Consider the following 56,626-nt stretch of genomic DNA (forward strand, 5'->3'; position numbering starts at 1 on the left):
CCAGCCGATTTTCCAGATCCTGCAGAACTTCGGTAATGCATCGAACGGGTTCGATACCGCGCAATACCTTCTGCTTGCAGCGTTCACAGGCGTTGTTGACCCGAACACGGTTGTTCAGGAACCGCTCGAGAATGGCTCGTTCCCGGGCCACGGTTGTCGGTTCTCCATCGCCTTTCGGAATCAAGAAAAACGGTCTGACCGCTTCCTTGCCGGAGCCTGCCTTGACGCTTGGGGATTCGCTTTCGTAAGCGGCGATGGTGATCGGCTTGCCGTTTGGATTTTCCAGCTTGCTGCCTGCGGCTGACGGGTCAAATGACTCATCAAAGGGCAGCATCGTGCTCCTTGAAAAAATCTGCTGTGCGTTCGAAAGCTGCCAGGACGTATTCTTGACAGGATCGTTCAGGACCTGGGTACTGGCCTTGACCGAACTTGTCGCGCCTGTTAGCGAGGCCACCAAAATTGACGCAATAAATGATAGGAAACCGAGCATCTTACGCTTGGTAATCTCTGCCATACTTCACCGAATTTTTAAAACTGACTTAGCGTTCTATGACACTTTCATCAGATAATTGATAAAATTTGCATTGTCGGCGGCACACTACATCCTATCAAGTGCAGAGGTTTAGTGAAGCAAAAATTCGCGCCACCGCCTGCCTTGCGATCGGGCTTCCCGCCCAATGGGGCTACTGTGAGAGCTTTGAAGCGGTGGTGACCCGAGGTGTGTGCGATTGAATTTCGCAGGTGAAGCGTAATGCTCCGGCCGAGACGGGGTTTCCTGTCGCGAAACAACAGGATAGGGCAGACCAGGTGGCCTGCCCACTATTTCGGGAATTTTCGTCCGGTGGCAATATGAAGGCGTATGGCCGGTGAAATTTCACCAGACGCTCCGTTTGCAGGCAGGTTCAAATTGTGGTGATTTCCCGTGCGTTACTTGCTCGAGAGAAAATCTTCCGCCAGCTCCACCCAGAAACTCGTGCCGATAGGCAGGATGTCGTCATTGAAGTCGTACTTGGGGTGATGCAGGGGCGGGTCGCGATCGGTTCTGGCAGTGCCGAGCATGAAGTAACAGCCGGGCCGTTCTTCCAGGAAATAGGCAAAGTCCTCGCTGCCCATGAACGGACGGGTGAGGTCTGTGACTTTTTCCTCGCCGGCAAAGCGCCTGGCAAGGTCACGCAGGTAGCCGGTCTCGGCCGTGTGGTTGATCATCGGCGGATAACCGCGCTCATAATCGACCTCGGCCCGCATGCCGTAGCTGGCGGCCTGTCCTTCGGCAATCATGCGGATACGCCGTTCCAGCTCGTCGCGCACATCCGGTTCCAAAGCGCGAACCGTCAGGCTCATTTCGGCCCGCTCGGGGATGACGTTGCTGGCGATCCCGCTGTTGAAGGCACCGACCGTGATCACGGCAGACTGCAGCGGGTGGATGTTGCGCGCGGCGATGGTCTGCAGTGCCATGATGATGCTGGCGCCGCACACGATCGGGTCGGATGCCGCCTGCGGTTCGGCGCCATGGCCTCCGTGGCCGACAACGGTAATCTTGCACTCGTCGGCAGCTGCCATCATCGGGCCGTCCCGGAAGGCAAATTGGCCAAAGGGCAGGCTCGGGTCATTGTGAAGGCCGAATACGGCATCGCACGGGAACCGCTCGAACAGCCCGTCGTCCATCATCAGCCTTGCGCCGCCGAAGTTTTCTTCCGCCGGCTGGAAGATCAGGTGTACCGTTCCGTCGAACTGCCTGCGTTCCGAGAGGATTTTCGCAGCGCCGAGCAGCATGGCCGTGTGGCCGTCATGGCCGCAGGCGTGCATGACGCCGGGATGGGTGCTGGCATAGTCCGCCCCGGTTTCCTCCAGGATCGGCAGGGCGTCGAAATCCGCACGAATGCCGATGCTTTTCGAAGACGTGCCATTGCGCAGGGTTGCGACAATGCCGGTTTTTGCCAGGCCACGCGTAACCTCGTAGCCCATCGCAGCCAGTTCACTGGCGACGTAGTCCGAGGTCTTGAATTCCGACAGGCCGATCTCGGGGATCGTATGCAGATGGCGCCTTGTGGCGACGATTTCGGGAAGGAAGTTGGACGACTGAACGGTCATTTACGCACCACGGCTGGGGATACGGTTTTCCAGGAAGCGGAACAGCAATACCAGAATCCCGGTAAGACACATATAGATCAGTGCAAGCAGCAGTAGAGGCTCATAAGTGAGATATGTATCCTGCCGAACTCTTGAAATGATCGCATAGACATCGACCACCGTGATGGTCGCGACAAGCGGTGTCGATTTCAGCTGCAGCACGGTTTCGCCGCTCAAGGTCGGCAAGGCACGGTAGATGGCGCGCGGTAGCCAGATGCGGCGGAACATGGTGAAGCGGCCCATGCCAAAGGCACGCGCGGCTTCCAGTTCGCCCCTTGGCACACCGGCAAACGCTCCGCGCATCACTTCCCCCTCATAGGCGGCAAATGACAGCATCAAGGCCGTGAAGCCATACGGCCAGGCCTGACGCAGATAGGGCCAGAACATCGACTGCCGGATTTCCGGATACTGCGCGAACACCGAGCCGAGGCCGTAGTAGAGCAGCCAGAGTTGCAGAAGCAGCGGTGTGCCGCGGATCAATGTGCAGAAACCGCGTGCCAGCCAGGCGAGCGGTCTTGGTCCGGTGACCTGGACAAGGCCCAGGCCTATGGCAAGGAGAAAGCCGACGGCAGCCGTCGAAAACAGCAGAAACAGTGTTTCCCAGATGCCGTGGAGCAGCTTCCATTGGTATTTCGGCAACCAGTCCCACCGCAGGAACCAGATCGCGCAGAAGACGATGCCTGCAAAGATGGCAAGCAGGAAGATCCTGTGCGGTTCCAGCAGCCGGCGTGGCGGCGGCGGAACATAGGCGGGCATTGTGATCTTGGTTTCGCTCATCTCACACGGGCCCCGCAATGCCGCGCCTTGCGCGTTTTTCGATATGGGCGATGACGCGGTTCGAGACCAGGGTCAGCGTGAGATACATCACGCCGGCGGCGCAATAGAACAGCATGTAGGCCTTGGTGCTGCCGGCTGCCTGGCGGGTCACAAGCGTCAGTTCCGAGAAGCCGACCACGGCCAGAAGGGCAGTATCCTTGGTGGCGATGAGCCAGAGATTTGAAAGACCCGGAATGGCATAGGGCAGCATGGCCGGCAGGGTGATGCGACGCAGTGTCTTGAAGGGCGACATGCCGTAGGCACGGGCTGCCTCTATCTGTCCGGGCGGTACTGCCTTGATGGCACCACGCAGGACTTCGGTCGAGTAAGCGCCCTGGACGACGCCGATGACGAAGATGCCGGCGGCAAGGCCGCTGATGTCGACCCTTGGCAGACCGACCAGCATCAGCAGCGAATTCACCGCGTCTGTTCCGGCGTAATAAAGCAACAGGATGAGGACAAGCTCGGGAACGGCTCGGATGACGGTGGTGTAGACCTCAAGCAGGTCGCGCAGGATCGGGCCGCCGTAAAGCTTTCCGAAGGCGCCGCCGATACCGATCAGCAGACCCAGGCCAAAACCGCCGACGGCGAGCTGCAGCGAGGCTGCGAAGCCGGCGAGTAGAACTCCGCCCCAGCCCGGTGGCGACAGGGCGAGCAGATCGAGATTGAGAAATCCGGAAGGGGCAGCCATCGGCAGCGGTCAACCTTGCTTTGAAAGTGTCCGCCCGCGCCCGAGGGCGCGGGACGGTTTCCTAAGGGTGATCCGGCCGCTTAGCCGCCGTAGATGTCGAAGTCGAACCAGTTCTTGGAGAACGTTTCATAGGTCCCGTTCTCGCGGATCGCCTTGATCGCGGCGTTGACCTTGTCCTTCAGTTCCGTGTCGCCCTTGCGCAGGCCGACGCCAACGCCGGCACCGAGGATCGCCGGATCGTCCTGGACGTTGCCCTTCAGTTCGCAGCAGGCACCCGCATCGGACTTCAGGAAGGCGTCGAGCGCGATGGCGTCCGCCTGGACGGCGTCGAGGCGGCCAGCGGCGAGATCCTGGTTGGCTTCATCCTGGGTCTGGTATTGCTTGATCTCGGCAGCGCCTTCGCCGAAATACTTTTCGGCATAGTCGGCATGAATGGTCGAAACCTGAACGCCGATGATCTTGCCGGACAGGCCTTCCGGAGTCGCGTCGAAATCGTCACCCTTGGCACCGATGATGCCGGTCGGAGTGTTGTAGTACTTGTCGGAGAAATCGATGGTCTTCAGGCGCTCTTCGGTGATGGACATGGAGCCGATGATCATGTCGATCTTGCCGGATGTCAGGGCCGGGATGATGCCGTCCCAGGCAACTGGCGTGACGACGCAGTCGAGTTTGGCTTCCGCGCAGATCGCGTCCATGAATTCGATTTCCCAACCGATCCACTTGCCGCTGGAATCGGGAGAGGTGAACGGCGGGTAGGGCTCGGCTGCGACGCCGACCTTTACTTCCTCAGCCATGGCGCCGGTGAACGCGGTGGTGGCCAGTGCGGCTGCTGCGAATGCTGTCTTCAGAATATGTTTCATGCTGTTCCCCTGTTTTTTAGACTTCTCGTGCCGGACCTTCCGGCAGGACCTCCCCGCGAAACGTCTGCGGGAGGGTCTAGTTGATCGAGCTGATGAATTTCTTCAGCCGCTCCGATTTCGGGTCACCGAACACCTGGTCCGGCGGGCCCTGTTCCTCAATGATGCCGTTGTGCAGAAAGATGACGTGACTGGCGACTTCCCGCGCGAATTTCATCTCGTGGGTAACCAGGATCATTGTCCGCTGTTCACGGGCCAGATCGCCGATGACGCCGAGGACCTCTCCGACCAGTTCCGGATCGAGAGCGGATGTCGGCTCGTCGAACAACATGGCGAGCGGCTGGACGGCAAGGGCGCGGGCGATTGCTGCACGCTGCTGCTGACCACCGGACAGGAAGGCCGGATAGGCATCCTGCTTCTCGTGCAGTCCGACACGGCGCAGCAAGGTTTCGGCGATGCCGACGGCCTCGTCGCGTTTCATGCCCAGAACGTGGATAGGCACTTCAATCACATTTTGAAGCACTGTCATATGCTGCCACAGATTGAAGCTCTGGAAAACCATCGCAAGCTGGCTGCGAATGCGCTCGATCTGCCTGCGGTTGGCAGGGCGCAGGCCATGGTGGCCGTCGTTTTTCAGGTCGATTGTCTCACCATGGATGGTGACCGACCCGGCGCTGGGCATCTCAAGCATGTTGATGCAGCGCAGAAAGGTTGATTTGCCGGAGCCCGATCCGCCGATGATCGCAATCACGTCGCCCTGCCGGGCCGTGAGTGAGACACCCTTGAGCACCTCAAGAGCTCCGAAACGTTTAAAGAGGTCGCATACCTCGATGGCTGGCGCCGCTGGTTCCATCCTACCGCCATTGCCCGGCCTGAGCCGGTGCACTGTTGTTTCTGTTCCCCGCTGACCTCGTCTTTTTTGCCGGTGCGGCGTCAGCTCTCCGCCCGGTAAGTGTTGTCAGCTTTGCACTTGTCTCGTAATTATTCAACCGTATAATAACGAAAAAATCGATGCCGGTGCGTCAGGCGACCGGAGATCATGGCGGAGGACACAAGAATGGCGCGGGAGGCGAAAGCGATGGCTGCAGCATGGTGCCTGACTTCGCGAGCGAACCCGTCAGTGCCCGGGTTTCTGCCGGTCCGGAGCCTGTCATGAGCCGTCGTCCGTTCCATCGCGCAAGTGAGGCCGAGCGACGTCAGGATCTCATCCGGGCGACGCTGGATTGCATTTCCGAATTTGGTCTGCGCGGCGCGACCGTTCGTGAAATCGCGGCACGCGCCGGTGTCACCCCCGGCCTGATCCGCCATTATTTTTCCAGCAAGGACCAGATGCTGCAGGATGCCTATCGGGAAGTCATGACCGGAATGACATCCACAGTGGCGGCGGCTGCCGATGGTGATCAGCAGAGCCCCAGGGCACGCCTGCACGATTTCATCGTGGCCAATCTGACGCCGCCGGTTGCCAACGCACGGACGTTGTCGCTCTGGGCTGCTTTCATCAGTCATGTGCGCGTCGATCCGGCCTTTGCCGAAATTCACCTTGAGAGCTATCTCGCGTTTCGGTCTGTGCTGGAAACCCTCGTCGCCGAGGTGCTGGCCGAATCGGGTGAGCCACCCGATGCAAAGCGGTGCCGGGAGCTGGCAATTGCGATCAACGGCGTGATCGACGGTCTGTGGATCGAAGGCACGCTGGTGGGTCACCTCTTTTCCGAAACGCCCCTTCCGGGCGTTGCCATCCGGTCCGTCGAGGCATTGCTTGGCGGAATAAGCCTTGCCGCCAAACCACACTCAAACTGAGAGACCGACTATGCGTTATGCGTCGATCACCGACCGCCTTGCCCACCTGGGCTCGGGAAAATGGACTGTCCACATCAAGGCGCGCGAAATGGCGGCTGCGGGCGTTCCCGTTATCGAGCTGACGATCGGCGAGCCGGACATCCTGCCCGACGAAGCCTTGTTCGAGGAAGCCAACCGGGCGATGAGGGCCGGCCGTATCCGTTATTCCAACGGTCGGGGCGAGCCGGGCATCGTTGCTGCATTGACGGAAAAATATCGCAAGCGACGGCCTGACGTGAACGAGCAGAACGTCCTGTGTTTCCCAGGCACGCAGACTGCCCTTTTTGCGGTGATGCTGGGCCTTGTGGAGGCAGGCGACGCCGTTCTGGCAGGTGATCCCCTCTATGCCACCTACGAAGGCGTTATTGCCGCGACCGGTGCGCACATGGTGCCGGTGCCGCTCCGCCCTGAAAAGGGTTTTCACCTTCAGGCGGAAGATCTTGAGAAGGCAGTCACTCCGGACAGCCGGGTGCTCCTGCTCAATACGCCGCACAATCCGACCGGGGCGACGCTGACGGCTGAGGAAATTGCCGCCATCGGTGAGGTCTGCATCAAGCACGACCTCTGGATCGTCTGCGACGAGGTGTATGAAAAGCTGATCTTTAAGGGAAGTTTCGCTTCCCCCTTCGACCAGCCGGCGCTTGCGGACCGGACCATCGTGGTGTCCTCTATCTCCAAATCTCACGCGGCCCCCGGCTTCCGGTCCGGCTGGGCAATCGGTCCGGAAGAATTCTGCACGCGGTTGCTGGCGGTGTCCGAAACCATGCTTTTTGGCGGACAGCCGTTCATCGCGGACATGACAGCCATGGCGATTGCCGGGGATTTCGACACTGCCGAGCGTATGCGGGAGAGTTATCTGCGGCGGGCGAAGCTCATCATCGGGCATTTGTCCGGACATGGCGCCCTTAAGCCCATGATGCCGGAAGCCGGCATGTTCCTGCTGGTGGATGTCAGTGCAACGGGACTGGACGGTGCCACCTTTGCCGAAAGGCTGCTGGAGGAAAAGCAGGTCGCGGTCATGCCTGGGGCCTCCTTCGGCGATCAGGCGACGAATTTCATCCGGTTATCGTTGACGGTGGCCGATGAAACGCTTTCCGAAGCAACAGACCGCATCGCGGCCTTTGCGGACAGTCTCGACGACGAGGAGAGCCGCAAATGGGCGTAGTGACCAAAACGGTCGGTGAGGCCCTGATCGATATTCTTGAGGCCAATGGCGTGGAAGCCGTCTTCGGCATTCCGGGCGTGCACACGGTCGAGCTTTATCGGGGGCTGGCTGCCTCCGAAATCCGCCACATCACCCCGCGCCACGAACAGGGGGCCGGGTTCATGGCGGACGGATATGCCCGCGTGACCGGGAAACCCGGTGTCGCGCTGGTGATCACCGGCCCGGGCCTGACCAATACGATCACCGCGATGGCGCAGGCCTATCAGGATTCCGTGCCGATGCTGGTGATCTCGGGCGTCAATGCACGTGCAAGCCTGGGCCATGGCCGGGGCAAGCTGCACGAGTTGCCGGACCAGCGCGCCATGATGGCACCGCTTGCGCTGATGACACACACGTTGCTGGAGCCCTCGGACCTTCCGGCTGTCATGGACCGTGCCTTCGCGATCCTGCAGTCGCGGCGTCCGGGGCCGGTCCATATCGAAATTCCAACCGATGTGATGGTTGAAAAGATTGCCGTTGGCGACCTGCGTCCCTCAAAGGCCCGCGGCCCGCGGGCGGCTCAGGCACAGGTGCTGGAGCTTGCCGAGAAATGCCGCAAGGCCCAGCGCCCGGCGATCCTGTGCGGCGGCGGTTCCGTTGCTGCCGCAGACAAGATCCGTTTGCTGGCGGAGCGAATTGATGCGCCGCTGATCACGACGGTCAACGCGCGGGGCATGTTTGCGGGACATTCGCTCTCCGTTCCGGCCAGCCCAAGCCTTGCCGCCGTCCGCGACCTGCTTGCAGCCTCCGATCTGGTGATTGCGCTCGGCACGCAGATGGGACAGACGGATTACGACATGTATGCCGATGGCGGCTTTCCGGAGCTTGCCGATCTGGTGCGGGTGGACATCGATGCAGACCAGCTTGCCCGGGGGCCTGAGGCTGCGCTGCCGGTTCTCGCCAGTGTCGACCAGTTGCTGGACGACCTTCTGCCGCTGCTTGAGGGTCCCGGTACGGCGGCGGAAGGTGCTGCGCGGGCCAAGGCTTGCCGAGAGGCGGTTTCAACCTGGTTGAGCCCCAAGATGCAGGCGGAAATCGGCGTTCTGGAGACGATCCGCGAGACGCTGCCCGGCTGCATCATCGTCGGCGACAGCACGCAGGCCATCTATTCCGGCAACTTGTCCTTTGAAGCAGGCCGGCCGCACGGCTGGTTCAACGCGGCAACAGGGTTCGGTGCACTTGGGTATGGCCCTCCGGCTGCGATAGGTGCCAGCATCGGCGAACCTGAAACGCCTGTGATCTGCCTTGTGGGTGATGGCGGGCTTCAGTTCTCGCTTGCCGAAATTGGCTCAGCCAGGGATTGCGGAGCCAAGGTGGTTTTCCTGGTCTGGAACAACGACGGTTATGGCGAAATCCGCACCTACATGCTGGATTGCGGGATTGAACCGGAAGGCGTGACGCCATCAGCACCCGATTTTGGCAAGATCGCCGACGCCTATGGTTTGCCGTCCGTGCGTCTTGATGACGTCTCGGAGCTCGGGGCCGCTCTTCAGCGGTTTTCAGACCTGTCCGGACCAAGCCTGATCGAAATCCACGAAACAGGCACGCGCGGGGCGACAGCCTGACGTGAGGCCCTGCGGGCTTTGCTCAGCTAGAGGCCGGCAAGGACAGCCTGAATTGCGTTCCCCTGCCTTTTACGGACTGGCAGGTGAACGCAAGCCCGTGTTCACGCGCAAGGTCGTGACAGACCGAAAGACCAAGACCATATCCGCTGGACGTGCTGCCTTTCTGGTACGCTTTCAGGAAGGTTTGCTGTTCTGTCTCGGTCAGGCCTGGTCCCGTATCGAGCACACAAAGCTCCAGGGCCTGTCCACGGTTACGGACGCCAATCAGGACCTTGCCTTTTTCGGTGTATTTGACCGCGTTGGAGACCAGATTGCTGGCAATGCGCATCAGGACCATGGGGGGCACGGCGGTCTTGCGGGTTGATGTAACCCGTCGCAGCTTCAGGCCTTTTGAGATCGCTTCCTCGCCAAACATCTGCTGGACCGTGTCGAGAACAAGCGAAAGTTCGTAGCTCTCGGTTTCCGCCGGTTCTGCGCGGGTGATGGCGATGTCTTTCTGGGCGTGGTCCTCTTCGCCGGTTGGATCGGAGCTTTCGGCTGTCTCTGTGCCATCGTTCCGCGGTGCCGTTTCCGCCAGGTAGGAATTCGACAGGGCCTCCATGTAGTCAAATGCCTCTGCAAGACGTTGGCGAACCGGTGGTTCCATATGGTCGGCAAGATGGTCGAAGCTGAGCCTCAGTGAAGTGATCGGCTGTTTCAGATCATGGGAAGCGGTCGCCAGTTGCCGCTGTCGCAGGCTGGCCAGATCGCGGGCACGCGTGTAATTGCGCTCGGCCACGAGCAGCTCCCGACTGCGCTTTGCTTCCGCTTCAAGGGCAGCGATTTCGGCCTGAACGGCATTTGCGTGTTTGTGGCGCAAGGCAACGATATGGGCGGTCAAACCGGTCATGGTGGCAATCAGCAGGCAGGAGAAAATACCCTTGACCGTGCTCGCAACTGGCAGGATTTCGGTTTCAAGGCCAACGACCATCAAGGCAATCAGCCCAACGACCAGCACGGTGCCAAAGGCTGAAACCAGTTCCGAGCTGACATGTGCCGCGCCTTCGCTGCGTCGCCAGCTGCGGCCTGCCAGGAAAACGGAAATGAACATCAGCGCCAGCAGCAGATAGCCGAAAAACGCGACATAGGTGCCGGGTGAAAAGAAAGACAACCCGAAACCGGCGATCGATAGGGCAGACAGGGCTGTCAGGCCGATGGAAAGTCTTGTCTCGCGGCCCGCGGTGGCGACAGAGCGGCCGGAAATGACGAAGCCGAGGCCGGATAGGGAGAACAGCAGGAAGAAGCCTGTCGGAGACTGGAGTTCAGGCCTGCCGGGAAAGAAGAACCGGAACCAGAGGCCGTCAATATAAGCGATGAAAGCAAGCCCGAGCCCGAACTGGACGGCATAGAGCATGCCGATCCAGTTTTTCATGGCCAGATGAAAGCCGAAGAAGAAAATCAGGCAGGAGATCGTGAAGGCGTAGAACGCCGTATGGGTGATGCCGGACGCAAAGGCTGAGGCTTCAAGCTCCACCGGTGTTTCGAGCGCCATCTTGAAGGACTGGAAAGGTCCGAACTTGAAATTGACCAGGAGGGTAACCCGCTCTTGCGGCGCGATGTCGAAGACAGGCGTGCGCAACCTTGTGACCGAGTGGTCTTCCGGTGCGAAGGGGTCGAAAATCGAATAACTGATCAGGCTTTCGGTAAAGCCGCTTTCGCGGATGACATAGGCGTCCAGTTCGCTGACCAGCGGCAGGTCGATCGTCAGCACGAAAGGATCCGGCGCACGGCCATCGTTCAGTGTTGCGTTGACGATCTCGACAGCGGCCCAGGCTTCCGGCGCATAGTTCGTTTCCAGGAGAGAGGCCTTGAGGGTCGGAGAGAATTTGCCGGAGCGGAAGCGGTTCAGAATGTCGGCAAGAGACGCTGACGGATCGCTCTCATAGACCAGATGCGGCTTCAGGTCGCCAATCCCCTGGCCGGGCTCGAGGCGCACAGTTTCTGCCCGGGCGATGCCGGTCACGAGAAGGATGAAAAACAGAAGGGCCCACAGGTGCAGAATTCTGGTCATTTCCCCAAAGGCATGTCAGATAGAAGGACTGCAGCTGCTGGATCGAGAGCCGTGAAAGATCAAAGATATAGTGCCATCATTGCAGACGATCACGCAATCGTTCGCTCGGGTTTGCGCGACGCTCTGGAAAAGCCGGGCCTGATCGAACCGGAGGGGATCAACGTGCTGGCGGAAGCCGGCGACGGCCTCAGCGCGATAGCCGAAGTGCGCAAGCAGCGGCCAGACCTCCTGTTGCTGGATGTCTCCATGCCGATGGCAGGCGGCGTGGAAGTGCTGATCGAGGCAAGGCGCTGGTCGAAGGAAACGAGGGTGGTCGTACTGACAGGAATTTCCGCTGTCGGGCTGATATCGGATCTCATCGAGGCCGGGGTCGATGGCCTGTTCTCGAAGGCGTCGGACAATGCCGAGTTCTACCAGAAACTGCCGGGTATCCTGCGCGGACAGCGGCATATTTCGGACGTGTTTCTGAAGATCCTGGAAGAGACGCCCGCGCCACCTGTGCTGACCGACCGGGAACGGCAAACGCTGAACCTGATCCTCGCCGGGCGGTCCAACAAGGAAATTGCCGAAGGACTTGGCATCAGCGTCAAGACCGTCGACAAGCACCGCACCAGCCTGATGCAGAAGCTGAACGTGCATTCGGTGCCGCAGCTGATGGCCAAGGCGCTGAAGGAAGGCATGATTGATCCATCGCGGGAACTTTGACCGGAGAATGCCTGTTCTGGCCGGAATGGGGGATCGGCCCCATGGCCGGCAGTCAGCCGCCATGCGTTACTGCTGCAACTGACTCGCAAAAGGATTGTGCCATGCGCCCCTGTTTCAGACTTTCAGCCACCTGGCTTGCCGCGATACCCGTTGCCGGCATGCTGATCACGGGCTCGGTCCAGGCGCAGAATGACGGTTTTCGCGAGATCCGTGTTGCTCCCGGCACAGCGGTCGCCGCCAATTTCATCGATGTGCTGATGCCGTTTCTGCAAGGCCATCCGGAGAGTGACGAAGGCAATGCAGCGCTCGACCTGAAGGTGCGCAAGGCCGACAGCGGCTACAGTGTCGATATCATCATGACGGGATATCTTGATGACAGCCTTTCCGGTGAGCATTACAGGGGCACCGTTGTTCACACGGCGACGGGCGAATGGGAGCTTCTGGAGATGAAGGTCAAACCCTTGTGCGCACGTGGTGTGAATGTCGGGGGGATTTGCACCGCATCCGCAGCACCACCTGCCATGTTCCGGTCTTCCGGCGCCGCTGACGGCCGGTTGATGTGCGTCAGCATTGCGCAGGACGACGTTCTGAATGTACGGCAGGGCCCCGGAACACGGCATGCCGTTACCGGCGCTCTTGCGGCGGGAACCTGTAATGTGGAACTTTCCGAGAGCTGTGAGGGAAGCTGGTGTGAAATCCGTTCGGGCGCGGTGTCCGGATGGGTGAATACCCGTTACCTTGAGCCTGCCAATTGAAAGACATATCGACGAGCCCCATGCCTGCCAGAAATCAGCATCAGCGCAGATCTGCCAAAAGCCTTCTCATCGGAGGCTTGCTGATGTCTTGCGCAACTGTCGCGGTTCTGGCCAGCGGCTTGCCGGAGCCGACATTCCTGGAAAGCGGCAGCAACGACCTGATCCGCTTTCAGAAAGGCGAGGTGCCCGCACCGCCGGTTGCACTGGAGGCCGCCCCGTCAGCCGCTCCGGAACCGGTAGAACCTGCCGAGATGCGTGTGCCCGAGCACCGGCTGATGGACAGCGAGGGGGCTGCTGCCGAGATTGCCCCTCCGCCGCCAGCGCGGCCGCAGCCACCGGCGCATGCACCTGCACCCGCCGACGCCCCATCCTGGACGGACCGCATGAGTCCGGAGTTAGATCGGGCCATCGACCGGACTGTCCCCCAGAGGGAACGGGTTGCGCCGGCTGCAGCGCCGAAACAAAATTCGCAAAAACGGGAAGCCACTGGTGCGGACTCTCAAGGCTTGAACTCTGCCATAGAAAAGTCCGCCGCAAGGCGTGCGCAGGAACCGGCTCCACTGGAGGAAGCCGCAGATGCCGATGATGCGATTTCCGCGCGGCTGGTGACGGTCTGCCTGACCAATCCGGACGATGCCAGCGGCGCCAAGGGCTTTGATATCCGGCGAGATGGTCCGCCGCGCTATGTTGCCGATGTCGGCGCGACGGCCTGTGCCCGCTTCGAGCCGACACGCCATACGATCTATCTCTGGAAGACCAACGACCTGGGTGCCCTGTCGCTGATCCTCTCCAGCCGTCTCGATCTGGTCGAGGCAGACGGGACGCAAGTGTCCCTGGACTGGTTGCGGGACCGGTAACCGGCCCGACAGCGCAATCGCGCAGCCACCAGATTTATTTTCGAATGTGTTAGTCGTCCGTAGGGCTCTGGGAAGGAGTGGATCCCGGCTCGCGCTCCGCTGCGTCCGGGATGACAGCCGGGGAACTTCTCCATCGTCATCCCGGCCAAGCGGAGCGCGAGCCGGGATCGGGGAGGAAGAGGCCTAGTTTAGTCACCAATGTCGATTATTTGATGTAAGTCCGTAACTGAGTAGGCAACCGGCTTACCGCCATTTGCGACCTTAACAATAACGTCCACTATGAAGCCCTTGTGGTAGACATTATCGTCGGCATCACGGATTTCATGTTTGATTTGTTCTTCTGCTATCTCTGAACCATAGACCAAGGGCATTGGTTTCTCAGATATATCTTCAATTTTCACTAGCTCACCAGAACGCTTGCCAGGTTTGGCATCATTTACGTCTGATCGCGTGAATACCAATAATACGCGTTTGTGAGTCTCAGTGTCTGGTTTGTTTAAGAGTTTCTTCCGATCTTCGATGTTCTCAAGCGCTGTGCGGGCTTCTGAAGCCGTAAATCTGAAAGAAGCGCGAATCTTCCTTTCACCATCCTCAAAATGAGCGACTTCAAGCCGGTGCCCTCCAATTGGGTCACTGGCAATAGACTGCGCTGCATCCGCCCAGTCTTTCAATTCTTTGGTTGTTTCAAGTTCGCCTTCTGGCACCTCTCCTTTTGAAAGAAAGGAGAAGCGTTGACCCCATCGTTTGACGAAATCTTCGAGGATAAGAATCTGATCCATGTGGGTGATTGCCGTGGCAGCGACCGCAACGAGACCCGTGAAGATATCAGCTTCGATGCATCCGCTCCTTACCTCGCGGACATACATCTTGGGGTCAGATTTTACCTCGGAATAGGTTGTATCGACATAGCGCTCGAACTCATTAGCCAATGAAGTGAATGCGCCAACGAAATCCCGTAATTCAACAGGTTCGTCAGTATCAATTTTTAAGGTCAATACAGCCGACTGCTCCCCCATGAGTTGAGAATACGTTTTTTCAATTACTTGTCATCCTTCTTTTTGACAGGAGATCGAACTCCCTTGGTACTTTTGCTGCCTAATGCCGGAACTTCTCCATTCGTCATCCCGGGCGAGCAACGCGAGACCCGGGATCGGGGAGGCACAGGCTTCTTTTGTTTTTCGGGGGTCCATTTCGCTGGTCCTCGGCTCCCCGATCCCGGATCTTCGCTGCGCTGCGTCCGGGATGACGAACGGAGGGGTGACCATTGGGGGCCATTCGGGGGCTGACCAATGGAGGGCTGTCCAATGGATGGATGGCGCATGGCGACGGTCAATTGAGGGGGAGAATAACAAATGGAAACCGGCAGGCGGGCCTGCCGGTTTCCATGTGGGCGGTGGGGGGAACCTAGCGCTCGGCGACGTCAGCGAGACGGACGAGGGTCAGGAACTCAGACCGGTAGCCGAAGCGGTCAGCGCCCTTGTTCTCACTGGCGAGTTTTTCAATCGCCTTGAAATCCCAATCTCCCAGGTGATCGGTGCCTTTCAGCTTCTGCCCGAAGGCGGCGACTGACGCGGCAAAGAGGGTTTCCGACATCGGAATACCGCTTGTATCTGCCATGACAGGTGTCTCGATCAGGGTACTTTCCTTGTCTCCGGGCAGCTTGTAGCGCAGCTTCACGAAGGCGAGTTCACCCGAATAGGAAGCACGAACGGGTTCGATCTTCTCCTTGGGGCCGTAGCGCAGGTCCGAGAACTTTTCCGCCGGCGAGCCGACAGGGGTGATTTCATAAAGGGCCGTGACGTTGTGGCCCGCGCCGATATCTCCCGCATCTACCTTGTCGTTCCTGAAATCCTCAGTTCGGAGCGCCCGGGTCTCGTAGCCGATCAGGCGGTATTCGGCGACGGTCTCCGGGTTGAATTCGACCTGGATCTTGACGTCCTGGGCGATCATGGAGATGGAGCTGACCACCTGATCCACCAGCACCTTGCGGGCTTCGGACAGCGTGTCGATGTAGGCGGCAACGCCCTGTCCGTTCTGCGCAAGGGTCTGCATCAGTTCATCGTTGTAGTTGCCGCGGCCGAAGCCGAGAACGGAGAGCACCGTGCCGTTTTCCCGCTGTTCAGAGACATAGCGTTTCAGGCTGTCCGGATCGGAGAGGCCGACGTTGAAGTCGCCGTCGGTGGCCAGAATGATCCTGGTCTGCTCGCCGTCGCCGGTCATTGTTTCGGCCAGGGCGTAAGCTCCTTTCAGACCTTCATGACCTGCTGTTGAGCCACCGGAGGTCAACGCGTTGATCTTTTCCAGGATCCGGCTCTTGTCGGTTACCTTGGTCGGCTCCAGCAGCACGCCAGAGCTGCCGGCGTATGTGACGATCGCCACTTCGTCCTCGTCACGCAGCGTGGACAGCAGCAGGCGGAAGGATTGCTGCAACAGCGGCAGCTTGTTGGCATCGGCCATGGAGCCGGACGTGTCGATCAGGAACACCAGGTTCTGCGGGGGAAGGTCATCGAGCGGCACCTTGTAGCCCTGGATGCCGACCTGCATCAGTCTGGTGTGTTCGTTCCACGGGGTGTCGATCACGGAAACATTGGTGGAGAAGGGGTGACCGCCCTTTTCGGGCACGGGGTAACTGTAATCGAAGTAGTTGACCATTTCTTCCACGCGCACGGCATCCGGGTTCGGCAATCGGCCGCCGGACAGCGTGCTGCGGACATAGGAATAGGAAGCGGTGTCGACATCGACGGAGAAGGTCGATACCGGTTCCGCGCTCGTGCGTTTCAGCGGATTTACTTCTGCGGATGCAAATCGTTCCCGGTCGGCAGGCTGAACGGTTGGCATTGCCGGTGGTTCGGACTGAGCCACCTTTCTCGGGGCAGAGCCACCACTGCCGGAGGAAAGCGACATCAAGCCGCCGGTGGCGGTCTCCGAGCCAATCATTAGTCTGTCCTGAAAAGCGGGCGCCGGGGCAGGCTGCGGGGCTACGGCCGGACGGGAGATGTCCGCGATGACGGAGTGGCTTTCCTCCTGTTTCCTGCGCTGGGTTGTCGAAACCGAGGCATCATCGTCTCGCTCACCTGGAATGTTCATCCGGCCGGCTTCTTCCGCCGGGCTTGTGAGCTTTTTCCCGAGCTCCTGCCAATCGATGGTTTGCGAGGCGATGCCGGCGAAGGCGATTGTCATCAGCGAAGCGGAGCTGATCAGCAAGGTTCTGGGCATGTGTTTGCCAAACATGAGACAAATCCTTTTCGTCGCCCGGAGGAAAGGTCCGGGTGTCGAGGTGATGGGGAAAGGTTGGGTAATGTGCCGGGCAAGAGCCGCGCCCTCACGGCGCGGCCTTGGTGTGTTTGCCGGGTTTTACCGGAACACGATGCGGTAGCTTGCGCCCTTGCGGCAAACCGAGGTGCTGGAGTCCGCGTACCAGGTTTTCAGCAGGTTCCAGCGGCCGTTGGACTTCAGCTTGCGGAACTGGACCCGGACAAAGGTGCTGGCGTTGTTCACGCCTTCCAGGTTCCGGGTGACCTTGTAGGTGCCGCCGTGGGCGATGACGCGGTTGGAAATGTTTTCCGAGCGCCAGCGGTTCGAACCGAGGTCACGGTAATCGAGATCGTAAAGCTGGATCGGCTGGCCGGTGTTGTTCTTCACCGTGATGTTGACCTTCTTGCAGATGTCGAACAGGGCGGCGGCCGGGGTCACGGCTCCGAGGGAGGCAACACCTGCAATGGCGAGAACGCTGGCGGCTGCTGCGGTTTTGGCAAGGGCTTTCATTGGTCAATTCCTTTCTCTTGAATAATCTCCTTTCGGAGGGGGTATCGATCTTTCGATGAGAGAAAGGTGCCAGAACGAGCGGGGTGTCAGTATGGGGTCGATACCCCAATCGGGCGTCTGGTGAGGTACCTGAAAGCGGGCCGTTCACCGCAACCGGCAGGTTGAAGACACGCTTCGATATTTGGTCTATTGCTGCTTCGTCGCCTGTTTTGAAAAACGATTTCGAGATGACGATTTCATTCCCGGACCGGCCGTACCGGTCGACCTGAGGCCCCGGTTTTTTCGGGTGCCCGATCAGCCCTGCCAAAACTATTAAAACGGACTGCCTGGAGAAGGAGTGCCCATGATTTCGAGATGCCTGGTGTTTATCCTGTTCTGTCTTGCCGCAACGGTGGCGAAAGCGGCCGACGTGTTTCCGTCGAACGCGGAAGGTTGCGACTATCATTTGCGGGGTCAGATCGTCTCGGGGGATGCGGAAAAACTCAAGGTTCTGCCGATCAACTCGCAAGGCATCACGCTGTGCCTCGATAGCCCCGGGGGCAGCTTTGCCGAAGGAAAGCGGCTGTTCGACACGATCTGGGACCAGGATATTGCAACCATGGTGCGTTCGGGAGAACGGTGCGAATCCGCCTGCTCGCTGGCTTTTCTTGGCGGCAGCATGCGGATCGGGACAGCCGTGATCCGCTTTCAGATGCGCTCTCTGCGTCCAGGGGGCAAGCTCGGTTTCCATTCGCCCAGCCTCAACCTGCCGAACGAGAACAGTTACCCTGCCAGCGAAGTCCAGACCGCCTTTGCGATTGCGCTGAAGGCTGCCGAATCCTTTTTCGATATCAAGCTGAGCGAAGAGCACAACGTCGAGGCCATGACGGATTTCCTGTATCAGCGGATCCTCGGCACGCGCCCCGAAAACATGTTCCACATTGAGAGCATCGGCGATGCGGTGCTGGCCAATATCACCGTCACCGGACTGACACCGCCAGCCTCGATTACGGAACGGGAAATCGCAAATATCTGCGACAACGCCTATGCGGCCAATCTGATGGATGGTCGGCCGGGATATACGACCAGTTCACAATACTACGACGAAATCCTGATCGGCGATCCGGATGGAGACCGGAAAGTTGTGCTGACAAGGCAGGGAGAGGACCTGGTCGGCAAGGTCTTCAATTATGATACTCCGAGCAAATTCTCTGCGCTTGGCTGTTCGGTCCGGATTTCTGACGACTGGAAACGGTTCTGGGATACCGATTACAGTCCGCTCAGCGTCCGTTTCGAGCAGTATTCCGTTGGTGACGATTTCGGTGACGGGGAGGCCGAGGAATTTTCCGCGCCTTACTGGTATCTGCTGCCGGCTTCTCTGAAGCTTGACCAGCAGGCCGAAAGAAACGTTGCCGGACAGAATGCAAGTGCACCCGCGTCTGCGCCTGCTGCGTCAGGCGAGGGCGGTTTCGTTCGCCTGAGCGGCTATGATCTTTATGGCGGAGATCTGCCGGATGGCGTGCTCCGCAACATGAGCGCTGAGGACTGTATCTCGTCCTGTAGCGCCAGAAGCGGCTGCGATGCCGTGACCCATGACCGATGGAACCGGATCTGCATTCAAAAGTCCGTCGGTGACAGCAATGGCAGGCTTTATCTTCTTTCCAAGGCCGACACCTATGTGCAGCGGGCTGCCGCCGGGTCTCTCAAACCCAATCTGAGCGTGCCTGTCCAGACGTTCACCAAACAGAACAAGGGCTTTCCCGGACAGCCGGATGAAAGCCTGCAGGCGGGATCGGCCGGCCAGTGCGAGACGCTCTGCACGGAACGCACCTGCCTCGGGTTCAACTGGTCTGCCGGGTCGGGAAGATGCGATCTGTTCGCGCGGCCGGGTGTCTATTCCGACGCCGAAGGTATCGTGGCCGGGTTCATGGTTCAGCCGGCCCAATAGGACCGGCCAGCAGGACCGCCCAATAAAACAGGCCCGTCCGCGGTTCCGTTGACCGCGGATGGTGTCTGATCAGACTGCCTTCTGTCCGACGAAGCGGCCGGCACCTTCCGGAAAAGGCAGGGCCTTGTGGGCATCGGCGAAGGCCTTGAGCTTCTCGCCGACTTCCGCTCCCGGCAGGGAACTGGCGCGGGTGTTGAGATCGACATGAAGCAGAAGGGTCTCCATGGTCGCGGCAAGTTTGCCGTCAGCGTTTTTCAGGAAGTGAAACAGCTGCATCTTCTTGCCTTCCCCCTGGAGCACCTGGGTCGTGACCGTCAGGCGTTCACCCGCCAGAAGCTCGTCCAGATAGCGCAGGTGATTTTCAACGGTGAAGTAGCTCTTGCCGGACGCGATGTAGTCGGCATCGGCGCCGATCAGCTCCATGAACCGGTCGGTTGCGGCAGCACCTGCTTCCAGGTAGTGGGCCTCGTTCATGTGGCCGTTGTAGTCGGTCCAGCTCTGCGGGATCTGGCGGTCTCCCGTGATCGGCAGTTCAGCCTCCGCCGGTGCCGCCAAAGCCCGTTCATGGGTGTTGAGAACGCCGCCTGCACCGCTGCCGCTTTTCTTTAGCGCTCGCATCATGCCGACGAGATTGTCGTCGCGCAGGCGTTCCAGCTCGCGAATGGAGCGATGGCCGGACTGGGCATCGGACTGACCGGCGATCAGGTCGACCAGCTCGTCGGTGAACTCCGGCACGTCCATCAGTTTGGTCCAGGGCCAGGAGAGGCATGGACCGAACTGGGCCATGAAGTGCTTCATGCCGGCTTCCCCACCGGCGATACGATAGGTCTCAAAAAGGCCCATCTGCGCCCAGCGCAGACCGAAGCCCATGCGGATTGCCTCGTCGATTTCTTCGGTCGTGGCAATGCCGTCCTTCACCAGCCAGAGCGCCTCGCGCCAGACAGCTTCCAGGAAGCGGTCGGCAATGTGGGCGTCGATCTCCTTGCGGACATGAAGCGGGAACATGCCGATGCTGCGCAGGACCTCGGCCGCGCGAACGGTTTCGGCAGCATCACCGACAAGTTCCACCAGCGGCAGCAGATAGACCGGGTTGAACGGGTGGGCGACGACGGCGCGCGCGCCTTCGCTGGTCAGTTCGGACGGCTTGAAGCCGGATGTCGACGAGCCGATGACTGCGGTCTTGGGCGCGAGCTCCGTCAGGCTGCCCAGGACTTTGTGTTTCAGGTCAAGGCGTTCGGGAACGCTTTCCTGCACCCAGTCAGCACCAGCGGCTGCCTCGGCAAGATCTGAATGGAACGACAGTTTGCCTTCGTCCGGCAGGCGCTTGTCATAAAGCGCGGGCAGGCTGCGGCGCGCATTGTCAATGACTTCGCCGATCTTGCGTTCGGCTTCCGGGTCGGGGTCGAAGACGGCAACGTCCCAACCGTTCAAAAGGAAACGGGCGGCCCAGCCGCCACCGATCACGCCGCCGCCGACGATGCATGCTTTTTGGGTCATGGTGCAAGTGTCTCCGTGTGGCCGTCGATGGCCAGGATCTGTCCTGAAATGCGGGCGCCTGCTTCGGACGCCAGAAAGTGAATGGTGTTGGCTACATCCTGGGCAGTGACCCAGGTCTTGAGTGAAACACCCTTGACGTAGCTTTCGCGAATGGCCTCTTCGGTCTCGCCACGCGCCCTGGCTTCCATCGCGACGACCCGATCCATCCGCTCCCCTTCCACCGCGCCCGGGCAGACCGCGTTGACGCGAATGCCGTGGGGGCCGAGCTCCATTGCGAGCGTCTTGGTGAGGCCGACAATCGCCCATTTGGCGGAGGCGTAGGGCGAGCGGAACGGGTAACCGTAAAGTCCGGCGGTTGACGAGGTGAGCGTGATCAGACCGTGCCCCTGAGCTTTCAGCACTCTGGCCGCCCAGCGGCAGGTCAGGAAGGCTCCGTGGAGATTGGTCGCGACGCAGCGTTGCCATTCCGCGTAGTCCAGCGTCTCGATCGCCCCTGCAGGACCGCCGGTGCCGGCATTGGCGCAGATCACGTCGATGCCTTTCCAGCGGTGTTCGAGGTCGTTCAGGAACGCGGACATTTCCGCTTCGCTGGTGACATCGGCAACAGCAGCGATTGCGTTGCCATTGGCTTCCGAGAATGCGGAAACGGCTGCAGGATCCGCATCACAGATCGCGACTTCGTCTCCGTCTGCCAGGAAGCGTTCCGCAATGGCGCGGCCGATCCCGGACGCTCCGGCCGTGACGAGGATCCTGCGGCTCATGTCAGGCGCTCACCGGCGCGCGTTTGGTCAGGCCAAGCTTTTCACGAACGGCCTGCGGGCCGATGATCTTCGCGCCCATGCCTTCAACAACGCCGACGGCCTTCTCGACCAGCTGTGCATTGGTGGCAAGAACGCCTTTTTCGAGGAAAATGTTGTCCTCAAGGCCAACACGGACGTTGCCGCCGGCCAGGATGGAGGCCGCCACATAGGGCATCTGATCGCGGCCGAGACTGAAGGCCGACCAGGCCCAGTCATCCGGAATGGCGTTGACCATGGCCATGAAGGTGTTGAGGTCGTTCGGCGCACCCCAGGGCACACCCATGCACAGCTGCACCAATGCCGGAGAGGCAAGCGTGCCTTCCTTGACGAGTTGCTTGGCAAACCAGAGGTGGCCGGTGTCGAAGGCTTCGATTTCCGGCTTCACGCCAAGTTCGGTCATCATGGCTCCCATGGCGCGCAGCATGCCGGGGGTGTTGGTCATGACATAGTCGGCTTCGGCGAAGTTCATGGTGCCGCAGTCGAGCGTGCAGATTTCAGGCAGGCACTCGCGAATATGGGCCATGCGCTCGGTTGCGCCGACCATGTCGGTTCCCTTTTCAACCAGCGGCAACGGGCTTTCCGTGGATCCGAACACGATGTCGCCGCCCATGCCTGCGGTGAGGTTCAGGACCACATCCACATCGGCGGCGCGGATGAGATCCGTGACTTCCCGGTAGAGGTCAAGCCGGCGGGAGGGGGTGCCGGTTTCCGGATCGCGCACGTGGCAATGCACGACGGCTGCCCCCGCCTTGGCGGCGTCGATGGCGCTGTCGGCGATCTGCTTCGGGCTGCGCGGCACATGCGGAGACTTGTCCTGGGTACCGCCCGACCCGGTGACGGCGCAGGTGATGAAGACTTCGCGGTTCATGGTCAATGGCATTTGGTTCTCCTGGATCAGCGACAGTTCAACCGAAACCGATTGAACTGCCGGAAACTGATTGTTTTTAGCGTGTCAGGTCATCTTGATGGCGTTCATGCCGAAGCAGGATGACCTAGCGGCCCTTCCAGACCGGGTCTCGTTTTTCGGCAAAGGCGCGGGCGCCTTCCTTCTGGTCTTCAGAGCGATAGAGCTTTTCGACCGTTTCGAACTGGCTTCCGGTGATGCGGTTGAGCGCGTCCTGGAATTTCATGTCTTCTGCCTCGCGCACGATTTCCTTCAGCGCCGCATAGACAAGCGGGGGACCGGAAGCGAGCAGCTCGGCCAGTTTCCAGGCTTCCGCCATCAGGTCCTTTCCAGGATAGATGTGGTTGATCAGGCCCCAGCGGGCGGCTTCCTCTGCTTCGATCCAGCGGCCGGTCAGCAGCATTTCCATGGCGATGTGATAGGGAATGCGCTTCGGCAGTTTGATGCTGGCGGCATCGGCCACGGTGCCTGAGCGGATTTCCGGCAGGGCGAAGGAGGCGTGCTCCGCCGCCAGAATAATATCGGCAGACAGGGCAAGCTCGAGCCCGCCGCCACAGCAAATGCCGTTGACGGCTGCTATGACCGGCTTGTTGAGGCCGCGCAGTTCCTGCAGGCCGCCGAAGCCACCCTTGCCGTAATCTCCGTCGACGGCATCGCCACCTGCGGCCGCTTTCAGGTCCCAGCCGGGGCAGAAGAATTTTTCTCCGGCACCGGTCACGATGGCAACGCGCAGCTCCGGATCGTCCCGGAAGTCGGTGAAGACGTCTCCCATGATCCGGCTGGTCATCAGGTCAATGGCATTGGCCTTTGGCCGGTCGAGCGTGACAGCCAGTATGTGGCCGCGTCTTTCGGTCTTGATGGGGTTTTCCATCAGTTCGCTCCCATTCTTACCAGTGCATCGGCGGCGACGGCAAAGTCCGCACCGCAGAGCAACGGGTTGATTTCTACTTCTTCGACCGGTGCCGACAGAACAAAGCTCTGCACTGCCTGCACAGCTTCAACAATCGCTCCCAGATCGCAAGGCGGCTTGCCGCGATATCCGGTCAGGACACGGCCGATCTTCAGATTTTCAAGGGCCTTCTTGATCTCGTCCTCGCCTGCTGGAACGATCAGCGAGGTGCTGTCTTCCAGAAGTTCGGTCAGGATGCCGCCTGCTGCGAGCGTCAGGACGTAGCCGTGAGCCGGATCCCGCACAACGCCGACAAGCAGTTCGCCAAGGCTGGCGGTGATCATCTCTTCCACCAGAAACGACGAGGCCGGCATCCCGCTTGCGGCGGAGTGGACCTCGCAAGCCGATTGCAAATTGAGGGCGACTGCTCCGGCTTCGGTCTTGTGGGCAATGCCGGTGCCCTTCAGCACCACGGGGTATCCGATATCTTCGGCAGCCCGGGCTGCCGCTTCCGGACCTTCTGCAAAAGTGCTCGCGGGAACCTTGAGGCCATGCTTTTGCAGCAAGGCTTTTGCCTCGTGCTCGGAAAGAAGACGGGGATCAGCGACAGCTTGAGGAACCCGGATCGGTTCCGGCGAAAGTGGTCTTGCCAGAAAGGCAGCCGCCTCAATGGCCGTCAGTGCATCGTCCAGCCCGCAGAGAGGCACGAGACCACGCTTCATCAGATCGGCTGCAAAGGTTTCCGGCATGGTTTCGGGGAGCGAACTCAGGATCGCCATCGGTTTGCCGGAAGCTTTCATCGCCGCTTCCACCGGCTCGATCACCTTCAACCAGTCTTCCGGGTCACAGCGATCCATTCTCGGAATATCGAGAATGACGATGCCAAGGGCGATGTCCGCCTGCATCATGGCAGTGTAGCACCGGGTCATGGCCTCGCCGTCACCCCAGATGTAGGTGTGGTAGTCGAGTGGATTGGCGAGAGCCACCTTGGGGCCGAGGGCCTCTGACAGCGCGGTTCTTTGCGCGGGACCGAGCGGCGGGAAAGTGATCCGACGGCCGACGGCGGTGTCGGCAATCAGGCTGGCTTCACCGCCCGAGCAGGACATGGACACGATGTTGGCGCTCGGCAATGGACCTGCGACGTGGACCAGCTTCAGGGTTTCCAGAAGGGCTGTCAGGCTGCCGACCCGGGCAATGCCAAGCCGGTTGAAAAGAGCGTCGGAACCAGCCGTGCTACCGGCAAGGGCGGCCGTATGGGAGACTGTTGCGGCTTGGGCGGCCTCGGATCTGCCGACCTTGACGGCCACAACCGGCTTGCCGAGTGCGTGCGCCTTGCGTGCGAAAGCCTCAAAGGCGGCAAGATCATCGAGCCCTTCGATGTGCAGACCGATGGCGGTGACCCGGTCATCGTCCAGGAGGGCGCTGCCAATGGCGGACAGGCCCGTCTGGGCCTGGTTGCCGGCGGTCATCAGATAGGCAATCGGCAGGCCGCGCGTCTGCATGGTCAGGTTCAGCGCGATGTTGGACGATTGCGCGATGATCGCAACACCGCGGTCGACCGGGGTCAGGCCATGCTGATCCGGCCACAGGGCCGCGCCGTCGAGCGCATTGAGAAAGCCATAGCAGTTGGGACCGAGGATCGGCATCTCGCCTGCCGCCTCGATCAGGGCGGCCTGAAGATCCGCGCCGTCGGCAAGCTCCCGAATTGCTTCGCTGAAACCGGAGGCAAAGCAGATGGCACCACCGGCACCGAGGCGCGAAAGCGAGCGGACAATCTCGACCGTCACGTGCCGGTTGACGCCGATAAAGACCGCGTCGGGGGCCGCGGGAAGATCTTCCACGGTGGCATAGGCCCTGCAGCCGTCGATCTCTTCACGGCTCGGGTGGATCGGCCAGAGATCACCCTCAAAACCGGCCTTGCGGCATTCCCGGAGCACGTTCCGGCACCAGGAACCGCCACCGATAACAGCGACCGTGCGTGGTCGGAGCAGGCGTTCGAGTGAGCGCATAGATCAGGCTCCGAGCGGGCGGAAGATGTCGCGGCTGATGATGTGGCGCTGGATCTCGCTGGTGCCATCCCAGATCCGTTCCACGCGGGCGTCGCGCCAGAAACGTTCGATGGGGAAGTCGTCCATCAGACCCATGCCACCGAAGATCTGCAGCGTCGTGTCGGTGACGCGCGCCAGCATTTCGGTCGCGTAAACCTTGGCACTCGCAATCTCGCGGTTGGCGGGCAAACCCTGGTCGAGACGCCAGGCTCCGGCAAGCGTCAACCAGTCGGCAGCATCGATCTCGGTGATCATGTCGGCGACCTGGAAGCTGACGCCCTGGAACTTGGCGATCGCCTGGCCGAACTGCTTGCGCTCGGCGGCATAGTTTACCGCATAGTCGAAACAGCGGCGGGCGCGACCAACGCTCATGGTGGCAACCGTCAGACGGGTGGCATAAAGCCATTCGTTCATCACCTCAAAGCCACCGTCGACCTCACCGAGCACCTGGCTGTCCGGCAGGCGGCAATTGTCGAAGTAGAGAATGCAGTTCTTGTAGCCCCGATGGCTGACGGAGCGATAGCCGTCGCGCACCTCGAAGCCGGGTGTGCCCCGGTCGACCAGAAAACAGGTGATGCGCTTCTTGGGGCCTTTTGGTGTTTCGTCAACGCCGGTCGCCACAAACACGATGAAGAAATCCGCGTGTTCGGCGCCGGAGATGAAATGCTTGGAGCCGGAGACCACCCAGTCTCCTCCGTCGCGTACCGCCTGGCATTTCATGCCGCGCACATCCGAGCCGGCATCGGGTTCGGTCATGGCCAGCGCGTCCATCTTCTCACCGCGCACGGCCGGCAGAAGGTAGCGCTCGATCTGCTCGCCCTTGCAGGCCATCAGGATATTCTGGGGACGGCCGAAAAAGTGGTTCAGCGCCATCGATCCGCGCCCCAGTTCCCGTTCCACCAGGGTGAAATCAAGATGGCTCAGGCCGGCACCGCCCACTTCTTCCGGAAAGTTACAGGCGTAGAAGCCGAGATCGATACATTTGCGCTTGATCTCCTCGCCGAGTTCGGCGGGCACCTGGCCCGTCTTCTCGACAAGTTCCTCATGCGGGTAAATCTCGTTTTCAACGAAGGACCGGACCGTGGAGACGATCATCTCCTGTTCTTCGCTCAGCCCAAAATGCATCGGAATCTCCTCTTGCCTCAGGCCGACGAGAGTGAGACAAACGGGCTTGCTCCATTGTGCAATTTTGGTTTGAAATCATGCCGATTTCACAAAAATCGAATTCGGTTCGAAAAATCTGCGTGCTGTTGTTCGAAAGCTTTTCGAACCACTGCCTGGCGAATGCGATCGAGCCGTTCCGGGCAGCAAACACGATTGCCCGAAAGCAGCTCTATTCCTGGCAGCATGTGAGCCTTGCCGGAGGAACCGTCACGTCATCCAGCGGTCTGCCGGTGGCGACGTCTGCCTGGTCGGAAGCAAAGCCTGGTGGCGATTATCTCTTCATCATGCCGAGTTACGGTTTCGAGGCCTTTGCAGGTCCGTCAACCGTGCGCGCCTTGAAGGCCGCAAGGCAACGGTTCGGCACGTTGGTCGGCATGGATACCGGCGCATGGCTGTTGGCGGCGGCCGGATTGCTGGAGGGACGCAAGGCAACGATCCACTGGGATGAACTGACGGGATTTGCCGAAAGATTTCCGGATGTCGATGCAGTGGAGGACCGTTTTGTACTTGATGGCAACATCTGTACCTGCGGCGGGGCGTCGACCACATTCGAACTGGCGCTGGAGCTGATCAAGCGGCATCACAGCCCGATGTTCGCGCTCGAGGTGGCAGCCTTGTTCATGTATGGCGACAAGCTGGACATGCACGATCCGCACAAGCGTTTGTCGGCGGATGCCCTGGTGCGCAGCGCGACTGCGCTGATGCGGCGGACCATCGAGGCACCGATGCCGATTGAAGATCTTGCCCGGCAGCTGAAGGTGGACCAGCGTACCCTGGAGAACCGGTTCCAGCGGGAAATGTCGATGACGCCACTAGGGGTCTACAAGGCGATCCGCCTGCGCGAGGCGCGCCGGCTTGTGGAATTGACCATGCTGGGGATTGCGGAAATTGCAGAGCGTTGCGGCTATCGCAACGCGAGTGCAATGACCCGGGCCTACCGGCAGGAATTCGGCCAGTCGCCGCGCGAGCACCGGCGACGCAGGTAGTCCCGGCCGATAAACGAGAAAGGCCGCGCTAAACGCGCGGCCCTTTCTTGGAAGGTTTGAAAAGACCTTACTTGTGCGGGAAACCGGCTTTTGCTGTACCGTTCCAGTCGCCCTGAAAAGGCAGGATATGCAGCGGCTTCTTCGCCCTGGCGCCCTGTGCCCTTGCACCGGCGACCTGCTGCTGGGCAACTGTCAGCCGCTCTTCGCCATTGTAACTGCCGACAACCGGCAGGATCAGCAGATTGCCGCTGCGCGCTTCAGCCAGAGCCTTTGCATTGACGGTCTGCTGGATGCGGACGGAGACAGGCTTGTCGCCATTGAGATCGCCGCGGGTGTCGTCCGGGTCGATGGCGAAGGCGTTGCCGGCCAGCGCGCCGGATACAAAGGCTGCGGTCAGCAGGGTCGACAGAATTTTCTTGGAAGTACGCATGATCTTGCTCCATGTGTCTGTTTAAACTCATGAATGACTGCAGAGCGCCGTTTGCCCCGCAGGCTGTTCATGCCGGGAACAACGACACGAATGCTGATCGGTTGCGGCGGTGGCGGTAATAACATCAACACAAAAACATGAGGCCTTGTGAGAGGGTTCAAGCCTTGCGAGGCGCGTGTTTTGACACCACGCACGCGTTCATCATGATCATTCGGCAAGCGGTGCCCGGCTCACCGACCCGTGAAAGGCGTGGGAGCTGAAGATGCCGTTTTGCATCTGTTTTTCAAACCGCGATGACAAGGTCTTGAGCGTGCTTCTGCCAACACCGTCACGTCTTACATCTCGTCCAGAAACAGCAGAACAGGAATGTCACGATGGCCTGCACCAAGGACGACTTCACCAGAGACCTTCAGAGCGAAATCCCGCATCTGCGCAGATACGCCCGCTCTCTTACGCGAAATCCTGAAGCCGGCGATGATCTGATGCAGACCTCGCTGGAAAAGGCGCTCCGGCATCACGCCAGCTTCCACTGCGGTACGCAGCTGCGCCGCTGGCTTTTCACGATTGCCCGCAATGCCTATCGCGACGAAAGAAAATGGCTTGCCCGGCGGGGTGACCACCTGCCCATAGAGGACTGGCTTCAGGAAACCCAAGCAGCGCCCGCTCAGGAAAAGCATCTGGAGCTGGAAGACGTTGCCAGGGGCATCGCCGGACTTCGGCCGGAAGACAGGGATGCTCTCGAACTGCGGGTGTTTTCGGGCCTGTCCACCGGGCAAATTGCCAAGCAGACGGGTGTGGCCGTCGGGACCGTGAAAAGCCGGCTCTCCAGGGCGCGGCACCTGCTTGCTGCCGTCTGACCACTGGCAGGCGCTTCGCCTTGTCTTTCGGCGTCAGGCCGCGACCCTGGCGGTGACACCGGCAAGCCGGGCGGTCAGACGTTCGGTTGGATAGTCCGACCAGTTTTCCGCGATTTCCTCATCGTCTTCCCCGATCTCGGGGAAGGCGGCGGACAGGACCGTGCTGGTGATGTCGTTGCACCAGCCTTCCGCGGGATTGAATTCCAGAACCGCCTGAACCTTCTCGAGTTGCCCGGCCTGAAGATCCTCGATGATCCTGTGCAGGCTCATGTCTGCCAGATCGGTTTCCGGCGTATAGAAGCAGTTTCCGAGTTCGCAAATCACTGAATAGAACGACATGTCGAGGTTCAAAGCCAAAAAAGCCTCCATCTAAAATACGTTGAAAGCGTATACGTAAATTGCGTACATGTCAAATCTTCGTTAATCGGCTATATGACAAAAGCGTATGACCGCCCCGAAGTGTTGGCGTCGCGTCAAGACGTGATCGGTCGCAGTAGACCGGTTGCGCGAAATGCGCGAGGGGGGCGGGCCGAATTTCGGCCTGAGAAGAAGTGGAGGCGGGGGGGGGCGGCGGCGCTAGACGACCTGCCGGATGACGCTCAATACCTTGGCTATGATGCGGACTTCCGTTGCTTCTTCATCGTGCTCGTTGAAGATGACCGGCTCCTGAAAGCGCGGATCATTGGATTCCGGTTGCAGTTCTATCTGGCCGTTCCGGCGAATGATACGCTTGGCGGTGCGTTCGATGGTATGGCCACCATCTCTGGTCCGCTCCACGACGGCAAGGTCTCCCGACTTGATCTCGATGCCGGCTTCCAGATAGTCGACGCACAGGATCAAATCGCCGCTCCAGGCGATCCGGTTAAGGCTTTCGCCATTGATTTGCAACAGATATTGGCTTTCGCTCGGAAAGCGAAGGTCTCCCGCGAAACTGGTTTTCTTAGTGGCGTCTGTCTCGAACAGTCCGGACTCCATCCAGAGGCCGGCAGCCACCTGGCCCTTGATCTCCAGAGGTGTGGCGGCTCTTGAGGGTGCGCTGGAGGCATCCAGGTCGGTGATGGAATCGGGGGCGAGAGCAAGAATGTCTTCCCGGGTGATCGGTTGCTCGCCCTTGCCCAGGAGGACAGGAAGAAGCTTCGCCACGAAATCCGACGGCAGTGCAGGTTTCAGGTAGTCGGCGCTGAAGTAGCGCTGGATGGAAGAGGCGTTCTGATAGCCCATGGCCCGTGCGATGGCGCGGATCGACAGGCCGCTGCGGTCCTTCAAGTCCACAAGCTGGCGGGAGACTGCAGATTGTTCGTCCATATCCATAATTCGGTCACCAGGTCACGTAAGATGCATACGTGTTAGCAGTAAAAACGTACGGAGTCCAGTTGACATACGTACGCAATAAGCGTACGAAATTTGAGTCATCAAGTGAATGCGTGGGAGTGACGATGGAAGCTCAGACAATCCTTCGACAAATGGCAGAGGAGACCGGCCGATGAGGGACCTGAAGGACGAAATTGAAGAAGCGCAGGCAAAGGTTGCGCATCTGAGGATCAGGGCGGAACGACCGAGTGCCCGGCTGGAAGACGAGTTCGCGTTGGAAAAAGCGCGCAACAGGTTGCTGACTCTGGAGTTGCGGAACCTGAAGCAGGGCAGGGACGTGCGCGGCAGTTCCAGCCTGAAGGGCAATCCGAGTGTTGTCGGGAGCAGGCAGCACATGAGGCAGGCGCCTTTTGTAAAAGGAACAAATAGTGAACATTTGCCGCGTACGGCCAGGGAAAAGGCGGAAGCGGCTTTTGCAGCGGTGCAAGGTATCGCGGCGGAAAAGAAAGGTCGGGTCTGATGGCTTCGGGAGGACTGGTCGACAGGATCGCTGCCGAGTATGGCGTTCATTTCATCAGCCACACCAGACGGGTGCAAGGGCGGCACCAGTCGAAGGCCCGAAGAACTTGCCAGACCCTGCTGACGAAACACGGGGCGGAACATCTGCGCCTCGTCTTCGGTCTGATCAACACCGCCGAGAACCGGGGGAACTGGTCAGCGCCATGCTTTACTGCCGTTTCCTGGCTTGTCTTGAACAAGCCGGACTGGGTGGAGCGGCGAGGTTTTCTGGACCAGTTCGACAGGATTGATCTGGAAGAGTTGCTTGGCAGTGCAAGACATATAAACCCATCCGCTCCGACCCTTACGCTCGCCGTGCTGCTCTCCTACGAACTTGACAAACTCCTGGAAACGGGCCGGGAGGGGATCGCTGCATGAGCACTATTGTCAGTTGGTGTCGGTTGATTACACTGCGGCCGTCAATCTTCGGCTGTATTGAGTCGCTCAGGGATTGCACGCTTGGCTTGCTGCGCTCGGGGGAGGCGGCGCCGGACGGATCTTTCACCGGTATTTTGAGAGAAGGGGGTTTGAACATGAACGGTTACCTGACGAAGGCGCAGATTTTTGCCTTCGAACGCGGAGCGACCGCGTGCCGGGAAGGCAAGTCCCGTGAGGACAATCCTTATCCGCCGAAGGCCGATTATTTCGGTTTGTGGGAAGAGGGCTACCAGAAAGAGCGTGAGGGCCAGGGCAAATAACCGCCTCAGGCCTGTATCTTTGCTGCCGCGGGGCCGTTTGAGCGGCCGCGCGGTTCTGTGCCCACTACAGTTTCAAGAGAGACGATATGGAAACAAGCGTACCTGACCAGATCCTGGCCCGGTTGACGGAGGCTGTCGAAGTGATTGCGGTAACCGGAAAGGGTGACGGACCGCGGGCGGTTCTGGCAAGCTGGCCCGAATGCCAGGGCAAGATCGCCCGGCGTCGGCGCACCTACCCGCCCCGGGCGATCAGCCGGGCTGAAGAGGCGATCACCTGGTTCTCCCTGATCGAGGACCCGGATGCGCGCCTCGCCCTGCAGTTCGAAGTGATGTGCAAGGCGGGCGGCGGCAAGTTTTCCCGGATCTGCGAAAAATACGGCTGGAAACGCTCGACGGTTACCAGCCGCAACAAGGCCGTTCTGCGCCGGCTGGCGAAAAGGCTTGGTGAGGAAAGCCCCGTCGATCACTGAACGGTACGACGTCAAACCGGAGGCGGGCTGGTGCCTTGCTGATCCGGGAATTGGCTTTTGAAAGAAGATGTCATTCCTCCTGCGTTGCGCCAATGCAGGAGGAATGCACGGCTTGAATGGCGGGCTTCACCCTTGTTCTCAAAAGGTATGCAACAGGTTTTGCAATCGCCCCTTTACGGTTGTTGGAAGTTTGAACTACAACTTTTTAATTGCTCGTCCCCGCGTCGACGCCGGGACATTTGGACAGATGGTTTGGAGAAATTGATGACCGACTTGAAAACACTGACCCTTCACGACTTTGAAAAGCTGCTGGATCAGGTGTTCGAGGTCAGGTCGGTTCCGGCTGATATCCAATTGTCCCTCGTGGAGGTCAAATTGATGGGCTCCGGCGAGCGGCAGGGAGGGGCTTTTTCCACGTTGTGGCAAGGTCCGCAGGAGCCATTGTTGGAGCAATCCATCTACAGGCTCTATCGGCCGGATTTCGGCGAGCAGGACGTGTTTCTGGTTCCGGTCGCGCAGAAGGAAGCCGGCATTCAGTATGAAGCCGTGTTCACCTGATCGCATACTGTCTGACAGGCTGGTGGCCGCCGCAGTCTGGTGGCCGGGCTCGGAACTTCAGGTTTGGCAGGGGTGTTCCATGAGGTCATACACGCCCTTGTCTTCCTGCTTTTCGAAGCCGAGGCGGTGATAGAGCCGCATGGCAGGATTTTCCTTTTCGACATGAATGGAAAGCGCTTTTCCAGCGTCTCGCGCCTCATCCATCAGGTCCTGTAAAATGGCGCTGCCAAGGCCTTGTCCCTGTACTTCGGGTATCAAGGCGATGTCGATAATCCGGTGTTCGCGGGTCCAGCGTTCCAGGTAAAGTCTGCCAACAGGTCTGGCGTCTCGTTCTATCACCAGCCAGAGGGCATCAGGATAATGCTCCTGATAATGTCTGTGCTGGGCCTCGAATTGCATTGCGATAAATGCCTGCTTTTCGGCTTCCGTCCATGGAGTGCGCGCAAGCTCGGCCTCGCGCGTCGAACGGTATAGGCTTGCCAGAAACGGAAGATCGCCCGAATGCAAGGCTCGGTAAGCGATGCCCCGGGCCGCCGCGCGTGCGCGCGGGGCCAGGGACATGTCTGTCTGCGGCGTCGGCAGATCGATCGCAAGCGCGGTCGTCATTCGGTGTTCGGCGTGACGTCCCGGGTCAGCGCGCTTGCGGAAAGCGGTCCGCCCAGGGAAGTCCAGGTTGCCGACCAGTGATCAAGCGATATCTGAGGCAGGTAGGAAGCCGTGCTTGACGCCGGATCGAGGGCGAAAAGGCTCAGGAGCGTATTGGCGTTCGGCTGAAGTTTGAGCGTGCTGCCGCCATCCGCATGGGCAATGACCCGTGGAGCCGTCCAGGAGGTTTCCACGGAACTGGTCTGGTAGCTTGCGTAGACCGGACTGTCGGATCCGGAGACAGTCAGCGCAACCAGATAAATTCCTCCGTTGTAGGAGTTGGAAGCGGCCATGCTGCCGACAGGCGCATCAAACGTTGCAAACAGTGCCCAGTCGGAGAAGTCGAGTGAACTGACTTCGTCCTGAGCTTTCATGTAAATCTTGTTTCCGATGCGGGCAAAGATGTGAACGAGCGCATTGCCGTCGATGCAAAGGACAAGCTGTTCGAAGCCGGTCAGGCCGCCACTGATATCTTGCCAACCTTCCCAGCCCTCCGGCAGAAGCGGCCTGTCGGTGGACTGGAAGTTCAGATAAGGCACGCCATCCGAATTGATGCCGGTGAGAATGATGCGGCCATCGGCATTCTGGGTTGCAGCGAGGCTCCGCAGTGCCCCTGCCATTTGTTGCCAGTCCGCCCAGGGCTGGCTCGGTGGAATTTCGACCGGCACTGTAACTTCAATTGGTGTCGTCGTGCCCGGTGGCACTACCGTGATGGTTTCCATCTGTACGGTGTTGTTGTTCTGGAAGCGCCACCAGATGGCGTTGTCCGGCGCCGAACTTGTGACGAAAACGTTCTGCCGACCGGTGACGCCGTTGATCAGCAACGTATCATTGAAACCTGGAACGCCGGCCGGTTTGCCGAGATCAAGCGGGTCAGCAAAACGCTGTGGTGCGTTTTCGTCCCGGTTTTCCCGGATATAGGCCAGGTTTCCGGACCCGCTGTCTTGCGCAAGCAGGGCAACGTAGCCTTCCTGGGTCACGGATGCGTTGAGCCGTTCCGTGGCAAAGCTTGCATTGGTAAGTTGGGTAAAGGAGGCACTGAAAGCGCCGTTTTCAGACGTCTGGTCCTTGTACTCAAGTGCCCCGTCCGGTGTGACTGCGGCAAAGAAAATCCGGAAATAGACCGGATCGGCCGTCACGTTCCCTTCAAATTCCTCGGGAACTGCTTCTTCGACTGACATGATGCGTTTCCTCTTGCTGATCTGAAGCCGGTGGCCTGGCCTGTCCGGCAACGTCCTGCATTGGTTAGCCGCGGGAGGGGTAAAGCCCCTGGAGCGCAATAATGAAGTTCAGCGTCAGATACGGCTGAACATTGTCGTGTGACTGGCTACCGCCGGTGGCGGACAGCGTTTCCATGGCCATGTCGACCTGGTTCGTCTGAGTGTCCGTGTGGTAAAGCGAATCCAGGCCGGAGCTGGAAAAGGACGTCGATGACGAAGGGCCGGGAACGCCGCCGCTGCCGCTGGTTGCTCGTGCCGTATGAGAATGTGAGGGGATCTGCGCTTCCGTCAGGGTGACGGTCGTAACACCAACCTTCTCCCCCAGTCTGCGGGACGTGAGGCCAGGGCCTCTGCCTGGATGCATTGGGGCGCGGCCCTGCAGATCCGGCAGACCCATGGTGCTGCGTCCATCGCCGCCGTAGGTCGTTCCAATAAGCGAGAACAACGCCGTGTTCTGGGAGATGGGAAGGAGCTGGCCGTCACAAAAGGCCCAGCTTCGAGGGGCGAAATTGCCTGCGAAAATTCGGATTTCAGCGATAAAGGGTTCCGACATGGTTCGCCTCCTAATGCCTGCTGGGGTAAACGCCGTAGAGCGCGATGATGAAATGCACGCATATTGTCGGCATCAGGTTGGTGTGCGACCGGGAGCCGCCAGAGTTTGAAATCATGTCTTGCGCCATGGAAATGTCCTGACTGGCACCGGCGTAGAAACTCACGCCTGCACCGGCTGCCGGAACATGCATCGCCGGCGACGTCTGGTCGGCCAGGCCGGTGTTGGCATTGAAGCCGTGCGAGTGACTGGCAAGTTGGTTAACCGTGAGCGTTTCGTTTTCCGACCCGCTTTTGGAGCCGAGTCGCCGCGGACTGAGGCCGGGGCCGGTGCCCGCGTGCAGCGGAATTCGTCCGCGCATGTCCGGCAGACCGAATGTGGTTCGGCCATCTCCGCCGTAGATGGTTCCAAGGAGTGAAAACAGGGCATCGTTTTGGGAAACTGCCAGCAGCTGACCGTCGCAGTAGGCCCAGCCGCGCGGTGCGAAATTACCCGCAAACATGCGGATTTCACCGACGAAAGGTTCAGACATTCTATGTCCTTTCGGAGATTAGTTGCGGGACGGAAACAGGCCTTGAAGGGCGATGCAGAAATTGAGCGTCAGGTAGGGCTGCATGTTGTTGTGCGCCTGCCCGCCACCTGCGTTGGTCACGGTCCCTGATCTCATCTGCGTCATCGTGCCGACTTCGTAAGGCCGATAGGCCTTGTCCGGTGCGATTTCGGATCCAAACAGGGCCATGTTGGGCGTTCTGCTGTTTCCTGCGGTGGAGACCGCTTTCACCGGGTGGGAATGTTCCGGGATTTCAGCTGCCGTGAGTGTGACGGTTTCCGCTCCCCCCTTCTGGCCGAGCTGATATCCGGCGCCCTCGTGGATCGGCGTCCGGCTGCGCAGGTCGGGCAGGGCGAATGTCGTCCGCCCATCTCCGCCATAGGTCGTGCCCAGCAGCGAATAGAGCGACTGGTTCTGATTGATCGGCAAAATCTGTCCGTCGGTAAAAGCCCAGCCGCGTGGCGCGAAATTGAAGCCGACAATCCGTATTTCGGCGAGAAATGGTTCTGACATGTTTCCTCCCGTTGCTTCCGAAGGAAGTTTCGGTCTTGCAGATGTTGTCTGGATTTCCTGCTCTTGCGAATCACAGGTTGTATTAAAGAGAAATTGTACTCAAATTACATTGCAACCTTCACACACATGTATTTCAAAATGCAATTAGAAAATTCCGAAATCAGTTCCTGAATTGTTGAGTGTTCGTTACTGGAAATAGTGTTGAAGGTCGCCAAATTTTGCAATTTTTAAGGGAATTATTCGCCTTAAAGAGGATGAAAACCAATTCTGACCAAATCTTTCAACCATAGTTAGAATTTGTCAGAATTGAATCCTTTTTCCTGACGCAGATGTGGTCAGTCAAAAATGTGATCGGATTTGCGCTTGAATTCTATTTAAGTTTGAGCGTAGTAGAATTTAAACCAAAGATTGTTTTGATAAAAATCACGTTATAGTTGTGTTTGACAGCTAACAAAAACCGGGCCTTCGAGCCTTGGCTCTTTCTTTTTGGGGTGCAGCGACCGTGGTTCGCTCTGTGGTGATTTGATGATTTGTGACGTATGGGGAGCCAGGCTCAGCAAAGCCGCGCGCGCAGGCGTCTTGTTGCGCTTTGTACAGTTGGCGTTTCTGATGCTTTTTCTGGGAGCCCTGCCTGACGACGCGAAGGCGGCCTATACAGACTGTCCAAGCAATTCTGTCCCGCTCGATCCTCTCGTGTTGAACCTCACGCTGGATGAATGCACGCGGGAAAGTGGCATCGGAACTACTACGGAGAACGACGACTGGATATTGATCCAGGATCAGGGTTCTGGAAGCAGTCTCACCAATTTCGATATCAACAACGGACCAAACGACCCGGGGAATGTACTTTCGTATTCCGTTACCAATGGAACGGATACCATCAACGTAACGTCGCCTGGTACTCAGACGATCGATTGTACCACGACATGCACAATCACCGGATCCTACGGTGCTACAGGCATTAATTTCACCTATCTTGATGCCGGTTCCAGCGGCGAAGTTACTCCACCGACGACGCCTCCAACATTCACCCAGGCATTCGCCCCCAGTACGATCGTGGCAAACGGCACCTCGACCGTCACATTCACGATCAACAACTCTGCGAACGGTGTGGACGCGACATCTCTCGATTTCACCGACAACTTGCCTTCGGGAGTGACCGTTGCCTCTCCGTCGAACGCTGCCACGACGTGTACCGGTGGCACACTCACGGCGACCAGCGGATCGGGTGTAATCAGTTACACTGGCGGAACCGCTGCGGCGGGTGCGACTTGTACCGTCAGTGCCGATGTGACGTCTGCAAGTGACGGAAGTTACGTCAACACCACAGGTGATCTCACATCATCGCTGGGAAATTCCGGGACGTCATCTGCCACGCTGACGGTTGCCTCTCCTGAAATCAACGTTCAGGGCAATGGGGTAAGCATTGCCAGTGGGGATACGACCCCTTCGGCGGCAGATGATACCGAATTCGGCAGCGTCTCTGTTTCGAGCGGTACAAATCCAAATACCTTCACAATCCAGAACACGGGTAATGGAACGCTCTCACTGACCAGTGTGACGTCCTCTGATAATGCGCAATTCGCTGTGTCGGGGACAACGGCCGGTTCGATACCGTCTTTGGGATCTGTAACCTTCACGGTCACCTTCGATCCGTCCGCGACGGGCTTGCAAACGTCAACGATTACGATCGTTTCGAGCGACGCGGACGAGAATCCCTATACATTTAGGGTTCAAGGAACAGGTATTGCACCCGAGATCGACGTCCAGGGAAACGGTGTCAGTATTGCCAGCGGGGATACGTCTCCGAGTGCGGCGGATGATACCGACTTCGGGAGTGTTGCGGTTTCGAGCGGATCTGTGGCGAATACGTTCACCATCGAGAACACAGGAACCGACACGCTGACGCTTACAAGTGTAACGTCGTCGGACAACACGCAGTTCGCCATTTCCGGTACGACAAGCGGTTCGATCGCATCTTTGGGGTCTTCGACCTTTACCGTCACTTTTGATCCCAACGCCGGTGGGAACCAGACTGCGACGATTACCATCGTTTCCGATGACATCGATGAAGGGACTTACACGTTCACGGTTCAAGGAAACGGCGTCGCACCAGAGATCAACGTTCAGGGGAACGGGACAAGTATCGTCAGTGGCGATACGACGCCGTCCGCAGCGGATGATACCGACTTTGGCAACGTTTCGGTTGCAAGCGGATCCAACGCAAATACGTTCACGATCCAGAACACCGGAACAGATGCGCTGACGCTGACGAGCGTGACATCTTCCGACAACACGCAATTCGCATTATCCGGCACGACCAGCGGCTCGATCGCCGCCTTGGGGTCTGTGACCTTCACGGTCACTTTTGATCCCAATGCGCTGGGAACGCAGACGTCGACAATCACGATTGAATCTAACGATCCCGACGAAGGAACATACACCTTTACTGTTCAAGGCACGGGTGTGGCACCGGAGATCAACGTCCAGGGGAACGGCACTACTATCGCCAGTGGTGATACGACGCCGTCGGCTGCGGACGACACCGACTTCGGTAGTGTTTCAGTGTCCAGCGGAACCAATGCGAATGTCTTCACGATCCAGAACACGGGTACGGACACGCTGACGCTGACGAGCGTGACATCCTCGGACAATACGCAATTTGCGGTGTCTGGTACGACGAGCGGTTCGATCGCCGCCCTGGGGTCGGTGACGTTCACGGTCACTTTTGATCCCAATGCGCTTGGAACCCAAACGTCGACGATCACGATTGACTCCAACGATGCCGACGAGGGAATCTACACATTCAGGGTACAGGGCACGGGAACGTCCACGCCGAGTTTCACGCAGTCCTTTGCTCCAGCGACCATTCTGTCAGGTGGAACCTCGACGGTTTCCTTCGTCATCAACAATTCCGCCAACGCCGTCGCCGCGACCTCGCTGGATTTCACCGACAATCTCCCCGCAGGATTGACGGTTGCCTCGCCTGCAAACGCCTCAACCACCTGCACCGGGGGAACGATAACGGCGACGACAGGTTCTGGTGTGATTTCCTACACCGGAGGCACCGTTGCGGCCGGGGGCAGCTGTTCCTTGAGTGCGGACGTTACCGGCTCCACAGATGGTTCCTTCGCGAACACAACTGGAGACCTGACCTCCAGCCTTGGAAACTCCGGAACGTCTTCAAGCACTCTGACGGTTGCTACTCCCGAAATCGACGTGCAGCGTCCTGCAGGAAACTCCATTGCGGATAACGGAACGGATGCGCAGGGAACAGTAAACGTGGGAGACCAGCAAACACTGGTCTACACGATCGAAAACACGGGTACCGCGACGCTCACCCTGACCGGAACGCCAACCAGTGCCTCGGCAGGCAATGTTTCGGTCGATTCAATTTCCGCGCCGGGGCTCACAACGCTCGCAGGTGGTGCATCGACCACCTTCACTGTTCTCTACACGCCTACTGCAATTGGCAATTTTTCGTTCGAACTCGATATTCTCAGCGATGACGCCGACGAACCCACGTATGACATCCTGGTGAGCGGTACTGCGATTGGCAGTCCGGAAATCGAGGTTTCATCGTCGACAGGCAATGCTGTATCGGACGGGGGGACAGACACCGTTCCCGGAATTGTCATGCCGGGAACAACGTCGACCATCACTTACACGATCACGAACACCGGGTCGGCCGTCCTCAACCTCACAACTCCAACGGTTGGTGCGAATGTTACCGGCACAAGCAACGTCACAGTCAACAGCTTCACATTGAGTTCCAACACCGTAAGCAACGGTGGCGGAACGGCGACGCTGGCTGTGGCCTATACGCCAACAGCGCCTGGAGCGTTCGGGTTCGACTTCAACTTCGCCAATGACGATGCGGACGAAAACCCCTTCAACGTATCGGTGAGCGGGACGGCAAGCGGGGCGGCGGCGGCGCTGTCGGTCGTGTCGGGGTCCGGGCAAAGTTCCGAAGTCGGAACCCGGTTCGAGGCAGTTCTCGTCGCGAGAGCGACAGACGTCAACAACAACGCTGCTGCAGGTGTCAGTGTAACATTCACTGCGCCAGCTGGTGGTGCGTCACTGACATTTGCGAGCACGGGCACCAACACGGAAACGGTGACCACCGCTGCGGACGGAACGGCGACCAGTTCCGTCATGACCGCAAACGCGGTTGCCTCGTCCTATAACGGCGGTGGTGCTCTTACGCCATATTCGGTGACGGCGAGTGCCACGGGGCTGAGCAGCGTCAGCTTCTCTCTCACCAATGACCGGGACGCATCGGCCGATATCCAGAAAACAAAGGAAGTAATTGCCTCCTTCGTGACAAGCCGTGCCAATGCGATCGTGTCCGGACAGCCTGATATCGTCTCGCGCCTGACCAGCGGCCCCTTTGGGCGGCAGCGTGGGCGCAACGGGTTCAATTTCGACGTTACGCCCACCTCGCAGTCCGGAAACTTCCAGTTCTCCCTGCGCGCCTTTGCCAATTCGCTTCAACAAGGTGGTGGCACAGGAAACAGTGCGGCAATGGCAGGAGCCGGGAGCGGCGTTCGCGCGGCGAATGCCGAGCCGGAACGGTACGCGGTCTTCGACAATTTCACCTCCTCCGGCACGATGAGTTACACGGCCGTCGGTCCGCAGGTGATGCAGGATGATACCCTCGCGATCCTGAGCGGCACCAATGGAGATGCTCCTTCCGGCGGCGAGGGCAGTGCCGAGTGGCAGTCGGGATGGGATTTCTGGGCCCAGGGAACGTATGCAATTACCGACAGCAACAGCAGCAACAGCAAGACCGGGCTGTTTTTTGCCGGGGTCGACTATCGCTACAAGGACCGGGCCGTCCTGGGCTTGTTGGGGCAACTCGACCTGACCGAGGAAAGAAACGGTGCTGCCGATACCTCCGCCGACGGCGTCGGCTGGATGGCTGGCCCTTATGCTGTTCTCCGGGTTCATCAGAATTTCTACCTGGATGGTCTGGCGACGTATGGCCAGTCCTACAACACCGTGAACGCGCTTGGGCTTTTCGAAGATGATTTCAGAACGCAGCGGTTTCTGTTGCAGGGCGGTTTGACAGGCGACTTCAAGCTCAGTGAAACGACCAGGGTCAGTCCATTTGCCCGCATCACCTATTACTACGAAGAACAGGAAAGCTACACGGACACATTGGGGCGGTTGATCCCGTCGCAGGATTTCGATCTGGGGCGGCTCGAGTTCGGACCAAAGGTCTCCTGGGACCTGCAGTTGAACGAGCTGCTGTTCTCGCCGTTCCTGTCGCTCTCCGGGATCTACGACTTCAACAAGTTGCAGGACGATACCCCGACGGATGCGACGCTTGCCTCTTCCGATGAAGATCTGCGGGCACGTGTGGAAGCCGGCGCGGGCCTGCTGGTGCCCGGCCGTAACATCCAGATTTCCGGGGAGGGCTTTTACGACGGGATCGGGACGTCCGACTTCCGCTCGTATGGTGCGACGCTTAACGTCACCATTCCGTTCTGATGTGAACAGACCAGCCTCCGGCAGTTGCCGGAGGCTGATTGTTCTGGCTGAAGGTTCAGGCCGCCTGGCCGGAAACGCCGGTGATCATGGAGACGATTTCGTTCTTGTCTGTCTCGCTGGTCTTGCGAACACCGATCTGCTGACCACGGCGCAGGACGCAGATGCGGTCGGAGAGGCGGAAGACCTGATCCAGGCTGTGGCTGATGATCAGGATGGCGAGGTTCTTTTCCTTCAACGATGCGACGAGCTGTTCGACCTTGGCCGTTTCCGCGACGCCGAGGGCAGCTGTCGGTTCGTCCAGCAGAACCAGCTTGCTGGCCCAGTGGGTGGCCCGCGCAATGGCTATGCCCTGGCGCTGGCCGCCACTGAGATCTCGAATGACAGAGCCGGCGGAGGGGATGCGGACATCGAGTTCGTCGACCAGCTCCTGGCATTCCCGGCGCATGCGCTTCTTGTCGAGCAGCCCGAAGGGCGGCTTGGTCAGTTCGCGGCCGAGGAACATGTTCATGTAGACCGGCTGCTGGTCGGCAAGGGCAAGGTCCTGGTAGACGACCTCGATGCCGAGACTGCGGGCCGAGCTAGCGTCTGAGAAGGATGCCGGCGTGCCGTCCAGCAGGATGTCACCCGAGGTTGGCTTATGGACGCCGGAGATGATCTTGACCAGCGTCGACTTGCCGGCGCCGTTGTCGCCGACAAGAGCAACGATCTCTCCCGCGTGAAGGTCGAGTGAGAAGTTCTCGATGGCGACCACGCCACCGAACGCCTTGTGGATGTTCTTCAGGGACAGAACGGGATTGTCGGCGGTCATTGCTGGAACGCTCCCGGCCAGGAGACGGCATCTCCGAAGCCATTTTCGATTGTGGTGACGGCAGGCGTGCCTGTGCTGACGCCGGAAATGCCGACGACAAGCGCCCGTGTGACGAAGGCCTGACCGCGGAAGCCGAAGACCACCGTGTCACCGGCGCGCATGGGTTTGGGCGAGGTGGCGTCGATCATCGCGTAATAGTCGATGGCGGAATAGTCAGGTATTTCGACCTCAAGCAGATCAGACTGGCGGGACGTCGGCTCCGAGGAGACGAGGGCCTTGACCGGGTACTTCGGGAAGACCGGATCGATGTAGAGGCCACCACCGAAGCAGTAGGCCTTGCCACCGTGGTGGTGGGAGACTTCCGACAGATAGAGTACGGCCGGATCTTCCGGCAGGTCTTCCACTGCATGAAGAGGTGTCGTGCCGTGGAGACCGTTGCCCGGTTCGCACTGGGTGGCACCGGCTTCGGCAAGGGCGCCGAGCACTGCGGAGGACGTGGTGCCAGGAGCGTTGATCTCGATACGGCCGCGACCTGCGCCTGCCAGTGCTTCGGCGGCGCGGGCGAGGGTCGACAGGTTTGGTGTCGGTTTGACCTTGCGCGTTTCCAGATCGAAAAGCAGCGCGGGGAAGGTGGTGATGCCGGCGAAGGCTCCGCCCTCCAGGGCGTTAAGCTGCTCTGCCACGGCGACAATGTCTTGCGCGTCGAAGCCGCCTTCATGGCCACGATAGAACGTGTCGCCCTCTGTCTGGATCCGGGCGAGCAGGTTCTGTGTCCTGCCGGCGGACTTGGCGGCAGCGGCGGCTTCCTGTGCTTTCTCGGACGAGAAGACCGTCCAGTAATCCGGTTGCAGCTTCGCAGCGGCAAAAGCGGCTTCCTGCCTCGGAACCTGGACCAGGTGGCCGAGATGCCCGGTCTTGAGGCCGGCACGGTCGCAGGCGAGAGCGCAGGCCATGTCGACCGCAACGGATCTTTCGATGCCGCCGCGCATGACCGCCTGGCAGAAACCGGAATGGCGTCCGACCTGTTTGGTCATGGCGAAGGTTTTCAGGCCGTGCTTGTCGGCCTCGCCCTTGAAAAGGCGAGCGTTTCGTTCGACCGCGTCCAGATCGAGAACATAGGCATTGGCAGGGATCTTGCCGGCCTGATGCAGCGCCATGGCCGCTTCGATGAAGGCCGGGTTGCGGCGCATGAGAACGTCGAGAAACATCGTGGTCCTCCAGGTTACCGGCTGGTGTCGCGCAAGGAGACGGCGACTGCGACGAGAATGATGAGACCGCGGACGATCATCTGGTCGGAGACATCGAGCCCCATCAGGATCAGTCCGTTGTTGAGCATGCCCATCAGCAGCGAGCCGAGCAGCGCTCCGATGACGGAGCCCTTGCCGCCGTTGAGGGCGGTGCCGCCGACGATGACGGCTGCGATGACCGTCATCAGGTCGCTTTCGCCGAGCGTGTATTTGGCAGCCTGAAGGCGGCCGGCGTAGAGCAGGCCGGCAAGCCCGGCCATGGCGCCGCACAGCGTCAGCACGCTGAGGCGGATGCGCGGAACCTTGATGCCGGAAACCTGGGCGGCGCGAGGATTGTCGCCCGTTGCCACCACATGGGCGCCAAAGCGAGTGTTGCGGTAGACGATATGGCCGATGACGACGGCAGCGATGGTCCAGATGACCAGTGAGGGGATGGAAAACAGGCTGCCGGAGCCGAAGATGCCTGCGAAGGTGTCGTTGAGGACCGGGATCGAGCGCAGGTCCGTCATGGAGCGGGCGATACCGGCGAAGAGGCCCATGGTGGCCAGCGTCACCAGGAAGGACGGCAGGCGCAGATAGGCGACAAGGACGCCGTTCATGGCGCCGATCAAGGCACCGGCACCGATGCCTGCGATGACACCGACGACCAGCGGGTAGCTTTGCAGGGCAAGCGCAGCGGCGAGAGCCGAGACGGCAACGACTGAGCCGAAGCTGAGGTCGATTTCCCCGGCGGACAGCGCGAAGACCAGTCCAATGGCCATGATCGTTGCCGGTGCGGTCTGCAGAACGATGTTGGTCAGGTTGCGGGGCGACAGGAAGCCGACGTCGTGAAGGGTGAGAGCAAAGAAAAGAAAGATTCCGAGAAACCCGAAATAGATCACGCCTTGCTTGTAATCGAGTTGTCTTAGTCTCGAAACCGCCTGGGTCATGGATTGCCTCAAGTTCGAAGAGGTAGGTGACGGCAGGCCGCAAGGCGCGGCCTGCACGGAAAGGGATTTACTTGGCTGCTTCGGCAACGCTTTCGGGCGGATCCATCTTCATGGACTTGTTCCAGCCTTCGGTGACATTATCCGTACCAACCGTGATGGCGTCGACCACCAGGAACGGATCGACGGACTTGCCGAGAAGGCTGGCTGCAGCGGACCGGGCCGCGTAGACGCCGATGCTGTAAGCTTCGTCCGCAATGATTGCCGCGGTGTTGCCACCCTTCAGCATGTCGAGGGCAACCGGCTCGTTGAGGTCGATGGTGACCACCCTGGTGGTGTCGTTGCCCTGCTGGCGCAGAACCGAGAGGACGCCAAGGGCTGGTTCTGCCCACGGCGTATAGATGCCGCCGAGATCCGGGTTCCGTGACAACATCGCCCGGGCGATGTCTTCGGCGTTTGCGGGATCGGTCATGCCGGACTCGATGGCGATTTCCATGTTCGGAAACTCGTTTTCAATGGTCCATTTGAACGCCTGGTCACGCTGGTTGGTGACCGGGAAATCCGCATCGTGGAACATGTAGCCGATCGTACCCGTCTCGCCCATGGACGCAGCGAGTGCCCGGGCGGCCTTTTCGCCGATCTGCACCAGGTCGGCGGAGACGACGGTGACATAGTCCTTGCCATGGGTGAAGCCGTCGACGGCGTTGTCGACGAAGACAAGCTTCACGCCGGCATCGCGGGCAATGCCATAGACGGTCTGTGCTGTGGTCGGGTCGATCGGCAGGGATACGATGATCGACGGCTGGTTGGCCATGATCGTCTCGACGTCGGACTTCTGGCGGGCAGAGTCGAAACCGGCGTCGGTCTCGGCAACGACCTTGATGCCGAGCCGTTCGAACTCGTCCTTGGCGCCGCGTGCGACCGCGTTGGACCAGTCGTAGAGCTCGTGCCAGGCAAAGGCGGCCGTATAATTGCCTTCGGCCACTTTCGCGACTTCGGCATCGGTCAGTTCGAGCGTTGCGACCGGCGTTGGGGCTTCGCCCTTCGGGCCAACCGTTTGCGGGCGGTCAGCAGCCGAGGCCAAGGCGGTCATGCCGACCAGCAGTGTCGACGCCAGGAGTGTCTGTAACTTGAACATGCGACTTCTCCGTAAGGTTCGGTATTAACCGTCGGAAAGACGGTGTTGCTTCTCGGAGGTCCGTGCGGGTTTTTAGAGTTGTTGTGAGGACCTGTTGGCCGGCAGGCTGTGATGGGGCAGCCTGCCGGAATGCCGGGTCAATTCGCGGAGGTAACGCTTGCCGGCGGGTCGATATTGAGGGATTTCTTCCAGCCCTCGGCAACGTTGTCTGCAGTCACGGTGATGGCCGGTGCCGCGATGAAGGGCGGAACGTCCTTATCGACGAGGCGCAGGGCTGCGGCAGCTGCCATGGCGCGGCCGAGTTCATAGGCTTCGTCCGCAACAATGGCTGCAACGTTGCCGCCGCGGACCATGTCGAGAGCTACCGGCTCGGACAGATCGAGCGTGACGATCTTGGTGTCCTTGTTGCCGTTGGCACGCAGGGCTGCGAGCACACCTTCGGCCGGGCCGGCCCAGGTCACATAGATGCCGCCGAGGTCCGGGTTCTTGAGCAGCATGGCGTTGGCGATTTCCTCAGCGCGAGCCGGGTCGCTGATGCCTTGTTCCGCAATGATCTTGATGTCCGGATAGTCGTTTTCGATGGTCGACTTGAAGGCGTTGTCACGCTGGTTGGTCACGTAATAGTCGGCGTCGTGGAAAATCCAGCCGACGGTGCCCTTGCCGCCCATGGCGCTGGCGAGCGCGTCGGCAGCCTGTTTGCCCATCTGGTAGAGATCGTCGGTCACGATGGCCGCATAATCGCGCGGGTGCTCATAATCGGCGGGCAGGTTGGACAGGAACACCAGGGAAACACCGGCATCGCGGGCTTCCTTGAAAGCGGCGGCGGATGTGACCGGGTCAAGCGGTAGCGACAGGATGATGTTGGGTTCCTTGGCCATGGCCGTTTCAACGTCGCTGCGCTGCTTGGCGGCGTCAAAGCCAGCGCTTGTGGTTGCGACAACCTCGATGCCCAGGCGCTTGAACTCGTCCGTTGCACCGGCTGAGACCGCGTTCACGAAATCGGATTGGTCGTGCCAGAGCAGGGCGGCCTTGTATTTTGCGTCCTTGATGGCGGCGACGGCATCGTCGGGGACCGTCACTTCGGCGGAAAGCGTTGCCGCTTCGCCCTTGGGGCCGACCGTCTGGGCCATGGCGGAGACGGACATCAGCCCGAGAAGGGCGGATGTCGCCAGATGTTTGACTAGCAGTTTCATTTCTAACCCTCTGTTATGTTTGGTTCAGTCTGCTTCTTCTTCCAGGCCGCAATAGTCGGCCACGAACAGCGCGAAAGCCCTGACGGCTGCCAGATAGCTTTCCACCTCGATGCGCTCTTCGAATGTGTGTGCGACGCTGATGTCCCCAGGTGCGCAGTAGACCGCGGGACACCCGATCTCGTTGACAAGAAAGGGAGATTCCGACCAATAAGGTGCGCCGCCGATGGCGCCGCCGGATAGGTTCTGGCCGTTCGTGGCGACCTCGACGCAGCGGGACAACTGCAGGGCGGCGGGGGTTTCGCGGGAGATCTCGACGGGTGAGCCGCCGAAGCGGTGATCACGGCCGGCGGGGTACGCAATCCCGATGCCGATGCCGTCGGCGACCGGCGCCGAACGGACGACCGCTTCAAAGGCGGCGACCGCCTCATCCAGATTCTCGCCGGGGCGGAGCTTGCGGATCAGGGAGAGCTTGCACTCGCCCGGAACGGCAATATAGCCGCCGCCATTGATATGCGTGACGAGGATGGAGGAAGCGCCGACCAGATCGTGCTTCGGTCCTGCTGCCAGTTCCGCCTCATGTTGCCAGAGGTTGCCCAGAATTGCGTGGGTTGCCTTCAGGGCATCGACGCCGAGCTCCGGCGTGCCGAAATAGGCGGATTTGCCGGTTATGGTGATGTCGGCAATGAAAAATCCGATCTGGGCCGTATAGACATCCAGCCTGGTCGGTTCGACATAGACCGCGAAATCCGGCTTTGCGATGGTGCCGTCCTTGACCCTTTTGACGAGATCGTGCGCGCCGGCGCTGACGCCGGTGCCCGGTTCGCCGCTTTCCTCATCGCCGATGAAAGCGAAGGAGAGGCCGCCAGCGTGACGGTAGCCCGCCTTCTGCAAGAGCCTGAGGCCGCCAAGTGCGGCGCAGATGCCGCCCTTGAGATCGCAGGCGCCACGGCCCCAGATCTCACCGTCTATCAAGGCGCCGCCGAAGGGGCTTTCCTGAGGCTTGCCCTGCCAGGCTTCCTGCCAGCCGCGCACATGCACGGTGTCGGTGTGGCCGACGAAGAGGAGGCGGGGGGCATCGTCACCGGGGACCGGCTGGTGCTGGCCCCAGACGTTGAGGCGGCCGGGCAGGAATTCGCCGGAGCCGGTTTCAAGACCGAGCGTTTCCATTTGCGATTTCAGGAAGGTGGCAAAGCCGGTTTCGTTGCCGGTGACGCTGTCAATCGACAGGGCGCCGCGAAGCAGGTCGATGTCGGCGTCCCGGTCCTGCGTGGCCAGCAGCTTTTCATGCAGGTTTGAGGAAACCATCAGGCCGCTCCCTTCTTGAAGGTTTCGATGGACGGCGGCGGAACGGCGATTTCAACGCCCTTGAGGCCTTCGGTGAACATCGACAGGTGCAGACGGGAGAGGGCGACGGAGGCACCGCCGGCAAGGGCTGCGTGATTGCCGAGGGTCGACTTCTCGATCAGGACAGGGCGCGGAAAGCATCTGGAAATGAATTTGCGGACATTGACGAAGAGCTCGTCCCGCGTGCCGATGGAACCGCCGATGACGATGCAGGACGGGTCCATGACCGCTGCCAGCGCTGCCATGACGCGGGCAACCTGGCGGGCGATCTCTTCCAGTGTTTCAGTGGCGGCAGTGTCGCCTGTGTTTGCGGCGTCGAAGATGTCCGGCACGTCCAGCGTCTTGCCGGTCTTGCTTTTATAGAGATCGGTGATGGCGTGGGTGGCGGCGACACGTTCCAGGGCACCGACTTCCAGGCTTTCCGGTTCGAACGGATCAGCGCCGAAGGGCAGGTAGCCGATTTCACCGGCAGCGCCGTTCATGCCCCGGTGGAGCTGGCCGCCGATGACGATGCCCGCACCGATACCGGTGCCGATGGAGACGTAGATCAGGTCGTCCTTGTCGCCGCGTTTGGTGAGCCAGTGTTCACCCAGGGCAGCAAGGTTGACGTCGTTTTCGATAAAGACCTCGATGCCGAGGATCTCCCGCCAAAGACCGGGGGCGTCGATGTCGCCGATGCCGGGGATGTTTGGGGCCATGCGGATGTGGCCGGTAGCCGGGTCCGGAGCGCCCGGAACGCCAATGACGGCGACACGAGGCAGCTTGAGCGAGGGGCTGGCTTCGGTCGCTGCCCGGCGGATGAGGTCCGCGACCTGATTGACGACGGCGATGCCGCCCTGCCTGTCGGTCGGCTCCACCAGCTCCGAGACGACGGCCCCGGTGAGGTTGCAGATGGCAACACGGATCTTGGTGCCGCCGAGATCGACGCTGGCAACGGATGCCGCATCCGGCACGATTTCATAAACCACGGCACGGCGGCCGATGTGGCCTTCGGTCTGTCCAACCGTGCGCACCCAGCCTTCTTCTTCCAGATTGCCGACGATTTCCGAAACCGTCTGTTTCGACAGGCCGGTGATCTTGGAGACGCTCGCCCGGGAGATCGGGCTGTAGCTGGCAATCGCCTGGACGATGGCACTCAAGGACATGCGTCTGGAGATGTTCGAGGGGTCTGCCAAGGCTACGCTCCATTAGTTCGTTCTGTCACCGAACTAATTAGATTTTGAGACACGAGTCAAGCGGTGCATTGAAAAATCGGGAGAGATTGAAAGCAGGTTGAGGGAGCGGTGAGAGAAAAACGATGTCTGAGCAATCGAAAAGACAAGCGCGTGAAGGCAGTTGCGGGTGGGGCGGGAAGGGCCGAAAAAAATGTTCCGATGCGCACAACGGAGGCAGTCACCAAGTTCCTGTTTGCAAGAGTGATTTTGAAAAATGCGGTCTAAACAGTGGCTTCAGACATTGGTGCGACGTGGACAGCTTCGACAAAACCGGGCAAAAAGGGGCTTCCTTATTTTACCGTGGATCAGTGTGCCCAAGAGGCCTGGTACCGGTTTTACGCTTCTTCCCAAAACCAAAGACAATTTCAGCAAGGCGCAGGCTTTTGCATCTGGTGCTTCGAGCGCCGGGGCCAAGGACCGGCGGTGGGGAAGCTGCGGACCGTGTCTTGAACTGACCTCCAGACGACTTGCAGGAAAGTGCGACCCATGACTTTGCCAGAAGGGGGCGGCAGCGCGCTGAAGTGGCCGACAGCCAGAGCGCGCCGGAAGGTGTGCGCGGAGTTTTGCGCGCATATTGCCGCCGGATATTCGATCGACAGTTTTCCGGACGCCGACCGCCGGACAATCCGCTATTACGCCGAACAGTTTCCCGAGGACTTTCCGCCCGCAAGGCTGGAAGAAGCCACCCGGCGCGGCCTTCTGGAGTGGGAGCGGATCGGCAAGGACGGCGCAAGGGGAGAGCTGGCGAAATTCAACGCCAGCGCCTGGACCTTTGCCATGAAGAATCGCGCCGGCTGGCGGGAGCGGACGGAGCCGGAAGCCTGGCCGGTCTGGAGCTGGCCGGAAGACAGCCAGACACTCGAGACATTGAAACCGCGCAGCTCGGAGGAAATCGCTCTGGGTGTGATGGCATTGCTGACCGGAAAGGATATGCCAAAGGATGGCGACGGCCCTCGAAACGCTGATTGACCACATCGACCAGATGCCCGCGGACGAGCGGGTTGCCTTGCAGAAACAACTGGATGAGGCGGGGGTGCTGGACCAGTTTTCCGTCTGGCGGCCTCAACCCGGACCTCAAACGGAAGGCTATTTCTCAAAAGCCGATCTGACGCTTTACGGCGGCGCGGCGGGCGGCGGCAAGACGGATCTGATTGCCGGACTGGCGCTGTTTGCCCACCACAAGGCAGCGATCTTCCGCCAGTCGCTCAAGTCCCTGAAGGGCTTGAGCGAACGCATGAACGCGCTGATGCGCCAGGCGGGCATGGGCAAGATTTCCGGCAATCCGCCAAGGTGGACCGGGCCCGACGAGCGGCTGATCGAATTCGGGCATCTGGGGCTACCGGGGGCGGAAGAGGACTGGCAGGGGCGCGACCATGACCTGAAGGCCTTCGACGAAGGCGCACAGATGGACCCGCGCAAGATCATCTTCGTGCTCGGCTGGCTGCGCACGACGCGAAAGGGCCAGCGTTGCCGCGGTTTGATTGCCACCAATCCGCCGCTGGGCGGGCAGGGGGACTACCTGAGCGACTGGTTCGCGCCCTGGCTCGATCCGCTGCATCCGCTTTACGGCAAGGTGCAGCCGGGCGAGATCCTGTGGGCGGTTTTCATCGACGACGGCGATGCCATTCGCACGGTGTGGGTGGACGGGCCGGAGCCGGTGGAGATCGAAGGCGAAGTCCGCCCCCCCAAGAGCCGGACCTTCATTCCCGCGCGGCGGCAGGACAACCGCTTTCTGGGAACGGACTACGATGCCCAGCTCGACCAGATGCCGGAGCCGATGCGCACAGCGCTGAAGACCGGAGACTTTCTGGCGGCCCGGCAGGACCACGAGTGGCAGGTGATCCCGTCCGACTGGGTGGACCTTGCATTCGAGCGATACAACCAGGGCATCGATCGGGACGAACCGATGACAGTGCTGGCGGTGGACGTTGCCCAGGGCGGGAAGGACCGGACGGTGCTGCAGCCGCTGCATGGCCGGCGCTTTGAAACCAACATCGTGCGCAAGGGCACCGACACGAAGGATGGTGCGGATGTCGGTTCGCTGATCATCCGCGAGCGGCGCGACAATGCGATGATCGTGGTGGACTGCACCGGCGGCTGGGGCGGCGATACGGTTGGGTTCCTGAAGCGGGAAAACAATATTCCGGTCGAAAAATGCGTCTTCTCCGCCCAGTCGGGCGAGAGTGCGAAGGACAGCAGGATCCCGTTCTACAATTTGCGCGCCGAACTCTATTGGCGCTTGCGCGAGGCCTTGCACCCCAAGAGCGGGCTTGGGCTGGCAATCCGGCGATCGGCAACGGTGAAGGCGCAGTTGACGGCGCATCGCTGGAAGATGCGAAACGGAAAAATCCTGATTGAGAGCAAGGAAGAGATCAAGGAACGGCTGGGCTCTTCCCCGGACGAGGCGGATGCGATTGTCGAGGCATTGGGATGGAAGCAGAAAGCGGAGCTGAAGAAGGTTCTGAGAACCGGGGCCGAAAGCCGGATGGCGCCACTGGGCGACCCGCTGGACGGTTTCTGATCCGCGACCTTTGCCTGCGGGACGCCAGCTTCATCGCGGCCAACATGCGCGATCAGGACCTGCGCGAGATCGCCTGTCTTTGGAAGGAATGGGACACGCGCGCGCTGGCGGTCTGCGCGTTGCAGACAGCGGTGCCGGGCATGGTGTGGTCGCTCTGGTACGACGGCCAGCCGGCGGCGGCCTATGGCTTCAGCCGGGCGTCCGCCTTCGATCCGGACCACTGGCAGGCCTGGGCCTTCGGCACGGACCGATTCCGCCGATGTGTGCCGGCGATCACACGGCACTTGCTGGATCTCCGGCAGATTGTGGAACGGGATTGCCGGCGGCTGCAGGTGATTACGCTGGAAAATCATGACATTGCCCACGGCTGGATCGAGGCGCTGGGCGCAACACGCGAAGGGCGGCTGAGAGCCTATGGCCGGGGCGGGGAGGACTTTTATGTCTATGCCTGGGCAAGGGGGGACAAGCGGCCATGAGCGTTGTTCGAAACCGGGAAGGCTGGTAGCGTCCGGCCATTGCTATTTTGACGTTTTTATCTGGAGGCTCAGCCTTGTCTTCATCCAAGGATGATCTGCCTGTCGGGCAGATGACGAAACATTTCGCAGGCAATATCTCTCAACTGAATGCCATCGTTCTGTCCGATTATCGCAGGACCGAGGAAAACATCGGTTATCACAAGGGCCGCCTGGACCAGGGGTTCAAGCTGCTGGTCCTCAAGCACTTGCCGCTGCCGGAAGTGTTCGAGTTTCAGGGCACGACCTTGCGATCAGGCGGGCGGTATGGCCTGCCGGAGGAAACGCAGGAGGCGGACAGGCGGCGCGCGACCGTGCATGACGGCATTCTGGCGGACCGCGGCGCTGCGGGATACCGCGATCTGCAGACCCGTGCCCTGAGCCTTGCAACCGTGACCGGGCCGAAGCGGCTGGTGAAGGTCATGCCCACGATCCGGCATGACGAACATATGGCCCCGCGCGATCAATATCCGATGGGCGGCGGTTTTCTGCAGTGGGACCTGAAGAAGCCCGGCTTGCCGTTTTTCTGCGCGGCGCATTTCAAACCGGGCGGCACGGTGGTGACCGTGGACGGCATATTTCAGGTGAACTCGGACAACTTCCTCGCGGACTATCCGCAACGCGAGAAACTGCAGAAGTATCTGCAGACGATTTAAGCTTTTGCCACCTTCGTTCCGCGCGCGCGCTGCTTGATGCCTTCCATTTTCCGATGGGTGGCAACTGCCTGACGGCCGCCGCGGGTCGCGGTGTAGAGTTCCAGCGTTTCGAACTCGGCCTTTTCCACCGATGCAATTGCCTGATCGGAATAGGCGAAGCGGTTCGGATCTGACCAGAGTTTCCTGATGAAACGCAGATAGCGCCAGCGGGTGGCAGTCAGGATGGCAAGGTTCCGCAGGGTTTCGAGATAATATTTCGGATAGAAGATCAACGGATTTTCCAGAGGCAGACCCTGGCGGCGGTCCTTGCGGTATTTCAGTCGCAGAAAGCCACCATCGAGCGAAAACACATTGTGCAGCCGGGACGCGGTTCCGTAAATGATCAGCCGATTCATGGTGGCGATCTTCTTGTTGCTGCCGAGGGCGGCAGCCCGGCGCAGTATCGTGCGGCAATGGTCCGGTGAATAGAAGCTGGCCCAGGCATCCAGATAGAGCTTGTCCAGTTCCTCCCCGGGCAGGTTCGGATGGCGGATGACATTGTGTGTGAGGTCGTACCGGTTGAGGTCCGGATGGATCCAGGTGCCGGCGGCGACCGCATCGCGGTGATCCTCCGAGCCGGGCAAGGGCGTCAGGATGGAGAGCGACAGGATATCGACGGCAAGCTCCCGCTTGAGGACGTCGATATCGTGAAGGACCGAGGCGCGGGTGTCGTTGGGAAAGCCGATGATGTAACCGGCGGTCAGGATGACCGGGTGTTTCTTCCAGGCCAGGAACATCTCCCGGTAGTCGGTGATCTTGTTTTGCCGTTTCTTGGAGCCTGCCAGATTGTCCGGATTGATGTTTTCCAGGCCGATAAAAACCTGATCAACACCGGCACGTACGCATTTCTCGATAAAATTCGGGATCTTGTGACAGAGGGTGTCAACCTGGATGATCAGCGTGAATGTGTGATCTTCGTCTTCCCGCATGCGGATGAGCGTGTTGAGAAAGGCTTCCCAGTTGCGATTTCGGGCGAAATTGTCGTCGGTGACAAAGAACTTGGTGACCCCGATTCTTGCGTGGTCGCGGATGATATTCTCCAGATCCTCCGTCGATCGGAACCGGCTGCCGCGCCCCTGGACATTGATGATGCAGCAGAAGCTGCACTCGAAGGGGCAGCCACGGCCGAGATCGAAACTGCCATAGCCAAGAGTCGATTTTTCGACCTGCGCCCGATCGACAACGGGCACCGGCTCACCGGGCAGGGACGGCAAGTCCTTCAGGTGATCGTAGATGGGTTTCAGCTTGCCTGCATAGGCGTCGCGCAGGACCGGGTCGAACCGGCCGCCTTCGGCCTCGCCCAGAAAAAAACTGATGCCGAGATCTGCGGCTTCGCGCATATCGGCAGGCATCTGCGGCAGCATGGCCATGCAGCCGGTGATGTGAAAGCCGCCGATGCAAACCGGGAGGCCGGCCAGGAGAAATGGGCGAGCAAGATCGACAGCTCTCGGAAACTGGTTGCTCTGGACGCCGGTGAAGCAGATGAGGGCCTTACCGCCCTGCCGCTGAATACCGGCGATCAACTGATCCGGTCGGATGCGGGTGTTGCCTTCGTCAATTGCCTGGATGACCATTTCCACCTCAGGCCCCAGAACCTGCCTATGTTCGCAATCCCTGGAAATTCCGAGAAGACAGGAAAGTGAATTGGCCGGTATCGAAGTTTTGTGCCAGTGAATCGGATAGCCGTTGTCGTCATATTTCGTTGGCCTGATAAGAACCAGGTGAAAAATATCCGGTTTCATGGCTTTCCCCGCCGGTTGAATTATTCAAAATCAGGCTAACAAGGATCCGGTTCGGAGGAAATACTTAGATTACGTTTGGGAAGGTTCTCGCATTCGGGAAATATGTCCATGGTCCGCCGCTTTGATAAGTCTGCTGGGACAATACTCCTGGGGCAGGGCCGCTGGCATCAGGCCGTGCGAGCAGCGAAGCGGATGCGGTAGTCGGTCGGGCGCAGGCCGAGTTTCTTGCGGAAGTGGTGGCGGAGCGCGTGGGCGCTGCCGAAACCGACGCGGGCCGCGATCGTTTCCATGTCGTCGTCGCCCCGGCTGAGGATCTCCTTGGCGGCCTCCAGACGCTCCTGAACCAGCCACTCGCCCGGTGTCAGCCCCGTTGCTTCGGTGAAGCGGCGCTGGAAGGTGCGCGGGCTGAGGCGGCAGAGGGCCGCCATGGTTTCAATGGTCCAGGCCGTCTGCAGCGCCTGCCTGACTCGCTCCAGAATCGGTGCGATTTCGTTGCCCTCGCGATGAGCGACGGGGCGTTCCAGGAACTGAGCCTGGTCGCCGGTGCGGTGGGCGGGAACGACGAGGCGGCGCGCAACGGAGTTGGCCTTGTCTGCCCCGTAATCCTGGCGGATGATTTCGATCATCAGATCGATGCCGGCGGCGCTGCCCGCAGACGTGTAGATCCGGTTTTCCTGACGGTAGAGCGAGGCCTCGTCGACGGTGACGGCGGGGTGCCGCTCGCGCAGCTTTTCCGCGTAACGCCAATGGGTGGTGGCGGAGCGACCGTCGAGCAGACCGGTGGCTGCCAGCACGAACGCACCGGAACAGATGGACACGAGCCGCGCGCCCCGGCTGTGTGCCTCGCAAAGCCGGTCGGCAAGCGCTTGGGGAACCGGGTAATCCGCCCCTTTCCAGCCGGGCACGACGATGATGTCCGCCTCGGCTATGCGTTCCGGGCCATGGTCTGGCAGGAGTGTCAGGCCACCATGGGCGCGTAAGGGGCCTTCCTCGACCGGGCAACTGGCGAAGCGGTACCAGTCGGTGCCGAATTCGGGGCGGGCCAGACCGAATATCTCAGCGACGATACCGAACTCGAACGTGCAGAGCCCATCGTACAGCAGGGCGACAACAAGCGGCCCTTCCAGAGCTGAGGGGGGCGCGGTTTGAGGGACTGGATCTTTTGTCATGATATTTACGTATATAGTCAATCGCGCCAATTGCCAATCGGCGTTCATACGGCGACAAACAGCGGGAAAGGAGACCTTCATGACCAACAATGTCACCGCTGTTCCGGCCGCCCCGAGCGATCTCGCCAGGGAACATTTTGCCGCTGAATTTACCTTCGAGGCCGATTGCTGGGATGTGCACGACGCCCTTCAGGGCGAGCCTGGCTTTGTGTTGCTGGATGTGCGCAGTCCGGCGCTGTTCGAAAAAGGCCATGTGCCCGGCGCGATCAACCTTCCCCACGGCAAGATCATCCGTTCCAAGATGGCCAGGTGGCCGGAGGAGACATTGTTCGTGACCTATTGCGCCGGCCCGCATTGCAACGGTGCCGCACGGGGGGCGTTGCGGCTTGCGGAACTGGGACGCCCGGTGAAGATCATGGCAGGTGGCGTGACCGGCTGGATCGACGAAGGTTTTGAGCTGGCAACCGGTAATTCATGAGCTGAGCCGCAGCAAGAGCCCCTGCCTGCCTGACCCTGCCTGCTTTGGCCGGTCAGGCGGGGGCATTACCAGCAGCATCGGTCGAAGAGAAACGATAGCCAGGGCCGCGGCAAGGGAAGCCTTCAGGAAAGCTCCAGCGGCAGGTTGCAAAAATTCACTGGATCAACCACAATCCTCTCAGGAACAAAGAATGAACATTTTTTAGGGAATTTGGACGCAGGACCCATGGCGGATTTTGAAGATTTGACCGGCTGGCGGGAAGAGCTGGCCGCATTTGAGAAAACGGAAGAAGGCAGGGCCTTCTTTGCCGGCAACAAGCGCTACGGTGGCATCAAAGTTC

General features: G+C 60.0%; 54 protein-coding genes (2 of these 54 cut by a window edge). 21 read left to right on the top strand and 33 right to left on the bottom strand.

Features of this window, described 5'->3' with window-relative positions; genetic code table 11:
- The 6 genes from ACYQ6M_RS04315 to ACYQ6M_RS04340 form a co-directional block, all read right to left on the bottom strand.
- A protein-coding gene (locus ACYQ6M_RS04315) for a hypothetical protein (protein WP_077292291.1) crosses the window boundary here: on the bottom strand, positions 1-334 show its 5' portion. Its footprint begins 260 nt before the window's first position; 334 of the gene's 594 nt are visible here — the first part of the coding sequence; its start codon is at positions 332-334; its stop codon lies off the left edge, out of view.
- Between the two features lie 593 nt (positions 335-927).
- A complete protein-coding gene (locus ACYQ6M_RS04320; RefSeq protein ID WP_206906950.1) occupies positions 928-2,091 on the bottom strand; it encodes a M20 aminoacylase family protein in 1,164 nt (387 codons plus the stop codon).
- Positions 2,092-2,907 (bottom strand): ABC transporter permease, encoded by an 816-nt coding sequence (locus ACYQ6M_RS04325; RefSeq protein WP_055655641.1) that lies wholly within the window; start codon positions 2,905-2,907, stop codon positions 2,092-2,094.
- Between the two features lies 1 nt (position 2,908).
- On the bottom strand, positions 2,909-3,637 hold the full coding sequence (locus ACYQ6M_RS04330; RefSeq protein ID WP_023000374.1) for an ABC transporter permease: 729 nt from the start codon (positions 3,635-3,637) through the stop codon (positions 2,909-2,911).
- A gap of 80 nt (positions 3,638-3,717) precedes the next feature.
- On the bottom strand, positions 3,718-4,497 hold the full coding sequence (locus ACYQ6M_RS04335; RefSeq protein ID WP_023000375.1) for a transporter substrate-binding domain-containing protein: 780 nt from the start codon (positions 4,495-4,497) through the stop codon (positions 3,718-3,720).
- A gap of 76 nt (positions 4,498-4,573) precedes the next feature.
- Entirely contained in the window at positions 4,574-5,347 is a 774-nt protein-coding gene (locus ACYQ6M_RS04340; RefSeq protein WP_031269084.1) for an ABC transporter ATP-binding protein, read from the bottom strand.
- A 299-nt stretch (positions 5,348-5,646) separates the two neighbouring features.
- Here ACYQ6M_RS04340 and ACYQ6M_RS04345 point away from each other — a divergent pair, with 299 nt between their 5' ends.
- From ACYQ6M_RS04345 to ACYQ6M_RS04355, 3 genes are read left to right on the top strand one after another with little or no spacing between them, the layout of a single operon-like run.
- Entirely contained in the window at positions 5,647-6,291 is a 645-nt protein-coding gene (locus ACYQ6M_RS04345) for a TetR family transcriptional regulator C-terminal domain-containing protein (RefSeq protein WP_031269085.1), read from the top strand.
- Between the two features lie 10 nt (positions 6,292-6,301).
- Positions 6,302-7,495, top strand: coding sequence for a pyridoxal phosphate-dependent aminotransferase (locus ACYQ6M_RS04350; RefSeq protein ID WP_460072337.1), 1,194 nt, complete (start codon positions 6,302-6,304; stop codon positions 7,493-7,495).
- Positions 7,486-9,099, top strand: coding sequence for a 5-guanidino-2-oxopentanoate decarboxylase (locus ACYQ6M_RS04355; RefSeq protein WP_460072339.1), 1,614 nt, complete (start codon positions 7,486-7,488; stop codon positions 9,097-9,099). The genes ACYQ6M_RS04350 and ACYQ6M_RS04355 overlap by 10 nt, the downstream gene beginning before the upstream one ends.
- 22 nt (positions 9,100-9,121) lie before the next feature.
- On the opposite strand, the gene ACYQ6M_RS04360 is transcribed toward ACYQ6M_RS04355, so the two are convergent.
- A complete protein-coding gene (locus ACYQ6M_RS04360) occupies positions 9,122-11,149 on the bottom strand; it encodes a sensor histidine kinase (RefSeq protein WP_460072341.1) in 2,028 nt (675 codons plus the stop codon).
- 51 nt (positions 11,150-11,200) lie between these two features.
- Between ACYQ6M_RS04360 and ACYQ6M_RS04365 the strand changes: the two genes are divergently transcribed.
- The 3 genes from ACYQ6M_RS04365 to ACYQ6M_RS04375 all read left to right on the top strand — a co-directional run bounded on the left by ACYQ6M_RS04365 (position 11,201) and on the right by ACYQ6M_RS04375 (position 13,466).
- Positions 11,201-11,854 (top strand): response regulator, encoded by a 654-nt coding sequence (locus tag ACYQ6M_RS04365; protein WP_077292299.1) that lies wholly within the window; start codon positions 11,201-11,203, stop codon positions 11,852-11,854.
- Between the two features lie 101 nt (positions 11,855-11,955).
- Complete coding sequence (locus ACYQ6M_RS04370) at positions 11,956-12,609, top strand: SH3 domain-containing protein (RefSeq protein ID WP_460072343.1); 654 nt, start codon at positions 11,956-11,958, stop codon at positions 12,607-12,609.
- Positions 12,610-12,692: 83 nt separating this feature from the next.
- Positions 12,693-13,466, top strand: a complete 774-nt coding sequence (locus ACYQ6M_RS04375) for a hypothetical protein (protein WP_460072345.1) — start codon at positions 12,693-12,695, stop codon at positions 13,464-13,466.
- A 188-nt stretch (positions 13,467-13,654) separates the two neighbouring features.
- Here ACYQ6M_RS04375 and ACYQ6M_RS04380 read toward each other — a convergent pair whose 3' ends face one another.
- The 3 genes from ACYQ6M_RS04380 to ACYQ6M_RS04390 form a co-directional block, all read right to left on the bottom strand.
- Complete coding sequence (locus tag ACYQ6M_RS04380; RefSeq protein ID WP_460072347.1) at positions 13,655-14,461, bottom strand: hypothetical protein; 807 nt, start codon at positions 14,459-14,461, stop codon at positions 13,655-13,657.
- Positions 14,462-14,870: 409 nt separating this feature from the next.
- Positions 14,871-16,697, bottom strand: a complete 1,827-nt coding sequence (locus ACYQ6M_RS04385) for a vWA domain-containing protein (RefSeq protein ID WP_460072349.1) — start codon at positions 16,695-16,697, stop codon at positions 14,871-14,873.
- A 123-nt stretch (positions 16,698-16,820) separates the two neighbouring features.
- Positions 16,821-17,231, bottom strand: a complete 411-nt coding sequence (locus ACYQ6M_RS04390) for a hypothetical protein (protein ID WP_077292303.1) — start codon at positions 17,229-17,231, stop codon at positions 16,821-16,823.
- Between the two features lie 343 nt (positions 17,232-17,574).
- Between ACYQ6M_RS04390 and ACYQ6M_RS04395 the strand changes: the two genes are divergently transcribed.
- Positions 17,575-19,158: a PAN domain-containing protein gene (locus tag ACYQ6M_RS04395; RefSeq protein WP_460072351.1), complete on the top strand. Its 1,584-nt coding sequence runs from the start codon at positions 17,575-17,577 to the stop codon at positions 19,156-19,158.
- Between the two features lie 69 nt (positions 19,159-19,227).
- Here ACYQ6M_RS04395 and ACYQ6M_RS04400 read toward each other — a convergent pair whose 3' ends face one another.
- The 6 genes from ACYQ6M_RS04400 to ACYQ6M_RS04425 all read right to left on the bottom strand — a co-directional run bounded on the left by ACYQ6M_RS04400 (position 19,228) and on the right by ACYQ6M_RS04425 (position 26,421).
- Positions 19,228-20,655, bottom strand: a complete 1,428-nt coding sequence (locus ACYQ6M_RS04400) for a carnitine 3-dehydrogenase (RefSeq protein WP_460072353.1) — start codon at positions 20,653-20,655, stop codon at positions 19,228-19,230.
- Complete coding sequence (locus ACYQ6M_RS04405) at positions 20,652-21,416, bottom strand: SDR family oxidoreductase (protein ID WP_460072355.1); 765 nt, start codon at positions 21,414-21,416, stop codon at positions 20,652-20,654. Before ACYQ6M_RS04405 ends, ACYQ6M_RS04400 begins: the two co-directional genes overlap by 4 nt.
- 1 nt (position 21,417) lies before the next feature.
- Positions 21,418-22,335, bottom strand: coding sequence for a beta-keto acid cleavage family enzyme (locus ACYQ6M_RS04410; protein WP_031269089.1), 918 nt, complete (start codon positions 22,333-22,335; stop codon positions 21,418-21,420).
- A 112-nt stretch (positions 22,336-22,447) separates the two neighbouring features.
- Positions 22,448-23,230 carry a carnitinyl-CoA dehydratase gene (locus ACYQ6M_RS04415; protein WP_297836306.1) on the bottom strand — a complete coding sequence of 261 codons (783 nt, stop codon included), beginning with the start codon at positions 23,228-23,230 and terminating at the stop codon, positions 22,448-22,450.
- Positions 23,230-25,257 (bottom strand): acetate--CoA ligase family protein, encoded by a 2,028-nt coding sequence (locus tag ACYQ6M_RS04420; RefSeq protein WP_367022335.1) that lies wholly within the window; start codon positions 25,255-25,257, stop codon positions 23,230-23,232. The genes ACYQ6M_RS04415 and ACYQ6M_RS04420 overlap by 1 nt, the downstream gene beginning before the upstream one ends.
- A gap of 3 nt (positions 25,258-25,260) precedes the next feature.
- Positions 25,261-26,421: an acyl-CoA dehydrogenase family protein gene (locus tag ACYQ6M_RS04425; protein WP_023000392.1), complete on the bottom strand. Its 1,161-nt coding sequence runs from the start codon at positions 26,419-26,421 to the stop codon at positions 25,261-25,263.
- A gap of 77 nt (positions 26,422-26,498) precedes the next feature.
- On the opposite strand from ACYQ6M_RS04425, the gene ACYQ6M_RS04430 reads away from it, so the two are divergent.
- Positions 26,499-27,446, top strand: coding sequence for a GlxA family transcriptional regulator (locus tag ACYQ6M_RS04430; RefSeq protein WP_460072358.1), 948 nt, complete (start codon positions 26,499-26,501; stop codon positions 27,444-27,446).
- A 67-nt stretch (positions 27,447-27,513) separates the two neighbouring features.
- Here ACYQ6M_RS04430 and ACYQ6M_RS04435 read toward each other — a convergent pair whose 3' ends face one another.
- On the bottom strand, positions 27,514-27,876 hold the full coding sequence (locus ACYQ6M_RS04435) for a hypothetical protein (RefSeq protein ID WP_023000394.1): 363 nt from the start codon (positions 27,874-27,876) through the stop codon (positions 27,514-27,516).
- Between the two features lie 374 nt (positions 27,877-28,250).
- Between ACYQ6M_RS04435 and ACYQ6M_RS04440 the strand changes: the two genes are divergently transcribed.
- A complete protein-coding gene (locus ACYQ6M_RS04440; RefSeq protein ID WP_023000395.1) occupies positions 28,251-28,733 on the top strand; it encodes an RNA polymerase sigma factor in 483 nt (160 codons plus the stop codon).
- Positions 28,734-28,766: 33 nt separating this feature from the next.
- On the opposite strand, the gene ACYQ6M_RS04445 is transcribed toward ACYQ6M_RS04440, so the two are convergent.
- Positions 28,767-29,090, bottom strand: coding sequence for a hypothetical protein (locus tag ACYQ6M_RS04445; RefSeq protein ID WP_460072361.1), 324 nt, complete (start codon positions 29,088-29,090; stop codon positions 28,767-28,769).
- A gap of 219 nt (positions 29,091-29,309) precedes the next feature.
- Positions 29,310-30,038 (bottom strand): LexA family protein, encoded by a 729-nt coding sequence (locus ACYQ6M_RS04450; RefSeq protein WP_167579577.1) that lies wholly within the window; start codon positions 30,036-30,038, stop codon positions 29,310-29,312.
- 178 nt (positions 30,039-30,216) lie between these two features.
- Between ACYQ6M_RS04450 and ACYQ6M_RS04455 the strand changes: the two genes are divergently transcribed.
- The 5 genes from ACYQ6M_RS04455 (at position 30,217) to ACYQ6M_RS04475 (ending at position 32,328) form a co-directional block, all read left to right on the top strand.
- Entirely contained in the window at positions 30,217-30,564 is a 348-nt protein-coding gene (locus tag ACYQ6M_RS04455) for a hypothetical protein (RefSeq protein WP_460072363.1), read from the top strand.
- Positions 30,564-30,980, top strand: a complete 417-nt coding sequence (locus ACYQ6M_RS04460) for a hypothetical protein (protein WP_077292312.1) — start codon at positions 30,564-30,566, stop codon at positions 30,978-30,980. Before ACYQ6M_RS04455 ends, ACYQ6M_RS04460 begins: the two co-directional genes overlap by 1 nt.
- A gap of 155 nt (positions 30,981-31,135) precedes the next feature.
- Positions 31,136-31,300, top strand: coding sequence for a ribosome modulation factor (locus tag ACYQ6M_RS04465; RefSeq protein ID WP_023000400.1), 165 nt, complete (start codon positions 31,136-31,138; stop codon positions 31,298-31,300).
- An 86-nt stretch (positions 31,301-31,386) separates the two neighbouring features.
- Positions 31,387-31,770 (top strand): DUF6362 family protein, encoded by a 384-nt coding sequence (locus ACYQ6M_RS04470; RefSeq protein WP_460072365.1) that lies wholly within the window; start codon positions 31,387-31,389, stop codon positions 31,768-31,770.
- A gap of 264 nt (positions 31,771-32,034) precedes the next feature.
- The gene (locus ACYQ6M_RS04475; protein WP_031269092.1) at positions 32,035-32,328 is read left to right on the top strand and encodes a DUF6916 family protein; all 294 of its coding nucleotides are present in this window, start codon (positions 32,035-32,037) and stop codon (positions 32,326-32,328) included.
- A 57-nt stretch (positions 32,329-32,385) separates the two neighbouring features.
- Here the strand turns inward: ACYQ6M_RS04475 and ACYQ6M_RS04480 are convergent, their stop codons facing one another.
- From ACYQ6M_RS04480 to ACYQ6M_RS04500, 5 genes are all read right to left on the bottom strand, one after another.
- A complete protein-coding gene (locus ACYQ6M_RS04480; RefSeq protein WP_460072367.1) occupies positions 32,386-32,934 on the bottom strand; it encodes an N-acetyltransferase family protein in 549 nt (182 codons plus the stop codon).
- Positions 32,931-34,154, bottom strand: coding sequence for a PLL family lectin (locus tag ACYQ6M_RS04485; protein WP_460072369.1), 1,224 nt, complete (start codon positions 34,152-34,154; stop codon positions 32,931-32,933). Before ACYQ6M_RS04485 ends, ACYQ6M_RS04480 begins: the two co-directional genes overlap by 4 nt.
- 64 nt (positions 34,155-34,218) lie before the next feature.
- On the bottom strand, positions 34,219-34,746 hold the full coding sequence (locus tag ACYQ6M_RS04490; RefSeq protein ID WP_023000405.1) for a phage tail protein: 528 nt from the start codon (positions 34,744-34,746) through the stop codon (positions 34,219-34,221).
- Between the two features lie 10 nt (positions 34,747-34,756).
- On the bottom strand, positions 34,757-35,275 hold the full coding sequence (locus ACYQ6M_RS04495; RefSeq protein WP_460072372.1) for a phage tail protein: 519 nt from the start codon (positions 35,273-35,275) through the stop codon (positions 34,757-34,759).
- 18 nt (positions 35,276-35,293) lie between these two features.
- Positions 35,294-35,806 carry a phage tail protein gene (locus tag ACYQ6M_RS04500; protein ID WP_023000407.1) on the bottom strand — a complete coding sequence of 171 codons (513 nt, stop codon included), beginning with the start codon at positions 35,804-35,806 and terminating at the stop codon, positions 35,294-35,296.
- 609 nt (positions 35,807-36,415) lie between these two features.
- On the opposite strand from ACYQ6M_RS04500, the gene ACYQ6M_RS04505 reads away from it, so the two are divergent.
- Complete coding sequence (locus tag ACYQ6M_RS04505; protein ID WP_460072374.1) at positions 36,416-41,299, top strand: choice-of-anchor D domain-containing protein; 4,884 nt, start codon at positions 36,416-36,418, stop codon at positions 41,297-41,299.
- A gap of 55 nt (positions 41,300-41,354) precedes the next feature.
- On the opposite strand, the gene ACYQ6M_RS04510 is transcribed toward ACYQ6M_RS04505, so the two are convergent.
- The 7 genes from ACYQ6M_RS04510 to ACYQ6M_RS04540 all read right to left on the bottom strand — a co-directional run bounded on the left by ACYQ6M_RS04510 (position 41,355) and on the right by ACYQ6M_RS04540 (position 49,130).
- On the bottom strand, positions 41,355-42,107 hold the full coding sequence (locus tag ACYQ6M_RS04510; protein ID WP_023000409.1) for an ATP-binding cassette domain-containing protein: 753 nt from the start codon (positions 42,105-42,107) through the stop codon (positions 41,355-41,357).
- A complete protein-coding gene (locus tag ACYQ6M_RS04515) occupies positions 42,104-43,315 on the bottom strand; it encodes an alanine racemase (protein ID WP_460072376.1) in 1,212 nt (403 codons plus the stop codon). The genes ACYQ6M_RS04510 and ACYQ6M_RS04515 overlap by 4 nt, the downstream gene beginning before the upstream one ends.
- Positions 43,316-43,329: 14 nt before the next feature.
- Positions 43,330-44,283: an ABC transporter permease gene (locus tag ACYQ6M_RS04520; protein WP_031269094.1), complete on the bottom strand. Its 954-nt coding sequence runs from the start codon at positions 44,281-44,283 to the stop codon at positions 43,330-43,332.
- Positions 44,284-44,350: 67 nt separating this feature from the next.
- Entirely contained in the window at positions 44,351-45,418 is a 1,068-nt protein-coding gene (locus tag ACYQ6M_RS04525; RefSeq protein ID WP_460072378.1) for a substrate-binding domain-containing protein, read from the bottom strand.
- A gap of 137 nt (positions 45,419-45,555) precedes the next feature.
- Positions 45,556-46,611, bottom strand: a complete 1,056-nt coding sequence (locus ACYQ6M_RS04530; RefSeq protein ID WP_055655584.1) for a substrate-binding domain-containing protein — start codon at positions 46,609-46,611, stop codon at positions 45,556-45,558.
- 24 nt (positions 46,612-46,635) lie between these two features.
- A complete protein-coding gene (locus ACYQ6M_RS04535) occupies positions 46,636-47,916 on the bottom strand; it encodes a M20 family metallopeptidase (RefSeq protein WP_460072380.1) in 1,281 nt (426 codons plus the stop codon).
- Complete coding sequence (locus ACYQ6M_RS04540; RefSeq protein ID WP_460072382.1) at positions 47,916-49,130, bottom strand: ROK family transcriptional regulator; 1,215 nt, start codon at positions 49,128-49,130, stop codon at positions 47,916-47,918. The genes ACYQ6M_RS04535 and ACYQ6M_RS04540 overlap by 1 nt, the downstream gene beginning before the upstream one ends.
- Before the next feature lie 525 nt (positions 49,131-49,655).
- Here ACYQ6M_RS04540 and ACYQ6M_RS04545 point away from each other — a divergent pair.
- The 4 genes from ACYQ6M_RS04545 to ACYQ6M_RS04560 all read left to right on the top strand — a co-directional run bounded on the left by ACYQ6M_RS04545 (position 49,656) and on the right by ACYQ6M_RS04560 (position 52,858).
- Entirely contained in the window at positions 49,656-50,138 is a 483-nt protein-coding gene (locus tag ACYQ6M_RS04545; RefSeq protein WP_460072384.1) for a hypothetical protein, read from the top strand.
- A complete protein-coding gene (locus tag ACYQ6M_RS04550) occupies positions 50,110-51,690 on the top strand; it encodes a hypothetical protein (RefSeq protein WP_460072386.1) in 1,581 nt (526 codons plus the stop codon). Before ACYQ6M_RS04545 ends, ACYQ6M_RS04550 begins: the two co-directional genes overlap by 29 nt.
- 44 nt (positions 51,691-51,734) lie before the next feature.
- Entirely contained in the window at positions 51,735-52,166 is a 432-nt protein-coding gene (locus ACYQ6M_RS04555) for a hypothetical protein (RefSeq protein WP_460072388.1), read from the top strand.
- 74 nt (positions 52,167-52,240) lie between these two features.
- The gene (locus tag ACYQ6M_RS04560) at positions 52,241-52,858 is read left to right on the top strand and encodes a hypothetical protein (protein WP_023000419.1); all 618 of its coding nucleotides are present in this window, start codon (positions 52,241-52,243) and stop codon (positions 52,856-52,858) included.
- Here the strand turns inward: ACYQ6M_RS04560 and ACYQ6M_RS04565 are convergent.
- Positions 52,855-54,639: a B12-binding domain-containing radical SAM protein gene (locus tag ACYQ6M_RS04565; RefSeq protein WP_460072390.1), complete on the bottom strand. Its 1,785-nt coding sequence runs from the start codon at positions 54,637-54,639 to the stop codon at positions 52,855-52,857. The two genes, ACYQ6M_RS04560 and ACYQ6M_RS04565, sit on opposite strands and share 4 nt — an antisense overlap.
- 167 nt (positions 54,640-54,806) lie before the next feature.
- Positions 54,807-55,808 carry a transcriptional regulator FtrA gene (ftrA, locus tag ACYQ6M_RS04570; RefSeq protein WP_460072392.1) on the bottom strand — a complete coding sequence of 334 codons (1,002 nt, stop codon included), beginning with the start codon at positions 55,806-55,808 and terminating at the stop codon, positions 54,807-54,809.
- Positions 55,809-55,887: 79 nt separating this feature from the next.
- Between ftrA and ACYQ6M_RS04575 the strand changes: the two genes are divergently transcribed.
- Entirely contained in the window at positions 55,888-56,286 is a 399-nt protein-coding gene (locus ACYQ6M_RS04575; protein ID WP_023000422.1) for a rhodanese-like domain-containing protein, read from the top strand.
- Between the two features lie 225 nt (positions 56,287-56,511).
- On the top strand, positions 56,512-56,626 hold the start of the coding sequence (locus ACYQ6M_RS04580) for a hypothetical protein (RefSeq protein WP_055655567.1). Its footprint extends 356 nt past the window's final position; the window shows 115 of its 471 coding nt (coding positions 1-115); the start codon lies at positions 56,512-56,514; the stop codon falls past the right edge of the window.

The organism is Roseibium sp. ROS1 (assembly GCF_054658215.1).

Coding starts and splice junctions, on each gene's coding strand:
- ACYQ6M_RS04545 (WP_460072384.1), top strand. CDS start 49,656: ATGACTTTGCCAGAAGGGGGCGGCAGCGCGCTGAAGTGGCCGACAGCC.
- ftrA (WP_460072392.1), bottom strand. CDS start 55,808: ATGACAAAAGATCCAGTCCCTCAAACCGCGCCCCCCTCAGCTCTGGAA.
- ACYQ6M_RS04490 (WP_023000405.1), bottom strand. CDS start 34,746: ATGTCGGAACCCTTTATCGCTGAAATCCGAATTTTCGCAGGCAATTTC.
- ACYQ6M_RS04400 (WP_460072353.1), bottom strand. CDS start 20,655: ATGACCCAAAAAGCATGCATCGTCGGCGGCGGCGTGATCGGTGGCGGC.
- ACYQ6M_RS04360 (WP_460072341.1), bottom strand. CDS start 11,149: ATGACCAGAATTCTGCACCTGTGGGCCCTTCTGTTTTTCATCCTTCTC.
- ACYQ6M_RS04405 (WP_460072355.1), bottom strand. CDS start 21,416: ATGAGCCGCAGGATCCTCGTCACGGCCGGAGCGTCCGGGATCGGCCGC.
- ACYQ6M_RS04420 (WP_367022335.1), bottom strand. CDS start 25,257: ATGCGCTCACTCGAACGCCTGCTCCGACCACGCACGGTCGCTGTTATC.
- ACYQ6M_RS04390 (WP_077292303.1), bottom strand. CDS start 17,231: ATGAAAGCCCTTGCCAAAACCGCAGCAGCCGCCAGCGTTCTCGCCATT.
- ACYQ6M_RS04370 (WP_460072343.1), top strand. CDS start 11,956: ATGCGCCCCTGTTTCAGACTTTCAGCCACCTGGCTTGCCGCGATACCC.
- ACYQ6M_RS04415 (WP_297836306.1), bottom strand. CDS start 23,230: ATGGAAAACCCCATCAAGACCGAAAGACGCGGCCACATACTGGCTGTC.
- ACYQ6M_RS04500 (WP_023000407.1), bottom strand. CDS start 35,806: ATGTCAGAACCATTTCTCGCCGAAATACGGATTGTCGGCTTCAATTTC.
- ACYQ6M_RS04465 (WP_023000400.1), top strand. CDS start 31,136: ATGAACGGTTACCTGACGAAGGCGCAGATTTTTGCCTTCGAACGCGGA.
- ACYQ6M_RS04475 (WP_031269092.1), top strand. CDS start 32,035: ATGACCGACTTGAAAACACTGACCCTTCACGACTTTGAAAAGCTGCTG.
- ACYQ6M_RS04385 (WP_460072349.1), bottom strand. CDS start 16,697: ATGTTTGGCAAACACATGCCCAGAACCTTGCTGATCAGCTCCGCTTCG.
- ACYQ6M_RS04340 (WP_031269084.1), bottom strand. CDS start 5,347: ATGGAACCAGCGGCGCCAGCCATCGAGGTATGCGACCTCTTTAAACGT.
- ACYQ6M_RS04410 (WP_031269089.1), bottom strand. CDS start 22,335: ATGCCATTGACCATGAACCGCGAAGTCTTCATCACCTGCGCCGTCACC.
- ACYQ6M_RS04455 (WP_460072363.1), top strand. CDS start 30,217: ATGAGGGACCTGAAGGACGAAATTGAAGAAGCGCAGGCAAAGGTTGCG.
- ACYQ6M_RS04345 (WP_031269085.1), top strand. CDS start 5,647: ATGAGCCGTCGTCCGTTCCATCGCGCAAGTGAGGCCGAGCGACGTCAG.
- ACYQ6M_RS04395 (WP_460072351.1), top strand. CDS start 17,575: ATGATTTCGAGATGCCTGGTGTTTATCCTGTTCTGTCTTGCCGCAACG.
- ACYQ6M_RS04495 (WP_460072372.1), bottom strand. CDS start 35,275: ATGTCTGAACCTTTCGTCGGTGAAATCCGCATGTTTGCGGGTAATTTC.
- ACYQ6M_RS04520 (WP_031269094.1), bottom strand. CDS start 44,283: ATGACCCAGGCGGTTTCGAGACTAAGACAACTCGATTACAAGCAAGGC.
- ACYQ6M_RS04530 (WP_055655584.1), bottom strand. CDS start 46,611: ATGAAACTGCTAGTCAAACATCTGGCGACATCCGCCCTTCTCGGGCTG.
- ACYQ6M_RS04460 (WP_077292312.1), top strand. CDS start 30,564: ATGGCTTCGGGAGGACTGGTCGACAGGATCGCTGCCGAGTATGGCGTT.
- ACYQ6M_RS04505 (WP_460072374.1), top strand. CDS start 36,416: ATGCTTTTTCTGGGAGCCCTGCCTGACGACGCGAAGGCGGCCTATACA.
- ACYQ6M_RS04375 (WP_460072345.1), top strand. CDS start 12,693: ATGTCTTGCGCAACTGTCGCGGTTCTGGCCAGCGGCTTGCCGGAGCCG.
- ACYQ6M_RS04470 (WP_460072365.1), top strand. CDS start 31,387: ATGGAAACAAGCGTACCTGACCAGATCCTGGCCCGGTTGACGGAGGCT.
- ACYQ6M_RS04515 (WP_460072376.1), bottom strand. CDS start 43,315: ATGTTTCTCGACGTTCTCATGCGCCGCAACCCGGCCTTCATCGAAGCG.
- ACYQ6M_RS04555 (WP_460072388.1), top strand. CDS start 51,735: ATGCGCGATCAGGACCTGCGCGAGATCGCCTGTCTTTGGAAGGAATGG.
- ACYQ6M_RS04430 (WP_460072358.1), top strand. CDS start 26,499: ATGCCGATTTCACAAAAATCGAATTCGGTTCGAAAAATCTGCGTGCTG.
- ACYQ6M_RS04425 (WP_023000392.1), bottom strand. CDS start 26,421: ATGCATTTTGGGCTGAGCGAAGAACAGGAGATGATCGTCTCCACGGTC.
- ACYQ6M_RS04325 (WP_055655641.1), bottom strand. CDS start 2,907: ATGAGCGAAACCAAGATCACAATGCCCGCCTATGTTCCGCCGCCGCCA.
- ACYQ6M_RS04435 (WP_023000394.1), bottom strand. CDS start 27,876: ATGCGTACTTCCAAGAAAATTCTGTCGACCCTGCTGACCGCAGCCTTT.
- ACYQ6M_RS04450 (WP_167579577.1), bottom strand. CDS start 30,038: ATGGACGAACAATCTGCAGTCTCCCGCCAGCTTGTGGACTTGAAGGAC.
- ACYQ6M_RS04480 (WP_460072367.1), bottom strand. CDS start 32,934: ATGACGACCGCGCTTGCGATCGATCTGCCGACGCCGCAGACAGACATG.
- ACYQ6M_RS04485 (WP_460072369.1), bottom strand. CDS start 34,154: ATGTCAGTCGAAGAAGCAGTTCCCGAGGAATTTGAAGGGAACGTGACG.
- ACYQ6M_RS04320 (WP_206906950.1), bottom strand. CDS start 2,091: ATGACCGTTCAGTCGTCCAACTTCCTTCCCGAAATCGTCGCCACAAGG.
- ACYQ6M_RS04550 (WP_460072386.1), top strand. CDS start 50,110: ATGGCGACGGCCCTCGAAACGCTGATTGACCACATCGACCAGATGCCC.
- ACYQ6M_RS04535 (WP_460072380.1), bottom strand. CDS start 47,916: ATGGTTTCCTCAAACCTGCATGAAAAGCTGCTGGCCACGCAGGACCGG.
- ACYQ6M_RS04330 (WP_023000374.1), bottom strand. CDS start 3,637: ATGGCTGCCCCTTCCGGATTTCTCAATCTCGATCTGCTCGCCCTGTCG.
- ACYQ6M_RS04355 (WP_460072339.1), top strand. CDS start 7,486: ATGGGCGTAGTGACCAAAACGGTCGGTGAGGCCCTGATCGATATTCTT.
- ACYQ6M_RS04440 (WP_023000395.1), top strand. CDS start 28,251: ATGGCCTGCACCAAGGACGACTTCACCAGAGACCTTCAGAGCGAAATC.
- ACYQ6M_RS04565 (WP_460072390.1), bottom strand. CDS start 54,639: ATGAAACCGGATATTTTTCACCTGGTTCTTATCAGGCCAACGAAATAT.
- ACYQ6M_RS04525 (WP_460072378.1), bottom strand. CDS start 45,418: ATGTTCAAGTTACAGACACTCCTGGCGTCGACACTGCTGGTCGGCATG.
- ACYQ6M_RS04510 (WP_023000409.1), bottom strand. CDS start 42,107: ATGACCGCCGACAATCCCGTTCTGTCCCTGAAGAACATCCACAAGGCG.
- ACYQ6M_RS04350 (WP_460072337.1), top strand. CDS start 6,302: ATGCGTTATGCGTCGATCACCGACCGCCTTGCCCACCTGGGCTCGGGA.
- ACYQ6M_RS04335 (WP_023000375.1), bottom strand. CDS start 4,497: ATGAAACATATTCTGAAGACAGCATTCGCAGCAGCCGCACTGGCCACC.
- ACYQ6M_RS04575 (WP_023000422.1), top strand. CDS start 55,888: ATGACCAACAATGTCACCGCTGTTCCGGCCGCCCCGAGCGATCTCGCC.